Consider the following 57,671-nt stretch of genomic DNA (forward strand, 5'->3'; position numbering starts at 1 on the left):
ATGAATTTTCTTTCTGTTCCTTATACTCTTCAAACACAACTACTTTTTCTTCTTCAATAACATTTTCTATAATTCCGAACTTTTCCTTTATAAATTTGCTAAGGTTAGTCTTACGTGGTTCTTCTTCTCTTGCGTATAAGGTGTTAGATAGTATATTTATGTCTCCAACAAAGCAAAAGCCCTTCTTAGCCCTTGTAATAGCTGTATAAACGAGTTTTTTAAGGAGCATATACTCGTCTTTACCTTTAACCAATGGAACTATTACATAAGGGAACTCAGAACCTTGACTCTTATGTGTAGTGAAGCAATAAGCTAAAACAATACTTTCAATTTCGTCTTCTATGTATTTTATTTCTTTTTTAGATTCAGAACCTTCTAATTCAATTTCAGTATATGTAACAGCAATTATTCTATTAGTTGTATCAATTGAAGTAATATAACCAATATCGCCATTAGAGAGTTCCTTTTCTGGGTCGTTGGTTTTATGCATTACTTTGTCGCCTATTCTAAAAATATCTTTCTTAAACTTTAATTCTGTTTTTTTAGGATTTGCAGGATTAAGAACTGTTTGGAGTCGAGCATTAAATTGCTCTACAACAATCTCACCAACCTCTCCTTGTCTTCGTGGTAATAATACCTGATAGTCGGTCATTGGATTTATATCGCTCTGACCAGAGTTGTACAGCTCAACTGCGTCAGTAATTAATTTCAGTATTTTTCCCGATATAGAATTTCTTGTGAAATATTCGTAATAGTGCCAATCGTCTAAGAAGCCAGGCTCAGGCTTGTTCATTAAAGACTTCATATTATTTATTCTGTGAGCATTTTCAACAATGCTACTATTACCCTCTTGGCGATAAATCTGTTCTAAATGAATGTGTTTAAAGGCTTTAGAAATTATAAGGTCTTCAAGCACCTTACCTGCCTGAACTGATTCTAATTGGTCTGGATCACCCACAATAAGAAGTCTGGTCTTAGGATTAACGGCTTTAATGAAGTTATAAAACATAAACATATCTGTCATACTCGTTTCGTCCATTACAAGTAAATCAGCCTCAATAAAGTTATCCTGATTACGCAGGAACCTTTGATACCCTCTACTCATATCGACTTCAAGTATCTTATGATTTGTAGTAGCCTTTTCACCTGTTGATTGTTTCATTTTTTTAGCCGCCATACCTGTTGGAGCACATAATTTAACTTCCATACCCCTAAGTTTTGCTTGTCTTATAATTTCACGAAGAGAAGTTGTTTTACCTGTTCCTGGACCACCACTTAATATAGAAATCTTATTTTCAAAAACCATATTAACGGCTTCTTCTTGGAGATTATTCAGAATAATATTATTGCTATGTATTTTATCTTCACTAATTGGAAAATTGTTTGCTGGTTCAGTCGCAATTCTATAAAGTAGATTTGCCGTTCCTTTTTCAATCCAATGGTTTCTAACTAAATAAACGTCTGTTTCTTCAAGTTCCCATCTGGTATTTATTTTACTTACTTCATTATTAAATTTTGTTTCCATTAGAATTGATTCTAATTCGATTGAAGGAATTCCTAATAATATAGTAGCTTGAATCATTGCTTCATAAAGGGATAAACAGCTATGACCATTTTGTTCGGCTTCTCTAAGAACATACAATAGCGTTTCTTCAACTCTTATAGGGTGACTTTTTGACATTCCTACTTTATTGGCTATGAGGCTACATTTCATATAACCTATGTTTGATATGACTCCCATTAAACAGTAGGGGTTTTTCTTAACTCTACCCACAGGATCCATTAACATTTTCTCTTCTTCGTCAGAACACACTTCATATAACTTATTAATATAATTAAAGGCTTCGTTTATTGTTAAACCTAAATCTTTTAATTTAAATGCTACTTCTTTATTAAGTTTATTTGAAAGGAAGTAGGTTTTAACTGCTTCCTTTTCCTTTGAAGATAATTTGACTTCCTCAATCAATTCCACATTATCTAATAATAATCTATCAGCATTATCACCAAGGGCTACTACGATTGTTTCAGCTTTCTTTTTACCAATACCTTTAATATTATCGCTTAAAAATTTCACTGCGTCTGACACCTCTTCAAGCTGTTCATAATCAGCAAAGTGAAGTTGTTTACCATATGTCGGGTGTGTTTGTTCAAAGAGATTCGTAAAATTATAAAAACGACTTGTTTCAAAGGGAAACTCACTTCTCCCATATATGTATTCTTGTTCAGTATTAATTTTTAATTTATAAAAATTACTATAAAGATTTGTTGATTTTAATATTTCCGCTTTCATTTTAACCCACACTCCTATGTGTTATTTAGCTAATTTTTCTTTTTCTATATCTATTCTAAATTGTAAGTACCTAACTTCGTCTTCTGTTCCTGCACCTGTTATAAGTTCTTCTAATAACTCTATTAATGATTCCAAAACAGTTTTGTTTGATTCCTCTATATAAGTTTTTATATAACTTTTGAAGTCAGATTTCCCCATTTTCATATCACTCCTATTTTTTAGGATTTGTTTTTTCACTTCAAAATCAATCACAATATTTTTATTTACCTCATTAGAGATAAAGCCATAAATGTCTTCAATTTTTTCATCATAAGCTTTATGTATAGCGTCTTCTACTAAATAAGGGTTTCTTGATTTAGCAATTAATCTCGTAATTCTATCTCTTTCAAATATAGCTTGTTGTTCCGTTATTTCATTTTCTATCTTTAATAAAGTGATTATGTATTGGTCTTGTATTTTTCTTCTTCTTTTCTGGTCACTGTCTTTAGAATGAATCTTATAATTATTTATATCCTCTTTAGAGTAATCAACAGTTTCAAAAATATCATTCAAGTTTCTCAAAAATTCAGACCTACGTTGAACCTTTTCTCTACGCTTCACTTTTTCTTCTACACTGTCATATAAGTTAAGGTAGAACTGAGGAATTTTAATTTGCTTTGGAACAGGGATTTCAATTTTTATGTAGATTGTTGATATACCTGCATATGCTTTTCCTATATCAACTCTTATAAGTCCGTATTGAACTAATTCTTTTATGGCTTCACCAGCAGAGTTTCTATGCATTCCAACCTCATTGGCTACTGAATTATCCTTCTTACCATATCCCCAATCCACATAGAACTCACCGTTCGGAAAGTATCGCATTTCCAATCCATTCACTTGCGGCTTTGCTCTCTGAATTAAAAATAGATAAACCATTGAAGCTTTATTACTCAAAATCTCTGGATATCCATAAAGGTAAAATGTATCGGTATGTATATCTAAATTAAGTTTTAATTTTTGAAGTTCTTCTTTATTCACTTTGCAACACTCCTTATCTGTGTTTCTTATTTACGTATTTTATTTCCCTTGCTAAATCACCGAGTTTATTGGTGATTATTGTGATTAAAATAATATCTTCTTTAGTCTTATTTTCCCTTTGTTCAACCAGAGAAAGTTCTCTCATTAATTCAATAAAATCCAAACTAAGTTCATTATTATATTTTATCTTTTCATTTTCTCTTTCATATTTGTTATTTAATAACATTACATATCACTTCCTAATTTTATTTATGCACTTACTTTGTGCATTTGTTTTATACTTTATTATAGTACATTTTATATTTTTGTCAAAATTTCGTATTTTATATTTTTATAATATAAAAACCACCCTTTCGGATGGCTTTGTTTCGGTTTCACTAAACTCTTGCTTTCACTTTTTGTGTATGTAATACTTTTTGTGCTGATTTATTTCTCTTATCGTCATCGTCAATACTCTTATACATTTTTATAGCTTCTGAAATACCTTTGATAAATCCGATTATGATAGCGACGATAAGTATTACTGTTCCGAACCCGAAGGGAACAATTAAAGCAAACTTACTGTAACCAAGTAAAATGAGTATCATTCCAATAACTATGCTTGCTCCTGATACATAGGTGTATTTATACATTCCTTTAAAAAATTCCGTAATACCTTTACGTATAACACTTATTACTACTTCATTGACCTTTTCATTTACTTTACTCATTTTAATTACACTCCCTAAACTCAATTTTGTATTTTACTCTAAATTTTATCATTATTTCTAAAAATATCAAAATGCCTATATTTTATGCATTTTATAATTTAATCACGGGCATTTTATTTGTGCCTATATAACTAATAACTCCCTTCATTAATTCACAGGCACTTTATTTGTGCTTATATAATAAACAAACAATCAATCAAAAACCGTTTTCTTTAGCTAGGTAAAAATAATTGTTTCAATAAAATCTTTTAAAAATAATTACTTTATAAAGAATAATTATCTTTCAATCTTTATGTACTTACTGGAAAGAGTTGACATTTTTCCAATTAACATATATTATTATAATGTGAGTTAATCGCTCATACATTTTTAAAACACACTCCTATACTTTTAAGAAAGGGGGCTATCCTAATGACTATTTATAATCTTCCAGTAGAAACACTTTCTTATATAACATTAGGTTTTGGAATACTTATTTTGGTAACAACCACAGCCTACACCAAAGTTAAAAATTATAATCGTAGTCATTAAGATAGCCCCCTTTCAACTTTTCAACATTTAAACACACTCCTTTTGATTTTTTATCCCAAGCAAATACAAATTGCTTGGGTTTTTTTTGTCTTTTTCAGATATTTTGTTTTTTATAGGAATTCAATTGTTTTTCACTATTAATAATATTTTATTTTATGTTATTTCTTTGCTATTTATTATTTTTTAGTAATTAACGTACTATTTTACACTTATTTATTCTATCACTTAACTGTTTGCCATCAGTTAAGTATCCCAATACGTTGTTAAAATAAATAATTATCTTCTTTATATTAGATTCATTAAATTTAATGAATCTAATATAATATATTTTATAAATTTATTTACTTTTATACAATAATATTATTTACTTTTACATTACTTATATCTTATAATTTACTTAGATAGAAAACTACTTTTGGGAGTTGTTGAAAATGGCTGACTATTTGGAGAGTTTTTTAGAAGGTAAAAATGTGGGGGCTTATTGCCGAGCGGCAGACAAATATCAACTCGAAGAAAAAATGAATATCGTAAATAGCTTCGCCGCAAAACACAACATAGAGATTGACACAACTTATTTCTTTAGAGAAACAACAGATCAGAAGGACGATAACGAGCAGCTACGTTCAGCCGCTGAGTCAAGTGATATGTTCCAAGTGCTGTTAATACCCAGTTACCACTCAATAAGTATGCATACAAGAGAGTATGAAGTTATCAAAAGGTTATTTGAGAAAATAGGTGTCTATATTATAGTAATCGAAGGATATGATGCTTTTGAGTGAAATTCTATATAAGGGAAATATTCAATTCACTTACCGTATTTATTCATTAGTCCTTGCTTCGTTGCTCTGTTTTATTCCACTTTCAATTTACTGCTTCTTCTTTAATGGATCAGTGTGGCTTTTAGCTTCCCTGCTTCCATTAACCGCTATCTTATATGCCGATATAAGTATTTGCCAACGAAAATCCCAAGCACTCATTACAAATGAAAATGAAATGCATATTACAATATTTTACTTTTTCTCTATAATCAAAGTTATAACGAAGTTTAAAGTTGATGGTGTAGTTCAAGAAATTAGAGCAATGCCTAATTGTGATACTTTCAGTTTCAATCAACTTGATTCGGATTTAAATTGTAGGATAAAATTCAAAAAAGCAGAGTCGGTTTGATACCCGCTCTGCTTTTTTTTATTTTCTTAACTCTTCATAATAGGCATCAACATTGAAATCTAACTTATTACTTCTAAGATATTCTCTTAACTCACTTTTATCCATTTGAAGAAGCATTGCTTTATGTTTTTTCATACCTTCCTTAAATTGATTATTCATACTAGTGAGATTACCAAATTCTTCACCAGTATTTAAATCAACCAATACCGTGTTTTCTCTTTCCTCTATTTCAATTATCTTTCTCATTAAAGGTTGTAATCCGTGTGATTCAAGCCCTAATCGTTCTTCCACTTCATAACGGATTTTACTGAACTTTTTATATAATTGTTGATTAGTTTTCCCTATTTTATTCAATTTCTCAGAGAAGGATTGATAACTATGAATCATTTCTTTATTTAGTTTGATACTTGTAATAGCAAATGAATTTTCACCTTTACGTCCTTCATATTTCTCAAATACAACTCGGTATATTAATTTACTTAAAAGTTCAATTTGTCCTTGTCTGTCTAAATTATCAAAATATAATCTTACATCTTTAAATGCAGAAAATTTATCAACAAACTGTTCAATTTCGTTTTTATTAACGATCTTGTCCTGGCTACTGTGATTTATATTTCCTATTTCTTTATTTAAGATACTTATTTGTTGTGTGATTGTTTTCATTTCCATCTTATAAAAATCTTCGTCAATCAATTCATTATTATACTCTTTTCTCAATTTCCTCTGCTCTTCATACAATCGTTCCTTACGAAGTTCTATAGACGCTATCTTGTCACTATCGTTGTCAATAATATTCTCATTAACCATTAGACTATCCATAAGGAGATCAGGGAGAACTCTCCTAATATAAAATTCATAATAAGTAAAAAATACATCTAATATTCTTGGTAGTATATAAGCCTCTTTAATTAAGTTGAAATTGCAATTTCCACCACCCGAAGCGTACTGACACTTATAATACGTTTCATATGTCCTATCTTTTTTATACATTTTCGTTGCTGTCATTTTCCCTTTGCAATCTGGACAATAAAGCAACTTGGTTAATAAATGCTTTGTTGTTCGTGAAGTATCCAATGGATGCTGTCTTTTATTTTTCTCAATTTTATTTTTAGCTATAACCCATACTGTATGAGAGATTATTGCTTCGTGAGCATTTTCATATCGTACTATTTCGCTTTCTTCTTTTTCAAATGTTTCTCTAACTGGACGGAAGTTCTTACTTTTTTTGCTCATTTCATATTTTGTTTCTGTAAAATCTTCGGTATCTATTGTTTTATATTTTGTTCCCTTACGATTAAACACATAAGTTCCAATATAATGTTCATTTCTTAGAATGTCGGCTATACGCTTAGAAGTCCATTCAGAACCGTCCCTAAGCCACTTCTCACCTATTCTGTTCATATACTTCGCTATCTTATATTGCCCAACGTTATAATCGTTATCAATTCCATTACAGAAAAAATCATAAATCATTTTCACCTGTCGTGCTTCCTCATCTACAACGGTTAATTTTTTATCCCCTTTGTTATATGTGTATCCGTATGAAACGTATCTACTCCCCTGATAAGAACCTTGTGTTTTAACCTTGTGCAATTGCATTGGAAAAGTTCTTTCTGCAAGCTGATAAGCTTCATATTCAGCCATACCCGATAAGATAGTAAGAAGTAATTTAGAGGTTCCATCAGCATCATTCGCTCCATCGGAAACACTGAATATTTGACAACCAATACTTTTAAGAGATTCTACGGTATTGAGAATTAGTCTTGCCGAACGACCAAGACGAGTTATCGCAAAAAAGGTACAAGCAGTTATCTTTTCTGTTGGATCATTTTTATGTTTATTTATGAATTGTAGCATTTCTTGGAATTGATCTCGAAATTGTGTTTTACCTGAGATGCCTTCTTCACGAAATACCTTTACAATCTCGTAACCCCTAGCTTCCATATACCGCTCACACTCAATTAATTGTAAATCTAAAGACTGACCATCTTTATTTATAACTTGCTTTTGATAATCAGATACACGTAAGTAAATAACACAACGCTTTATTTTCTTATTCAAGCTTACTCCCCCTAAAAAAACAAAAATACCCCTCTATTAAAGACAATAAGGGATACAGATTCATACATCAATATAAATAATGCTTTTTTTTCCAAAGTATAGAATAAGTATGTAAATTAAAATTTATGGGAAATGAATTATAATGCTTTCTTCACCATTTGACAGCCATAAGTCGTTATATGATAATATTTGCCCACTCCGAAATTCTGCATTTCTTCAGGAATTTCGAAATCATAATGCACTTCTATTTCTTCCTTGCCGCGCCGTTTTCCTTCTTTATAGTCAGGCTGACTATTAATTTGCACATTTCTTCCTTTAATCCGGTAAGTAACCTTACCTTCTTCTTCACTAATTACCTTTGCATCACTAAAATCAAAATATTTCGAATAATCCTTAGAACCCTTGCCGGATTTTAAGTCCGGTGAGTTGTGGTTCCCCTTTGTCATGCTGTTTTCACGTCCTCTATTGTTCAACAATTATTTTTATACTTTGCTAATTTAAAATTATAACATAATGCTGGCCTAACATAGAAGTGCCCGGTCTATTAATGATGTAAAGGAGCGTTGCATATCGACAAAAAAATACCCCGCCAACGTTTGGCAGGGTCAAGTTCTATCATATTAAGGGGGGTATGCTACTATTATAAGCAGATACACTACTCTTGAAACAGTTACACAACCTCTTACCTAAAAAAATAGTCATTGTATATTCTGCTAGTTTTAGTAAAGAGTATTCGTCGCTTCAGGAGTAAATGGGATGATTTCGTCTATCGCTCCGCTTTGTACTTTGGCAGGCCAAGCTGGATCGCTAATAAGCGCTCTGCCCACTGCAACCAAATCAAACTCCTCCCGACCGAACCTTTAAGTTAACTCATCAATATTATCCTCAGGCTTCAGAGCTTTATCTTCTACGAAGAAATCGCTTTGCAGGCCAATAGAGCCCACTGTAATACACGGCTTCCCGGTAAGCTTCTTAGTCCAACCAGCTAAATTAAGATCAGAGCCAGCAAACTCAGGTTGACTGAAGCGACGGGTCGAGCAATGAAAGATATCTACACCCGCTTCGCTAAGCGGTGCTAGGAAACTCGCAAGTTCTTCTGAAGTCTTCGCCAGCTTCTCATCATACGCCCCCAACTTCCACTGGGAAAAGCGCAGCACGATTGGGAAGTCTGGTCCAACCGCTTGACGGCATGCTTTAATGATCTCGACAGCGAATGTTGTTCTTCCTACCAAATCGCCACCGTAACGATCGGTACGTTTATTCGTTCTATCCCAGAAGAACTGGTCTATCAGATACCCATGAGCGCCATGCAGCTCGATGCCATCAAAGCCAACGCTTTTGGCATTTGCCGCCGCTTGAGCGAAGGCTGTTACTAAGCTTTCAACCTCTTCTGTGGTCAGCGGCTCTGTCACCGGCTCACCTGCTAAATTCAGTCCCGAAGGGCCTACAGGAAGGGCTTCTACGTTAGGATACTCGCCGATTGTACGCGCCATCCCCACATGCCAAAGCTGCGGGATGATCTTGCCCCCAGCTGCGTGAACCTCTTCCACAACCTTCTTCCAGCCTTCTAAAGATGCTTCTTCATGTATATTAGGAATATCTTGGTGACTGACAGCCGCTGGATGATTTACCGCAGTACCCTCAGTAACAATTAATCCCACTCCACCCTCTGCACGTCTACGATAATAAGCGGCAACATTGCTTCCCGGCACACCATTCGGAGACTGCGCGCGTGTCATCGGCGCCATTACAAATCGGTTCGACAGCGAAAGATTCCCCACTTGAAAAGGTGAAAATAGTTGCTCTGTATTCATATGTTACCTCCAATTTATTAATTGATTACTTTAAGTAAGCTTATTATCTACCCAAAAGATGGGAAATGCAAATTTTAAGAAAAAGACAAAAAAAACCGGACCTCGCAGAATCTACGAATGCCCGGTTTTCACCAAATTATAATGACTCTCTAGACTTCAAGAATCCCCGCTTTAGGTGTAACTCCAAATGCTTTAGCTAAATCCCATAGCTGTTGGTCTGTGATCTTTTGTTTGATTTCTCTACCGCCAATCAAGTTGTAGATCGTTGCAGCCTTTTCAACCGTTTCTACTAGACCAAAGGTAGCATCCATGGTGGAGCCCGTGCCAAAAATCCCATGCTGCGGCCAGATGACTAAACGGTGATCCTTCATTTTTTTGGCAGTCTCACGGCCGATCTCACTGCTGCCCGGAACAATCCACGGAATAACGCTGACCCCATCAGGGAAAACAACAAGGCACTCTGTGCACATTTCCCATAGTGTTTTGGTAAACTTCAGTTCGTCCAGATCATGCGTGAAGGTCATCGCGATAACATTTGTAGCATGTGTATGCAGCACGATACGGTGTGTGGGATCTACTTTCAAGCGTTCAATATGACTCATAAAATGCGAAGCGAGCTCACTCGTAGGAACTGCACCATTCCGCAATCCCCACAATACTTCCACACTTTCGCCATTGCCGCTAACCCTTAACACACCCAGATTCGCTTCAGGGTCTTTAATCACATTTCTGAAATATTTGCCCGAACCTGTTACGATAAAATACTTGCCTGCTAATTCTTTTACCGGAAAGGTGAGTTTGATCGTGCGCAACGGCTCCAGTACATTAATATACTTAGCCACCTCATTCTCATCCAGCAAATAGCTGACATTCCCACCATTCAGTTCATCCCAGCCAAGCTCCCACATATGACGGGTGATCTCTGACATTTCCTGAATAAATGGAGCTTCACTGCTGGCAATATAACCTTTTGACTCTAACAAGGATGTACTCATAGTCTATTCTCTCCTTTGTATTTGCTGCTCTCCGTATCCACTTTTATCTTAAAGACAAAACGTCCTGTTCATAATTTTTGACTTCAGTAAGCCATTGCTCACGCACCGGTGTACCTTGTGATGCACAGTAGTAATCCCAGACCGCTCCAAACGGATACGATTTGAACTCTTCTACCACAGCAAGACGTGAAGTATAATCCCCGGACTGCTCGATTTGCTTAAGTTCTTCCACTGGTTCCAGCATCGCACGCAGCAACGCCTTAATAGTGTTGCGGGTGCCAATGACCCATGCCGCGAGATGATTGATACTGCCATCAAAGAAATCCAATCCAATATTTGTACGAGGAAGTAAATCCCCGCGAACTAATTCACGGGCGATTTCCAGCAGCTCATCATCCATCGTTACCACATGGTCACTGTCCCAGCGGACAGGTCTGCTAACATGCAGCAGCAGCTGCTCACTGAACATCAGAATCGAAGATAATTTATTCGAAATCACTTCTGTAGGATGAAAATGTCCCGCATCCAGACAGATTGCTTTTCCATTTGTTAAACCATAACCCATATAGAATTCATGAGAGCCAACCACATAACTTTCAGAGCCAATTCCAAACAGTTTACTTTCCAAGGCATCCATATTATAAAGCGGATCTATTTCCTGACTAAAAATCTCATCCAACGACTCTTTTAAACGTACTCTTGGAGCTAGCCGATCTACTGGCGTATCTTTATAACCGTCTGGAATCCAAAAATTCGTCACACAAGGCTGACCCAGCTCCCGCCCAAAATGCTCAGCGATCGTACGTGAAGCTTTACAGTGTCTGATCCAGAAATCCCGAATCTCCGCGTCCGAATGACTGAGAGTGAATCCATCGGCTGCTTTCGGATGTGAGAAACAAGTAGGGTTAAAATCAAGCCCTAAGCCCTGCTCCTTCGCCCAATCCACCCAGGATTGAAAATGTCGTGGCTCTAGTTCATCCAAATCTACAGGTTCATCTGTATCTGCGTAAATAGCATGCAGGTTAACCTTATGTTTACCAGGAATAAGAGATAACGCCTTTTCTAAATCTTGACGTAGTTCATCTGGTGTACCCGCCCGGCCCGGATAACTTCCCGTTACCGCAATGCCCCCGCTTAGTTCTTTTTCCTTAAAAAGAAAACCTTTTACATCATCACCCTGCCAGCAATGTATGGAAATTTTAATTTGCGCGAGTCGCTCCAGCACTTTATCCACATCAATACCGTGGGTGGCGTATAGTTTTTTGGCTTCGTTATAGCTAGTGATAATGCTCTGATCCATGCTGTTTATCCTCCTAAAATAGTGCAATGTCTGTTTCGCTTAGATAAGCTCATTCACTCTGGACAGATGAAGGCTTCTCCAGCGATTTAGAATGTTATCAAAATGCTTGATCGGCTGCGGAATGTATGATGTTATTTCAAAAGATTGTTCGATAATAGCTCTTGCCTCAGTTATGTCTGCAATGGAATCTGTGCTAATCATCTGCACTACTATATTTCCTAGAGCAGTCGCTTCCGTTGGTCCAGCCTTTACTTCCCTGCCAATAACGTCAGCTGTTAGTTGGCATAAAAGCCGGTTGTTCGCCCCGCCGCCGACAATTTGCAATCCCTCGATCCGACCTTCTGTCAGCTCCTCCAACTCTTCCAAATAAGTTAGATAGGATAACGCCAAGCTGTCAAAAACACAACGTGCTAACTGTCCAGGTGTCTCCGGAACGGGCTGCCCACTCTCCATACAGGCACTGCGGATTTCTTCTATCATGTTGGATGGATTTAGAAACCTTGGTGCATTACAAGGGATGAGGCTACGAAACCCCTCTTCTCCCTGCGCAAGCTCTGCAAGCTCCGCAAAACTATAACAATTGTTCAGTAATCTGCGAACCTCTTGAATAAGCCATAAGCCCATTACATTTTTGAGGACTCTATAAGTTCCGTAGGCTCCCCACTCATTGGTGTAGTTGGCCTGCATGGCTTGTAGAGAATTTAGAGGCTCCGTTCTTTCTACACCGAGTAAAGACCAAGTTCCACTGCTGATATAAGCTGAGCCTTCTTGAAGTGGAGCACCTAGCACTGCTGAGGCCGTATCATGGGAAGCCACACAGATCAGTTGGCATTCAGGCAGGTCATATTGTTGGATTAAAGCTTCGTCAAGAGGACCAACCACTACACCAGGCTCAGTTAATTTTGAAAATTGATCTTTCCTGATATTCAAGAATTCTAATAGGTCATCGTCAAAATCCCGGTTTTCCAGATTCAACAGCTGTGTTGTAGATGCAATAGTAACCTCATTGATCTTGCGGCCAGTCAGTCGGTAATATAGATAATCTGGTACAAGTAAAATTTGATCCGCTTGCGCTAACTCTTCTTCATTATGAACATATAACTGATTCAAGGTATTGATGGATAACTGCTGGATTCCTGTCTTTTCATAGACGGTTTGTGGTGAAAGCTGCTTTGCCACCAGATCCACAGCCAGATCCGTTCTGCGGTCCCGGTAGGCGTATACTTCCTGAACACGATTCCCGTCCGCATCTACCAGCACATAATCTACACCCCATGTATCAATACCGAGCGTACAGGTAGTAATTCCATCGGTTTTAGCCTTCTGAAGCCCGATCATAATCTGCTCTACTAAATAATCAATGTCCCAGAAACAGGAACCCTCTTGTTCCGTAAAGCTATTGCTAAAGCGATGAAGCTCTTCTAAGGAAAGAATACCTTCTTGCAATATTCCGCGCACCAATCGCCCACTTGAGGCACCGATGTCAACGGCGATGTGATTATTCATAAACAATCTCCTATGATAAGGGGTGATTTATAATATTTTTTTGAACAGTGTAATAACTTCTTTTTTAGTAGGAATAAAAGGGTTCCCTGGTGCACAAGCATCCTTCATCGAATTTTCAGCCAGAAGATCAAGATCTACTTCTTCTACACCAAGCTCGGATAATTTGGCTGGAATCCCTACTTCTTTAGACAACGCCTTGATCGACTCAATTACGAAATCCGCGCATTGTTTATCCGTTTGGTTCTCTACATTAAGTCCAATCGCTTTAGCAATGGATCTGAATTTCTCAGGCACATATTTGGCATTTTCTTCTTCCACAAAAGGCAGCAGCATCGCGTTACATACGCCGTGCGGCAGATCGTATACGCCGCCCAGCTGATGCGCCATCGCATGCACATAACCAAGCCCCGCATTATTGAAAGCCAATCCGCCAAGGAATATCGCGTATACCATCTGTTCACGCGCTTCGATATCATGGCCATTCTTCACAGTACGAGCCAGGTTAGCAAAAATTAGCTCCACTGCGGCTAGTGCCGTAGCATCAGTTACCGGATAAGCTCCTGGCGTCACCAACGCTTCAATCGCATGAGTCAGTGCATCCATACCCGTGGCCGCGGTAAGTGCAGCTGGTTTATCAACCATAAGCTCAGGATCGTTGACTGAAATCGTCGCAAGGCTGTTTTTATCTACCATAACCATCTTCACTTTGCGATCTTCGTCTGTGATTACATAGTTAATGGTCACTTCAGCCGAAGTACCAGCAGTGGTATTCACGGCGACAATCGGCAGTGATTTATGCTTAGACTTGTGTACACCTTCATATTCTTTGATATGACCGCCATTTGTGGCAATGATACCAATGGCTTTGGCAGTATCCTGTGGTGATCCACCGCCGATGGAAATCAGATAATCACAATTCTGCGACTTGAGATAATCAACGCCATCGTGGACATTTTTACAGGTCGGATTGGGTTTCACTTCATCATAGATGGCATATTCAATCCCCGCTTCGTCCAATACCGCCAGCAATTTACCAGCAATGCCACTTTTCATAAGGAATTTGTCCGTAACTACAAGCGCCTTTTTTAATTTAAGTTCTTGGATGTATGGACCAATCTCCTGCAAGCATCCCTTGCCCATAATATTGATCGATGGAACATAATACACATGCGTGCTCATTGCTTGACCAGCCTCCTAAAGTTAATTTATCAACACCAAAGTTTTACACACAACTCTGCAAGCTAGAGCGTAGTATTCCGGCTGCAGCGCCTCAGGCTGGCCTCTGAATCGCAACTGGGCCGGCTCTGGTATCTTTCAAATCTAATTACCACTACAGGACTTCTTTTCTCCTTCATCGTATGCCTGCGAATCTTTGTTGTCAACATTTTAAATATTATTTATGTTGTTTTTATTTGTTTTATATCCGTTTTGTGAATATTATTGGAAAACAAACATGATTCTACGTTGATTTTATTGCAAAACACAGATATTTGGAGCTATGATTAAGGAATATACAGATTTCGGAAAGGTGATCCCTATGCTTGCAGCTGAAAGACGCAAAAAAATAATAGATCTTGTTCATCAGGATAAACGAGTATTAGTCTCTGATCTAAGCCGGATGTTTGAAGTTACAGAAGAGACGATACGCAGAGATTTGGAGAAGCTGGAGAAGGATGGCATTCTGAGCCGAACCTATGGCGGGGCCATGCTGAATCGTCACACGAACGAGGATTTGCCTTTTGTTACACGCAATGCGCTGAATACAGATATCAAACGGGGAATCGCACTCAAGGCGCTCGATTTAATCAATGATGGAGATACGTTAATGGTGGATCCTAGCTCCACAGCCTTTGAGTTTCTAAAACTGCTTGGCAATAAAAACAATCTGACCATTATCACGAACTCGATTAATATTTTGCATGAGTTCTCGAATTCAGGGATGGATATCATCTCTACCGGTGGTTCTTTACGTTACCGATCCATGTCACTCGTGGGTCCTGTAGCACATGACACCATTCAAAGATACAATGTGGACACTGCGGTTATCAGTTGTAAAGGAATTGATATGGAGCGAGGCATCACAGATTCTAATGAACCGGAGTGTGAGCTCAAGAAATATATGCTACGTCAAGCTAACAAGGTCATACTCCTGGCCGATCACACCAAATTCGATAAGACCGCCTTTACGAAGCTGATCGAGCTTGGCCAAATCGACTTTTTGATCACAGACCGCCAGCCTTCTGAGGTTTGGTTGAAGCGCCTGAACAAAGAGAATATTGAGCTTCTCTATTGATCGGGCTCAAATGCCTTCGGTGCCCAATTAAAAATGCCGTTCCCCAATGAGTAATGGGTGACGGCATTTGTTGTATAAAGATGATTATCTTTTTGTATAAACCTGAGAGATTGGGACTACGTTGACTGTTGATTTGGGATTTTCGCGTTGCACTTGCGTTGTGGTTTTTTTCCTGCAAATATATACAAGCGCTGGTGGAAAATTCAGCAGCACCCACTTCGTGTGTAGGATCTCAAAATGCTGGCTCAACTCTGTTTTCATCCGCGGAAAATATTCATAGGTTATAAACCACCCTCCTTCTTTTAAAGAAGAAATGATCTGTTCCATAAACCTAGTGCGGTCTGGCTTCGAGAAATTCATCAAAGACAAACTACTCACGATACAATCCAGCTTCTCCAGACTGCTGTTATGAAGCGCAAGACGCAGCCGGAGACAATCGTTGTTGCAGAAACATCCGGGGAATTCCTCTCTTAATTGACTGCGAAAATCAGGATCTATTTCAAATAGAAGAACATTCATACCGGTCTTTTCTCCACGCGGAATAAACCTTGTGATTGCACCAGTCCCCGCACCTAACTCAGCCATAGAATGCACTTGGTTCCAAGGCACTGGATCAAGCAACTTCTGGGCCAGCCAATGTGAACTGGGAGTCACACTACCATATTGTCGGGGCGCATGCAGAAATTTATTTAGAAAATGAAGTCGCTCACGAATTCCACTTTGCATGAAATCTCCCCCTTGCTTCCTAACTTCCCCTTCTACCCCTAAAATATGTAAACTGCATTAAATTCGTACTCCATCTATACTTCCCATTATCTATTCCCCCTAAAATAAAAAGCCCAAATTTCTCCGCAACATAAATTGCGAGAAATTCGAGCTTGTAAACACTCAATTCAGAGTCGGCCAATTTTATTTAGTTTCCACAGCATGTCCGCCGAACTCGTTCCGCAGTGCAGCAACTACTTTACCAGTGAATGTGTCGGTCTCAAGGGAACGGTAACGCATCAATAACGCCATTGCGATGACCGGAGTCGCTGCTTGTAAATCAAAGGCGGTTTCAAGCGTCCATCTGCCTTCACCAGACGAATGCATAATGCCCTTGATCTCATCTAGTTTAGCGTCTTTCGAGAAGGCACGTTCCACCAGTTCCATCAGCCACGAACGGATTACAGAGCCGTGATTCCACACCCGAGCTACTTCCTCAAAGTTGTAGTCAAATTCACTCTTTTCCAGAACCTCAAAACCTTCACCGATCGCAGCCATCATGCCGTATTCGATACCGTTATGCACCATTTTTAGAAAATGGCCGCTACCTGCTTTACCAGCATATAAAAAGCCGCTTTCTACAGCTGTATCACGGAAAATAGGCTCCACAACCTCCCAAGCTTCGGGATCTCCGCCAACCATGTAACAAGCGCCATTACGCGCCCCTTCCATACCACCAGAGGTACCTGCATCCATAAAGTGAATTCCGTGCTCCTTCAATTCCTCATACCGACGAATCGATTCCTTATAATGCGAGTTTCCTGCTTCAATAACGATATCACCTTTAGACAACTGTGGAGTGAGTTCAGCGATTACAGAATCAACGACCTGATGCGGAACCATGATCCAAATGATTCTTGGCGTTTCCAATTGCTGCACCAATTCAGGAAGCGTAACTGCTCCACTAGCGCCTTTAGCTTTCATTTCTTCTACAGCAGGTGCATTCAGATCAAAAGCAACAACCTCATGTCCATGATCCAGCAAATTTTGACCCAAATTAAAACCCATTTTTCCTAACCCAACTAATCCTACTTTCATGTAAATTCCCTCCGATTTATAGATTCTTATGATGTATTTTAGCTAAATTGGCAAAAAAAACAGGCAGGGGCTTAAGCCCCTGGCCGTATAGATTCCTGCGCTGCTGCAACTTCTGCTTGAGCGTCGAGAAAATCTGACTCCTGATCTGCATCATCAAACCACCAGCGGTCTTCACCCAAAAGCTCCACAGCCGCATCTGGACCATAAGAACCTGAAGCATAGGTATGAAGTGGCATTAATCCCTCTTCCATAGCTTCCTGAATTGGTGTAACCCATTGCCATGACAACTCGACTTCTTTCCAGTGAGCGAAGAAAGTGGCGTCACCACGAAGCGCATCAAAGATCAGATTTTCGTAAGCTTCTGGTACGTCTGAAGTTCCGGCTTCATAAGTAGCGAGGACAGGTTCAAGTTTCCCTTTTTGCAACTGATCCTTCGTATTCAACTGAAGCGTAATGGCTTCATTTGGACCGATCTCGATGATGAGTAGATTTGGAACGTCATTCCCTTTATTTTTGTTATTGTTATCATTAAACGGTTCTTTAAATTCTATAACAATTCTTGTTGATTTCTCTTTCATTCTCTTGCCGGTACGGATATAGAACGGAACTTCATTCCACAATGGATCATCTATAAACAAACGCGCTGCAATAAACGTCTCATTTTGTGAGGATTGGCTAATTCCTGGTTCATCTAAGTATCCTGCAACAGATTTACCTTTAATTTCACCTTCAGCATATTGTCCGCGGACAACGTATTGATTAACCTCGTCTTTACTTAACGGAATGAGGCGCTCCATGACATATCTTTTCTTCCCGCGGATCTCTTCAGGTGTACTGCCTTTTGGAAGCTGCATCGCCATCATCATGAGCAATTGCAGCATATGGTTCTGGAACATATCACGAAGTGCCCCAGCTTTATCATAATAGCCTGCCCGTTCTTCAACGCCAACAATCTCACTCGCCGTAATTTGCACATTTGCGATATAACGATTTTTCCACAGTGCTCTAAGTACAGGATTTGAATATTTTAGAACTTCCAGATTCTGAACCATTGGTTTACCCAAGAAATGGTCAATTCGGAAAATCTCTTCTTCTGCAAATACGGCATTCAAGCTGTCATTTAACTCTCTTGCTGTTTGCAAGTCTGTACCAAAAGGCTTCTCAATAATCAGACGCTTCCAGCCCTTCGTCGATCCCAGACCACTGGAGTGAATATTGGCGGCAATTTCCTTGAAAAACTCAGGACCCACCGATAAATAGAACATCCGATTCTCCGGAATGTTAAAAAATTGCTCACGACGTTTAACGTGCTCCAGTAGCTTAAAATAATCTTCTGTATTACCTACATCTAGAACGCTATATTCAAAAGCTTCCAAGAAAACCTGCAACTGTGGAGATTCTACTGCCGGTTGTCTAGAAAATGTCTGCAAAGATTGCAGGACTTGCTTACGGAAAGCTTCGGTTGAAACTTCTCTTCTTCCTAATCCAATCACTGAGAGAGGACCTGAAATTTGACCATCTAAAAAGAGGTTATATAGTGCAGGATAGATTTTACGTTTTGCTAAATCTCCTGTAGCGCCAAAAAGCACAAATGTTGATGATTCCACTTTCATTCCTCCTGCTATTATATATTATTTATTAACTTACTTTTAATTACTAGCATACTCAGTAGAATCAATCATACGACTGATATTTTTATTCGTCAACCTCATTTCGACATTTACGAAAAGTTATTATTTTCACAAAGCTTCAAATTGGTAATTATGATTAATGTCACACCAATTATCTTATTGGATTATTCACATTAAATTACTAGGAAATAATCCGCGAGCAAGTTAACAACCCGCTCCCAGCATGGGTTTAGGTGCTCTAACTTTACACACTCTGATTTAAAATTCTTCATACAAAGCTGTTTATAACATAATCAAAATTCCCAGTCGCCTAAATGTGATCATCCTTCCACTGTGTTTCAAACTAACTTTAAGTAATTGACTGGATTGGTCTGGCGCGACTCGAAGAAGACTATGCGATTTGATTCCAAGTTTGGGAATTAAGCATAAAAAGTGACTACTTCGAGGAATATTATCAGAGAATACTTCGAAGGAATTTTCACTCAGCATTTCGGAATGACTTGGAGTCTCCCAAGAGGACAATATGTTGTAAAGAGTACCTTTGGGAACGAGTTGAGGTTTGCTAGGTGAACCCTGTGAATGTCTTGAAGTTTGCTAGGTGTGCGCTTTGGGGGATCACTTTAAAGTTCGCATAGAGCGTCTTTAGTTTCTTCTTGGAGTAACATTTATGTTTGCCCGCATCTCCGACTGCTGCGAGATCGGACCTAACAGACCTTATTCGTCGATTCTCACTCGTCTGCGTTGGCTGCATGTCCACACCATGGAGGGGACGGACTCAGGTGGCCTCAAACGTCGATTCGTTCTCATCAACCGAGGCTGTATGCCCACACTAACTATGGGTTCGGACTCAGGGACATTATAAGTCGATGCTTAATCGTCTGCGGAGGCTACATGATCCTCGCCATTGATGGTTTGGACTCAGGAGACGCTATTTCGCAGATTTAGGTCATTTCGCCATACTATCGGACTCAGATGCAGCTATTCGACCAAATGTACGCCTCTTTGGAGCAAGAACTTGGCAATAAGAGCTATGCGGTCCGAAACTTCTGAAAAATGTTCCAATAACACTAAATAGCTGCAATACAGTCCGTTACGGTGTGTATTATCGTCAATAGTGGCTAGTCGGACTTAGTTGACCTCAAACGTCGATTCGCACGCGTCTGCCGAGGCTTTATCTCCACACCATGTATGGTCCGGACTCAGGAGACGCTATTTCACAGATTTTGGTCATTTCGCCATACTATCGGACTCAGATGCAGCTATTCGACCAAATGTACTCCTCTTTGGAACAAAAACTTGGCAATAAGAGCTATGCGGTCCGATACTTCTGAAAAATGTTCCAATAACACTAAATAGCTGCAATACAGTCCGTTACGGTGTGTATTATCGTCAATCTTGGCTAGTCCGGACTCAGGTGACCTCAGACGTCGATTCGTACTCGTCAGTTGAGGATTTATGTCCACACTAACTATGGGTTCGGACTCAGATGACGCTATACGTCGATCTTAATCGTCTGCTGAGGCTACCGTCCTCGCCATCGAAAGTCCGGACTCAGGAGACGCTATTTCGCAGATTTAGGTCATTTCGCCATACTATCGGACTCAGATGCAGCTATTCGACCAAATGTACGCCTCTTTGGAGCAAGAACTTGCCAATAAGAGCTATGCGGTCCGAAACTTCTGAAAAATGTTCCAATAACACTAAATAGCTGCAATACAGTCCGTTACGGTGTGTATTATCGTCAATCTTGGCTAGTCCGGACTCAGGTGACCTCAGACGTCGATTCGTACTCGTCAGTTGAGGCTTTATGTCCACACTAACTATGGGTTCGGACTCAGATGACGCTATACGTCGATCTTAATCGTCTGCTGAGGCTACCGTCCTCGCCATCGAAAGTCCGGACTCAGGAGACGCTATTTCGCAGATTTAGCCCATTTCGCCATGCTATCGGACTCAGATGCAGCTATTCGACCAAATATACTCTTCTTTGGAGCAAAAACTTGGCAATAAGAGCTATGCGGTCCGATACTCCTGAAAAATGCTCCAAAAACACCAAATAGCTGCAATACAGTCCGAACGATGATGTAGTATCGTCTATCTTGGCTAATCCGGACTCAGATGACGCTATATGTCGATTCTTAATCGTCTGCTGAGGCTACTCGTCCTCGCCATCGACGGTCCGGACTCAGGAGACGCTATTTCGCAGATTTAGGCCATGTTGCCCTGCTATCGGACTCGGATGCAGCTATTCGACCAAATCCACTCTTCTTTGGAGCAAAAACTTGGCAATAAGAGCTTTGCGGTCCGATACTTCTGAATAATGCTCCAAAAACACCAAATAGCTGCAATACAGTCCGAACGATGATGTAGTATCGTCTATCTTGGCTAATCCGGACTCAGAAGAACACACACGTCGATACCACGTCATCCTCATAGAACAGCCGGACCCAGAAGTCCTTATATCGCAGATTCAAAACTACTCATGACGAACTAGTTACCAGCCGAGTTTACAATACCATTTGTTTAGAGCCGGTACATTAAGTGTTATAGTTAATGAACATAAGAATTTTCATTCAGTTCACGAAAGGAAGGAGAATTTTCATGAATATGGAGCAATGGGAACGAATTCGGACGGGACAGGGATTTATAGCTGCCTTGGATCAAAGTGGTGGCAGTACACCAAAAGCGCTGCTGCAATATGGTGTTGCAGAGGACAGTTACTCTAATGAAGATCAAATGTATGGGTTGGTTCACGAGATGAGAACGCGCATTATCAAGAGCCCTGCATTTGATTCTAAGCATATACTGGGTGCAATCTTATTTGAGAACACAATGGATCGTTCTATAGACGGTCAATATACTGCCGATTTTCTATGGGAGAAAAAAGGTATTGTGCCTTTCCTGAAAATCGATAAAGGGCTTGCCGACCCTGAGGACGGAGTACAACTAATGAAGCCTATTCCCGGCTTGAATGATCTTCTGAAGCGGGCCAACGAACGTAACATCTTCGGTACAAAAATGCGCTCGGTGATTAAAGAGGCTAACCCTGCCGGTATAAAAAAGGTGGTAGAACAGCAGTTTGAAATCGGCAAGCAGATTTTAGCAGCGGGACTCGTTCCTATTATCGAACCGGAAGTTGATATCCACACTGCTGATAAAACAGCTTCAGAGAAGCTGCTAAAAGAAGAACTATCGGCCCAATTGTCTACGCTGGGCAAAGACGTGAAGGTCATGCTTAAGCTCTCCATTCCAACGGAGAATAATTTCTACCGCGAATTAATGGATGATCCTCACGTTTTGCGAATTGTCGCTTTATCAGGCGGTTACACACAAGCAGAAGCAAACGATAAGCTCGCCCATAATCAAGGGCTGATTGCCAGCTTCTCACGTGCGTTATCGCAGGGACTAAGCGCTGGACAATCAGAAGAAGAGTTTAACGCGCTCCTCTCCAAATCTGTAGAAGCGATTTATACAGCATCTATTAAATAAGATCCTCATTTAACCAGCACATAAAAAGAGCTGTTTCCCGACAGGTGATCCCTGCTGGGAAGCAGCTCTTTTTTATGATAAGGTTTTACTTTTAAAGTCTAGAACTTTCAGATTAAACGCCATTTCGTCTACTCTTTCAGCCCACACAAGCATGCAATAGGTTTGCTAAAGTCCCCCTTTCATCTTATCTAAAGGCCGCACCTTTACCTAAAACATATTAATCTACCACTTCTTTGCTGTTTCTTTAGTACACCTATTCATAATTTCTGCATTTAAATCAGCGCATAACCTTTCCCAATAATTTCTTGATCTTACGCAAAAAAGGGCTCCACCACGCATGTATGCGAGTAGAAACCCTACTAAAGTCCATTACTTCTAAGTTATCTTAAATCGAAACCACGAGGATTAATGCAACTAAGGCTGGAAGACCTTGCATAAACAAAATAGACTTTTTCACCGTCAGTCCGCCATATAATGCCGCCACAATAACTGTTGCCAAGAAGAAGATTTCAATTTGATGGCCGAAATTTACATTCGGATGAACCAATCCCCAAATTAAACCTGCCGCCAAAAATCCATTGTATAACCCTTGATTCGCGGCCAGAGTTTTAGAAGCATCCGCAACTTCCTGTGTCATTCCAAAGACTCGAAGCCCTTTTGGCTTTGACCAAGCGAACATTTCTAAATAAACAATATAGATATGTATTAACGCAACAACACCGACCATAATATTAGCTACCCATACCATCAAAATAACCACCTTTATTTAATTTGTGTACAATTTAATTGTATCATACCAAAGTTAAAAAGTGTATACATAATCCCATAAACAATTCGAAACTAAAAAAGAATAGCCATAATCTTCAAAAAAAGACTATCGCTATTCCATACGTAATGTTTATGAAATTCTAAAATATTTTTGCAGCAATATAAACGGTCACGCTATTGTAAAAACCATAATGAGAGCCATTGCTCCAGACGAAATTGCTAGGATCTGAAATTGCTGTGTTTTGAGAAGGTTGATGTCCATGTTTCTCTGACCATAAACCTGAGCTATTTTGAAGCATGAAGTGGTAATCAACGTTATCCTCAGGAATATCGACTTTACCATTCCCATTTGAGTCGATCCACCCCACTCTAAGTGCAATACGATGTTCATCGGAATTAATCGCTGCAGTTCGGCCCGGAAGTATCCGCCAACCCGGCTTAAAATATAAAGGATTCGTATTGCCATCTTGAACCACAAGACCAGCAGTATAATACACATTAGTAAAATAGGCAGGATCTCTGACATTTGAGACCCCGTCTCCATCACCAGGGTTGATTGCCCCTGGAAATCTTAAGGCATAACCATAACAGTTAATTCCATAGCTATTTTCGGCTGTATACGGCCATGCATGACCATAAGCGGAAGATAGGGTTGCTTGCGGAGAATCAGGTTCAAAAGTAGGTGTTATTAGCTCCGGTGCCAACAATTCATTATTTATAAGGTTGTCATCTGCTGGGGGCACAAAGCTTGAAGACTCTTTGAGTTCTCCAACAGTAGTAACATTTCCTTGTGTGTCCACAATAATCGTATCGTCGCCTTTCCATTCTCCAACCCAAACCTTTTCCGGTCCAGAAGTTTGGACTTCTTTCAAATTACTCACGTCGACGTCGATGGGTGCGGCCATTGCAGCAGAGGACAGGGCCAGATTCAGCAAGAGTGTGCAGGTTAATACGACTTTATAAGTCTTTTTCAAAATCACAAACATCCCTTTCTATGTAAGATAAGTAAAAATTAACATTTTATCCTAAAATAGAATATGAAGAATGTTATGGTTTTTTTGAACACCTATAAAGCTTTATATTCAAAATAGTCAAAATAAGCCGGCTTCGCTTGCTGATCCAAATCCTGAGCACATACCCCGACATAGGAACCGGTAAAGCCGAGCTTACCGCCATATTCATCCGAAAGCGTGCCAAAATCTAAGGGAGTACAGACAGCTGTCCAATTCACCCCATCTGGAGAGGCATAAAACAACAGATCACGTCCATGAATTTCCGCCTTTAGATAATAACGATCCCAATTCTTCACAGATAGCTGCATAGAGGAAATCTCATCGTATTTGCCACCTCTACACAGCACAACGCCCAAACTAGTTCCACGGATCTCATCTGCGGTAACACGCAAATAATAGTAATCACTGTCATCATAATAGAGGACTAGTCCAGCCATTTGCAGGAAGCTATCCGGCTTGAATTCCAGACAGGTTGTAGCTGAGCATTCAAAATGTTGAATCGGCCGGGCAATTAAGCTCTGATCATGCAGTGAAGCTAACGACTCTCTACCGCGCAGACGAAGAAACCCTGGGCGTTCCTTCAAGCTAACCCAAGATTCATCAAAGGGCACACGCAAGCTTTGGTATGGAAATCCAAGAACCTCTCCATCAAAATCATCTCTGTTTGGCAGCTCCTCAAAAGTGAATACCGGCAGCTCAGGAGCCATTGTCTCCAATGCAGGCAGCTTCCCTCCGTGGGCCAATCGCAACCAGCCATCCTCTGTCCATTCACAGCGTTGAATAGCAGTTTCCCGGCCTAACGGATTCATCGTTGACGTTCCCGGAATCGGACGTGTGCATAAATGTGCCATGTACCAGTCCCCATTCTGAGTCTCTACGAGCGATCCATGACCTGCTTGCTGAAACAGGTAGGTCAGATCATGCGCCGTGGTCATAATCGGGAAATCCGGATCAGTCTCATAAGGACCTGTGAGGCTTCGGCTTCTAGCTAAGGTAACCATATGGTTGATGCCGGTGCCCCCTTCAGCTGTCAGTAAGTAATAGTACCCATCCTTCTGGTACAATTGCGGACCTTCGGTCACTCCGATAGGTGTCCCTTTATAAATTTCATGGATAGGTCCCGTTAATTTGCCAGTCTCCGGGTCATATTCCTGCATAATGATGCCAGAGAAGTTATTGTGATTTTTACGGAAATCCCAACGCATATTAAGCAGCCATTTGGTCCCGTCCAGATCATGGAACAAAAATGGATCAAACCCGCTGCCATTAAGTCTAACCGGCTCACTCCACGGACCCATGATATCAGTCGCTGTAATTAAATAGTTATGCAGATCTTTATATACACTTTTGCGAGATTTCACATCTGTAAATAGCAGATAGAACACGCCTTGATCATAAGAAAGCGCTGGTGCCCAAATGGAACCAGAACTTACGTTACCACGCAGATCTACTTGTGAGGCTTCTGTCAGAACACGTGAAATGGAATGCCAATGGACTAGATCCTTGGAATGATGGATTTCTACACCTGGAAACCATTCAAAAGTAGATGTTGCGATATAATAATCATCCCCTACTCTAATAAAAGACGGATCTGGATGAAAACCTGCCAACACCGGATTAACAATTTTTCGCGTCATAATGTTACCCTCCACTACCGGATTTTTCATAGTTTAACGTATTTATTGTATCGCTTTCATAATAATTAAAGTTATAATGGGATATAAGAAAATGTTTATATTTTGTCATCTTGGAGGGCCTATGAAGCAGCTGTTCGAACCTGTTGTTTTTGAAGAACACAAGACCTTGATTTGGGATTATAAAATATATACCGACGACTATTACAAAGGTTATTATCACTGGCATCAATGCTGCGAAGTCATGTTCGTGTATGGCGGACAGGGAAACGTTGTTGTGAATCAGCAGATGTACGATATTCGCAGGGGAATGTTATTCTTTTTCCAGCCCTATCAGCTGCACCGGATCTATTCTGAGGTTTCTCCCGAGTGTCCTTTTGAACGAACCATCTTCTACATTGATCCACATGTTGCTGAGCACCTGCTGGAGGGTTTTGCGAAAAGAAAGGCTTTATTCACAGCGCTTTGGCAAGGAAAAAATACACATTGTGCCTTTGATCTTAAGGACCACGTTGAGTCTGTGGAGTGGATTCTGGAGCATTATAATCACAATAAAAAAGTCAGTCTGACTGAGGATACCGAAGACATTTCACTGTTAATTCTTCAATTATTGAGCAGTATAGGAACTGAAGATCAGCATGTATTCCAATCAGGAGAACGGCGAACCTTGCGCTATTCTGAGAAAATCATGAGTTTTATCGAAGAGCATTATCATGAGGAGGTTAATCTGGATCAGTTGGCTGAGGAGATTCACTTGTCCAAATCCTATATCTCCAGAATCTTTCATCAGGAAACCGGAGGAAGGCTTGTTGATTATCTGACTGCCCGCCGGATCAAACAGGCCTGCCGCTTGTTAGGAACGACAGACCTGCCTGTGGAGCAAATCGGAATCACTGTTGGTTTTCCAAATGCCTCTTATTTCAATCAACTGTTCAAAAGAGTCCTAGGGACGACTCCATTAAAATATAGAAAAAGTAATTAGATCTAATCTACACAACCGTATTTTTTTCAGTAACGAAGAGTATATTTTTAGCAAAATGATTAATATCTATCAGCTCTGGGCGGGGGGCGTCCATCAGTTCACCATTGATCCTTAAATTGACAAAGGTCACATTTTCAACAGCTCTCTCTTCGTCATATCCATAAATTCGTGAAGGGTTCGCCCTCCCGCTATAGCTGATGTCTCGAAATGTAATGTCCCGGATGCTTGTCCCCGGCTCTGGATTGTAGTCCTTATTATAGACCACTCGCACATCAATTAGCTGCCCCTGCTCAATACGTTCCACACGTATATTTTCATATAGAACATTACACACCTTATTTCGATCCCCGGCATTAATCGCCAGTGCCCCCCAATAATTCTCTTGCGGTTCGTGATGATTCAAGATATCAATATTCGCAAAAACAATAGACTCAATTACGTCACCATTCCGTTCATGGTCACCATGAGTGCCAATCATCAATGGATGAGCAACATCCGCCCACAGAATAGAATCATGAACGCTAATATTGCGGGTATCCCCATAAAAATCCCATCTTGAGCCATAGATAGCAATACAATCATCAGAATTACGCATAAAAACATCCCGGATTCTAATCTCAGAACTAGACATGATATCAATGCCATCAGACCAACCGCGAGTGCTAAACGATTTGAAATTATCAATCACAATCTGCTCAGACTGCCCGATGAAAATGCTATAATGTGGCGGATCAATCACGGTAATACCTTCCACATTTATAGATCGTGAAAAAACAATTCGTATCCCTCGAAAGGCCGAGAATCGATGAAAATCCGCAAGATAAATTACACCGCGACCACGAATGGATACATCATGAACTCCCTCGCATACCAAGGAACCTACAAGCACAGAACCTCCGGCAAGATACACCGTGGTTTCCGAAGGGACCGGCAATACTGTTTCTTCTATATAATGTGTGCCCGGAGCGAAATAAAGCACCTTCCTCTTTTCACGAGGATCAGCAGCGGTATTATCCAGCAGACGTAAAAGATCAGGTTTCCGGTGTATACCCGGTTGGACTACTAGGACATTAGCATCCTCTGGTTGAGGGGCATCCTTCTCCTTAGGGTTAGCAAATAAATGGAGATTCCGAAAAATATCACCGTTGATCTCAATCGATAACTTTTGCGGACCCGTTAGCTTAAACAAAATGGTATTTCCATGATGTTCGTAAGTGACCTCTCGCGAAGCCGGAGCAATGTTCACACAATCAATCTCCGTATAAAGACAGGTGACTTCAACTTCTACTGTACCTTCCAGATCAAAATAAGCCATGGATGCAGGACGTACCTCATGCATATCTACCTTAACCTCGTAAATAAACAAGCTATGCCATTCTCCTTCAGGCTGCCGTACTCTGACCTTATAATCCTCACGTCCCGGGAAATCTTTAGGTGCTTTATATACTTGTAAATCATCCACTTTACCATCCTCCTGTTCATTTAGATTGTATCGCTTCCAACTCCGATAAAGTTTTAATGTGTTATGCAGAAATGTTTGTATTTTGTCAGTTATAGATTAAAAGCCTGTTACAACATGACAATAATCAAACATTTCCTTATATCAAAACACAACTTTCCTGAGCTTTAGAAAGCTATACTCATAACATCCTAAATACACTGGAGGCAGTAATAATGACAAACCCTTATTGGCAAGAGATCATGGGTAGACTCGATACAAAAGTAGAACGTATGATAGAGCAAATCGGTGATAAGTGCCCGCATTTCGCCGGAAAAGATGGCAAATTTGATGATATCGGTTCAGACTGGTGGACTACAGGGTTCTGGCCTGGACTCCTCTGGATCATGCATGATATGACCGGAAAAGACCTTTACAAGGAGGCCGCTTGGCATTGGGACGGTACCTTGGAGGAATGGTTTATTAAACCAACGGTTGAGATGCATCACGATGTGGGATTCCAATTCCTACCGACAGCTGTAATCAAACATACAATTACAGGTGACGAAGATGCCCTGCGCAGAGGAATTGAAGCGGCGAATTTCCTCGCTGCCCGCTATAATCCTGTAGGCAAATTCATCCGCGCATGGAATGAAGATAAATACGGCTGGGTAATTATCGACTGTATGTTAAATATCTCCCTGCTGTTCTGGGCCAGCAAAGTGACAGGTGATCCCCGCTATAAGCATATTGCAATTAACCACGCCGAGACGACGATGCAATATGGCATACGTGAGGATGGATCCACCAAACATATTATTTCTTTTGATGCAGAGACAGGTGCTTATATTGAGAATTTTGGCGGTCAAGGCTACTCGGCTGAGTCCTCTTGGAGCCGTGGAACGGCTTGGGGACTGTACGGCTTCATCAATACTTATCGCCACACTGGAGATGAACGTTTCCTGAACACTGCTAAACGGATCGCACATTATTTCATCTCTGCTTTACCCGAGGATCAAGTCCCTTTTTGGGATTTCCGCCTAGAGGATGACACACGGATGTTCCGAGATAGCTCCGCAGCCTCTATAGCCGCTTCAGGATTATTAGAGCTTGCAGATATCGTACCATTAGGCGAAAAAAGTCTATATGCAAATGCAGCGGAGCGAATTCTGCGCTCACTGACTGAAAATTACGCAACCTGGGAGCAGCCGGAGCATGAAGCGATTTTATTGCACGGAACTGGCAGTGGCGATTCCTTCATTGATGTATCCCTGATCTATGGAGACTACTATTATATTGAGGCTATCGCTAAATTAAATGGCTGGAAGCATCGAATCTTCTAATTGTAGATAGTTATTCAAACAACAAAAAGACACCTCTCTTGAGGTGTCTTTATATTTTATATGCTACTCGTTCGCCAGTGCCGCCGCACCCTCCAGCAGCATCAAGCCGCTGAGTTGAATGCTCAGCTGAACCGGAAGCTCCGGTTTCACTTCCCACGATGAACTGCACAGACCCAGTTGTTTATCCAGACCTTTTTCCCATAACTGCATTGCATTGGCCAATACGACCTCGCGAATACGGATATTTTCAGGAGATTCTTTACAGAGCTGAACCAAATAACGAATCAGAATACCCTTGAACAAACCCGTATCATCAATGCCTTCATCAGGCAGTATCAGATTAACCGGATCACATAACCGATCAATACAAGTATTAGCCGTTCGATTCGCATCTTCTAAGTAATGAACATTACCCGTATTCTTGTAAAGCTCTAGGCCAGCGCCTAGAAACACTCCCTGACAGTACGTAAACTCCCAATCGTAATCGATCTGGCCATCCCCGCGTCTATTCATCCCATCCCACACAAAACCAGTCGCAGAATCCACTAAATATGTCTTGTTCCATTCATAGATACGGAGTGCCCACTCCAGATCCTTTTGCTTATGAAAAAGTTCATATAACCGGGCTGCAAGGATAACGGCAGGTGCATTGGCAGGAGTGTTTTTATAATCGAGCTGATCCTTCTTCCACGCCAGACCTCCTCCCAACTGTTCATTCCAAGCCGTCTTAATATCCTCCCATAGATCAAGCACAGCACTTAAATAGGCTTCATGTCCTGTAACCCGATAAGCACGTAGCAACGCCAATGCCGTCCATTCCATATCATCATAGTAATTATGCCTGAATGTCCCCCCGTTATAAGCTTGCAGACTTTGACTTAGCTCCTTGATTCTCATAGAATACACAGGATCTCCACTACGCTCATAACCATCTACTAAAATATCAATGACATGAGCCTGCCACCAATAATAAAAGTTTTCCCCCGCAACGTTGTACTCTCTGGGATACCATTGGTTCATGATCCCAGTCTCAGCATTATAATAATTACGTAGTAGACATTGTTGGAACCACTCGGACTTTTCCTGCCAACTGACCGCTTCTATGGCTTCCTTTGCTTGTGTCATTAAGAACTCACCTCAAACCTGTTCCTTAGTTAATTCAGCCATCTTCTCCAGCAGCTTGATCGCACTAAGCTGGGAGCTGAGCTGAACTACACCAGCAGAGGACGAAGTCCAATCTGTGCCAAACAACACTGTGTCCTCTGACTTTCCTTGTTCCCAGAGACATTCTGCATTCGCACGCAGGAAATCAACAGCATCAACTGCTGCAGAATCAGCTTTAACCCATTCAGCTGTATAGCGAATCAGGATCCCTTTAAACAGTCCCGCATCACCATTCCCTTCATCTGGCAGCACACCTCCCTGAGAGTCAGCAAGTTCATGGGCTGCGGCGGCAAAGGTTAGGTGAGCATCATCTAAATATTCTTGCTCTTTAGTAATACGGTACAGTTCAACTGCTGCGCCAATGAAGACGCCTTGATTGTAGGAGTATTTCCAATCCTTATCGATCTGGCCATTGCCAGTGCGATTCATGCCATCCCATACAAAACCCGTTGCCGGATCTACCAGATGCTCTTTTTGCCATCTGTATATTTTTAACGCCCATTCAAGATTGCTAGCTTCACCAAAAGCTTGATACAAGCGTGCCGCAAGTATAGCTGCCGGTGCGTTGGCTGGTGTATTTTTATAATCCAACTGTGACTTCTGCCAAGCAATCCCACCGCCCATATGCTCGTTCCAGCCTGTCTGAATGTCATTCCATAAAAGAAGGGCTGTATCTTTATAACCTTCCACTCCTGTTGCTTGATATGCACGAAGCCACGCGAGAGCCATCCATTCCATATCATCATACAACTCGTTTGGCCATACTCCACCATTTCGCTGAAGCAGACCTTCATGAAGTGCGGAAAGCCTTTCGGCATACCAGTTCTCTCTAGTCCGCTGTAGTCCATCTACCAATACATCCACAGCATGAGCCATCCACCAATAATGAAAAATCGTGTTGCATTCTCCATTTGGACAAGGTGTTTCTATATTGTACATTTTGATCGCTTCATTCCAGAAGAATGAATCCAGCGCAGCTTGTGCTTGATTCGCCCGTGCCTCCCAAATCCCTATCTCCAATTGGTTCATATAGACTCTCTCCCTGGTTCGATTTTTGTTGCATTAACCCTTAATACCACTAAAGGCTATTCCCTGTACAAAATAACGCTGAAGCGCTAAAAACAACACCAATATCGGCAAGATCGCTACTAGCGCACCAGCCATCATTGGACCGTAGTCTGTTTGAAAATTATAAGAAAAAGCTTGAAGTCCCATTTGAATCGTTGCTTTGTTGGGATCATTCAGCACAATCATTGGCCATAAGAAACTGTTCCAGCCCGCTTGGAAGGTAAAGATACTTAAAGTAGCCAACGCTGGTTTAGTCAACGGCAAATAAATCCGCCAAAATATTTTAAACTCTCCACAGCCTTCGATCCGGGCCATTTCCATCATGTCACTAGGCAAGGTGAGAAAGAATTGCCGCATAAAGAACACAGCAAAGGTTCCTGAAGCGCCCGGAAGAATAATCCCCCAGAATGAGTTCATCAGCCCGTTACCCCCGCTACCAAAAATATCATTGCCTCCAAAAAGAGGAATATGGCGCATAACATAAACCGTGGGGATCATCGTCACAATGCCTGGTATCATCATCGCCGCAAGCAGCACGCGGAATATTGGCTTATTGAGCTTAAAATTCAACTTTGCAAACGCGTATCCACTGATGGAACCAAAGAACAGATTCGCCAGTACACCCGCTACTGCAAGTACAAGCGAATTCCAGAAATAGAGCGCAAACGGAACCGTAGTAAATGCCTTACGATAGTGTTCTAAGGTCAAATGTGAAGGAAACCACCGGATGGGCATGGCGAATATCTCTTCGTCAGGCTTCAAGGATGTAAGAACACTCCAATAAAAAGGTAGAAACATTACGATGGCAATAACAATGCACACTATATAATAGATAGATTTACTTAAGCTTCTTTTTAATAACGAACTTCCGCTAGTATCCATACCTCTATCCCCCTTCTGCATGGCAAGCCTGGCTTATACAATGGACTCCTCCGCCTTTGTGATCCGCATGTTTATAAGTGAGAATATGAGAATCGCCACAGCAAGCACAAATGCTTGTGCAGACGCATACCCCATTTGCAATTGATTAAAGCCCTGCTGATAGATCAGATAAACCGGGGTCTTTGTCATATTCGCCGGACCACCCTGCGTCAGCACAAAAGCTTGGTCGAACAACTGCAACGCACCAATGATTGACATCGTACTGACAAGAAAGGTCGTTGGTCGCAGCTGCGGCCAAGTAATAAACCGGAAACAAGCCAGCTTATTAGCACCGTCCAGCCGTGCAGATTCGTACAAATAGTCAGGCACGCCTTGCAGACCTGCCAAGTAGATAATCATATTAGAACCTACCGACTGCCAGAGGGTAAGCATAATAATGGACAACATCGCCGTTCGTGTCTCGGATAACCAAGCCGGACCTGTAATCCCAACATAAGACAACAATCCGTTAACCAAACCAAATTCAGGATGCAAAAGCCAGATCCATACCGTAGCTGCAGCAACAGCGGATGTAAGGGTAGGCAGATAATTCAGTGTGCGGAACAACTTTACCCCACGCCAGGATCGACTAAGTAGAATCCCGAGGAGAAGCGAAATCAGAATATTAAATGGAACGAAAATGATGGAATACAGAAATACATTTCGGAATGTTTTCCATAACAAACTGTCCTCTATCAAACGGCGATAGTTATCAAAACCGATCCAATCGTTTCTACTAAGTACATCGTAGTTGGTAAAGCTTAAATATAGCGCCATTACCACGGGGATGACCGTGAAAACTGTAAACAGCAATACCGTGGGTGTAATAAACAGATAAGCCGTCCGCGCCTGATGTTTCTCTAGCCTTCTGATGGAAGCCATTTCAGCTACCCCCTCCTAAGCAAAAGGGAGGCGAAACCTCCCTTCACTTCAAATGTCTTACTTATTACTTCACTACTTCATTATCCTTCAGCATTTTGTCGCCCTCTTCTTGCGATTTCTTTAAGGTCTCATCAATGCTCATCTTGTTTTGCTGGTTAAGCTGCAAATTAGGGGCCAAAGCATCAGTCTCCATTACGGAATATCCAGGGTGGTTCGGACGAACCTTGGCGAACTCCAACGTTTCCAGAAACGGCTGCCACTTTGGATCATCCTTGAAAAATGGATCTTCCATCGATGGCTTATAACCCGGCAGGTTTAGACTCGTCTTTGCCCAGAGCAACGCGTTATCCTTGTTCGCTGTCCACCATTTGATGAACTCCCATGCCTCTTCTTTATGTTTGGAGCCTTCTGGAATCACTAGACCAAATCCCCCCATGACACTGCCTTTATCACCATTTGGTCCGGCCGGAGGAGGAACGATTCCATAATCCAGATCTTTACCATATTTGTTATAGGTGCTGAGCATCCATGGACCGGAATACAGCATAGCCACTTTACCTGTGACAAAAGCATCTTGCCCTTCACCAAGTCCAAGTTCGAACCCTACTTTATATACCTTATCCTTGTTCATCAATCGATCCCAGAACTCAAGCACTTGCTTGCCCTGCTCATTATTAAAATTGGTCTTTCCATCCTCTGTAAGCATGGTGCCGCCAGCCTGTTGGAGATACATATTAAAAAGTCCCAAATCTCCCATGGAAAAACCTGCAGTCTCCAGTTTATTGCCATTCCATTTCGTTAGCTTCGTAGCCGCTGCCTCTAGCTCATCCCAAGTTGTTGGAGGCTGAAGTCCTGCCTCTGCGAGCAGCTTCTTATTATAGAAAAGAGCACGTGCATCTACTGTAAGCGGCAGCCCATATAATTTGTCATCGTATGAAAGCTCCCGTAGGGATTCACTGTAGAAATCATCTTCGGAAATGCCGTCACGCGTTAAGTATTCATCCACCGGATGCAGTACATTTTTCGGGGCATACAGCGAAGTTCTCCAACGGTCCCAAAACAGTACATCAGGAGTGCCGCCATTGGTCGCAGAAGTTAGGAATTTCGTAATCATATCCTGTTGCAGCACATATTTTACGTGAATTTTTTCCTGCGATTTATTAAAAGCATCCACCATGGTCTCGAATTGCTTCTGCCCCTCACCGCCCCAATCTCCCCAGAAGGTAAGCTCTGTCTTTTTCCCGGTACTGCTCCCAGCTTTGCTTGTGTTTCCGGTCTCTTTGTCCGCAGATCCGTTATTACCACCGCAGCCCGCAGCAAGAGCAGTAGTCATTACCAAAACAATTGAGGTAACCAGCCATTTTTTCATGTTCTCTATCCCCTTTAGAGTCGATTATAAAAACCTTGTTGGTCTCAACCGCGCTTAATTTGCCTACCACAGCGCATGAGTACAAGCTCACAGAACATCATGTTTGCCCAAGAGAACCATGGACGTGTAAATTCATCAGGATTATCCACATGAAACCCTTCATGCATAAATCCAGTTCCAGCATCCGTCTTCTCCAGCAGCTGAAGTAAGGCTTCCTGTTCCTCAAAGCGGGTAGATGTCATTCCCTGCATCGCTAAAGCTATGGGCCAGATGTACCGATTTGACGTATGCGGACTTCCAATGCCAGCAGCCGCTTTTCCAGCGAAAAAATAGGGATTAGTGCTACTTAAAATAAGTTCACGGGTATTTTTATAGATAGGATCATCAGCAGTCACATAACCCAAATAAGGGATGGAGAGAAGACTCGGTACATTTGCATCATCCATAATATTCACCTGTCCCAGACCATCTACTTCATAGGCATAGACCGTCCCAAACTCTGGATGTTCTACATTTCCATACTCACTTATTCCCTTATTGAGCTGGTCAGATAGTTTCCTAGCTTTCTTTTCCAGCTCCTGATCACCTAAAATCTCACGGGCAATTTCACACACATATCGTAAAACAACCACCGCGAACATATTGGCTGGAACCAAATACCCATATTCACAGGCATCGTCACTAGGACGAAATCCAGACCAAGTCATTCCGGTATAAGCCGTCAACGTCCCTTTGCCTTCTCGAGCTAACGTATCCGTGGGCGGACAGTTCATCCGTTGAAAAAGATATTTTGAATCGCGCTCATGGTTCTGTTCGGTAGTCCATAATGTTATGATTCTTTCTATGCCCGTTACAAATGACTCATTAAACTGACTTGTGCGACCCGAATTCTTCCAGAGCAGATAACTCAGTTGGATTGGATAACATAACGAATCAATTTCATATTTTCTTTCCCAGACTCCCGGGCTCATCTCTGTCAGATCCTCTTGGTGACCATGCCCACTTTCTTCTTCATTGAATGCGTTAGCATAAGGATCAAGCAGGATGTAAGTAAATTGTCTACGTACAAGTCCCTCAATCATGTCTGCAATTTCTTCATCTTCGGAGGCAAGGATTAGGAAAGGTCTGACCTGTGCGGCGGAATCCCGTAGCCACATCGCTGGAATATCCCCGGTAATAACAAAAGTGCTTCCGTTTGGCATTCGTTTTAAGGTTGTGTTCCAGGTGTTAGCCATACATTTCTCGAACATGTCGGCTAATTTCGGACGATCACTCAGCTGTGCTTTTACGCTAGATGCCAGTTTTTGCATCGACTCGGGTATTTCTCTAGTTGCTTTCAGTTATAATACCCCCTTTTTCTTTTGAGCTTTGAAGCGCTTTCATTGATTAGTATATTGTCATGTAATTGGTATGTCAATATGTTTATTTATTATAATAATATATCAATACATCTATAAAGATAAATATATTTCTAAAATAAATAAAAAAACCCATCCATAAAGATAGGTTTTCATAACAACTAATATATGTTTAATTTGGATAATAACCCAAATTTCTATTTAGAGATGGATTGTTTAGCAGAGCTTGTTGATTCACCAGAAATCAACTCAGCTTCCAGCATTATCTTATTGGACACACTTTGCCCGTTCATAATTCGCAATACATTTTCTACTGCGAGTCGCCCCATCTCTTCTTCATTTTGCCGTAAATGGGTAAATGCATAACCCGAACCGAGTGGAGTTGGCGGACTATCAAAGCAAATGATCGAAATATCTTCTGGAATCCGTAGCCCAAGTCGTTGGACCGCAGTTCTAGCCAGCAGCGCAATATTATATTCCACAGCAAAAAGCGCTGTTATTGTTGGATTCTTTTGCAAATGAGAAATAAGCCGTGAAATGTCATGTTCAATATTCTCATCGTTGAAGGAATCCGGTAGTGTTGAGGTCAAATCGCTGACCCACAATCCCTTGTCTACAGCTATCCCCCGCTCCGCATGCGCTTGAATAAATCCTTCTACCCGCTCTTCAAGAGCTGTGGTATCCGCTGGAGGTGGAGAGAGAAAGGAGATGTGAGTATGCCCGAGATCAAATAAATACTCCGTACCTTTGAGTGCAGCCTGCATATTATCAGTACTGATCGATGCTGCTGCCACTCCTTTTAAATGGCGATCTACCAGAACTAGCGGGAAGCGCCCTATCACCAATTTTAGAATCTCAGCATTAAAAAATTCGCCTTGAGCCGGAAAAATGATCAGACCATCTACACCTAAGCTGAGCAACTTCTGAATAGACTTCTCTTCGTTCTCCGGGACCCCAAAGGTTCTTCTTAAAACCAGAAAACAATCATTATCACGTGAAGCCTGCTCCATGCCATAAATCAAGCCTGTGCCATAGCTGTTGCCAAAGTCGGTAATAACCAGACCGATCGTCTTTTCCTCATGGTTAAAGGAATTGAAAACAGTTCCGTCGGAGACCGTCCCCGGAGATATCGCTGATTCCATGTAATCGACTGCTGGATCAGCCACAAATGAACCTCTTCCAGGTTTTCTCACAATTAATTGTTCCGCGGCGAGCATTTCCAGAGCTTTTTTACTCGTAATCCGACTAACATTATAGGCTTCAGCCAGTTCTTTCTCAGAGGGAACCCGTTCGCCTTGTCCATAAGATTTATTAAGGATAAGTTGCTTCACTTCATCAAATATTTTTTCATACATCGGTTTGGATGATGTTGTCTCACTCATGACTTTCGTTATCTCCTGACTCTAATTTTTTCATCTTATACATAATAATATATCATGATATATTAAGTTTGTCGACATTTGTGCTGGTGCTGTAAAAAAAGAGGGAGGAAGGATGTATGGTGTAAAGTGGAAAAATACAAATATTCATATATAAACAGAGATAACCCGTATTCAGCGAATGCGGGTTAAATAAAGGCTTAGTAATAGATAAGCTGTTGAAAGGCAACTGCTCCATGTTCAAATTCGTTCCCAATGATCCCTTTGGTCGGGAATCCTAATCCATCTCTGTAAAAAATCAAAGCCCTCTCCAGATCGTCCACACCTAGTGTTATTACTGTAATCCGGGGTTTCATCTATATCGAGCCTCCTATTTTCGCTTCATTACATTGTACGGATGCGCTCATAAATTGCATTTCTACTATATTCTTAGATAATATCAAACCGTATTTCATCTAACAAGTTTTTACACTTTTGTCCATTTGTTCTTTTTTTATTCAAAAACAGCTAACACAGGTCTATCGTAAATTGCTGTTCAGAATATATAATAGAGACTATCTGGTATAGAAAGGAAGTTGAATAGTTAATGAAATTTAATGATTATCGCTATGAGCGCCCGGATGTAGAGAAGTTCAAACAGGATTTTAACAACCTGCTTAAAGATCTCAATGACACCGAGCCATTAGAAGTGCAAAAGGCTTCCGTTACCGCTATTAACAAGCTTCGCAATGAGTTTGACACGCTGCAGACATTGGTTAGCGTTCGCCATTCGATCAATACAACAGATGAATTCTACAAGGCTGAACAGGAATTCATGGACGAAATTGGGCCTATCGTTCAAGAATACATAACGGACTATTACAAAGCACTCGTCAATTCCAAATACAGAGCCGAATTCGAACAAGAATGGGGCACACAGCTGCTTCAGCTTGCAGAAGTAGCTCTGCGTACTTTTAGTCCAGAAATCATCGAAGATTTACAATTGGAGAACAAACTCTCTACAGAATACGCTCAGCTTATCGCGTCCGCTAAGATTCCATTCGAAGGCGAAGAACGCACACTGACTCAGCTTACTCCTTTTGAATTGTCCACGGACCGTGATATGCGTAAACGTGCTTCACAAGCCAGATATGATTTTATGTCTGAACATGAAAGTGAATTTGATCGAATCTATGACGAGCTAGTTAAAGTCCGTGACCGCATTGCTAAAAAGCTTGGTTACAGCAACTTTGTGGAGCTAGGTTATGACCGGATGATGCGGACCGATTATAACGCCGACATGGTAGCCAACTTCCGCAAACAAGTTCTGGAGCATATCGTACCCGTCTCCCAACAGCTTAAGAAACGGCAGACTGAACGTCTAGGCCTGGATGCCTTGAAATTTTATGACGAGAACTTCAGCTTCAAGACTGGCAACGCCACTCCTAAAGGAGATCCTGACTGGATTGTAGCTAACGGATCAAAGATGTACAAAGAGCTCTCTCCGGAAACTGATGAATTCTTTACTTTTATGTTGGATAACAATCTAGTGGATTTAGTAAGTAAAAAAGGAAAGCAAGGCGGCGGCTATTGTACTTACTTCAGCCAATACCAGGCACCTTTTATTTTCTCGAATTTCAATGGAACCTCAGGGGATATTGATGTCTTGACCCATGAAGTGGGGCATGCCTTCCAGGTGTATGAAAGCCGAAATATTAATGTACCCGAATATGCTTTTCCTACTTATGAAGCCTGTGAGATCCATTCCATGAGCATGGAGTTTTTTGCTTGGCCATGGATGGAATTGTTCTTTGAAGAGGATGCAGACAAATACCGTTTCAATCATTTGGCAGATAGCCTTCAGTTTATTCCTTACGGAGTTACTGTAGATGAATTCCAGCATTTTGTTTACAGCAATCCTGAAGCAACCCCTGCTGAACGTAAGCAAGCATGGCGAGAAATCGAGAAAAAATATTTGCCGCACCGCAATTATGAAGGTAATGCTTATCTGGAACAGGGTGGATTTTGGCATAAGCAAGGCCATATCTTCGCTTCCCCGTTCTATTACATTGACTATACACTAGCACAGCTATGTGCCTTCCAGTTCTGGAAACGCTCAAATGAAGATTTCAAATCCGCTTGGAGTGATTATTTGGAGTTATGTCAAGCCGGAGGAAGCAAATCCTTTATCAAGCTGGTTGAACTTGCGGGCCTGACTTCACCTTTTGAAGATGGCTGCATTAGCTCGGTCATTGGGGAGATTGAAAGCTGGTTAAACAGCATTAATGATAAAGAACTTTAATAATACCTTGCAGTACCGATAAAAAAGCAATCCCTGCTTCTTAGCTGGGATTGCTTTTTTTTGCACATCGAGGTTATTTAGCGATAACGAATCAACAAGTCCAGTGGATAACGACCTGCATTACGACCATACAAAGCTAACCCGCCGTCCTCTGCTTGCAGCTCCAAACGAAAAACACGATTGCGATCCAGCTTCGCTGCTAACTGCCCCGGTACACTTGCCTTGCATAGGTAGCCGTAAGATCCAGCCTCATCCAGCTTATTCGCTATTGGCTGATAATGCCAAGACAAAATCCCTCTGCTATCAGCCGGATCATCCGGTAAATAGAAAGAACCAATCCGCTGCCCATCCACCAGAACGTTCACTCGGGAAGGATGACGCTCTTCATCCGTCATATAATACGTATTCGGATTATATTCCACCCTCGCATCTGCCCCATGCATAAGATCAAGGCCCATATCATTAAGCTTCGTACCTTCAACATGCCGCGCCAGCAATCGTTTAGCACTTGCTTCGAACATGATCTCAATCTCACCAATCATCGATTTATCTGCTGCATCTGGCAGTGTAACCTCATATACATAATGACCTTGCCCAGCACCATTAATCTTAGATCCTTGGATAGCATCCCATTGATGCTTAAAGTTATGTTCGGTATAAGCTCCCACTGGAATTTTTATAAATTCTCCTTCACCTTTAAACAATGCAGTGTTATTACCGCCTCTTACATCGAAAGTAATGAAATTCCGCGTGATCGCTTCACCCTTCTCATTAATCAGAGAAACAGCAAGTATTGCAGCCGCCTCCTGACCAGGCATTGTAATGTTCAAAGAAGGAAGTATAGTGTTTCCAAAGTTATCCCATTTCACAGACATATGTCCACTTTGCGCAGTGACCCGAGTCCCCAAATTGTCGTACCACAGTTCCCATTTCAGCTTCAAATTATGACCGTGATAGCTGTCCGCGAAGCTGGAACCTAGCAAAGGTACTTTAACACTCTGCCCTGCTTCTACTGTCTGGCATGGAGGAGCATCTATCACGATAAAATCTGGGGAATGCAGATCCGCAATCGTCATCCCGGGAACAAAATCCCCATATCCAAAATCCTTATCGCTCCCGTCTAGCCGGTAATAACCATTGAACTCATTCGTAACATCACGGAATTCTGTAAATACGAATCCACATAGCTTATCATGCCGCCGGAATTCATTCATCATATAGCGGTAATGCCATGCCAAATCACTGTCCCCTGCACCACCTTCGATCCCCCACACGTTGCCGCATTCGCTGTTCATTAGAGGTGCATCAGACTGTACGTTGCCGCCAATACAGTTAAACTCCGACCCTGGGAATGTTTTATCTACAACCTCATTCATGTGGGCTTGCAGCTGCTCGTAACCATTAATGTAAAAGTGCCATGTATTAATATCCGATTCCACATGATCATAATTACAAGGCGAGTTATCCTCAACAATTCTAGTCGGATCAAGCTGCTTCGCCCAGCGATATTTCTCCCGCACCCATTCCTGTGTCTCTTTAAGATAACTACTCTGCTGCTGTACATCACTTGTGAGGCCAGCCTCCTGAGCATCTGTCTTCAAACCCCAGGTCTCATTGAACATAACCCACGAAAAAATAGATGGATGATTATAATCTCGTTCAATCACCTCAAGGGCTTCACTCTCATAGGAGGCTCTGGCTTTGTCATCTGGATTACCCCAGAAACAAGGCATATCTTCCATAACAAGAATGCCAAGCTTATCCGCCCAATACAGCTTACGGGGTTCTTCGGGCTTGATATGAATTCGCACCATGTTTAGTCCCAAACGTTTCATTAGATAAATTTCATCCCGCATGTCTTCATCCGTTGGATAGGTGAAATAACCTGTCTTGTGATAGGACTGATCAAGAGTGCCGTTCAAATATATCGGCTTGCCATTTAAGGTGATCCACCGATAATCACGATCGTCAAAGCGGGCAGTCTGAATTTCGCGAATTCCAAAATAAGTGCTGACTGTATCTGTACCAAACGATCCACTAAGCTGCAGTTCACCTACGTATAAATAAGGAGTTTCTGGACTCCACAAATGCGGATTGGGAATATCGATAGACAGCTTACATTCGTTCTCCCCTGCTATAAGCTGCAGCTTCTCTGTATGAACAACGGAATGATCAGCGAATTGCAGCGTAAAATCTGCCGAACCCGTTTCATGCGAAATTATTCTTGTAGTTACCTTCACCTGTCCATCTATACTGGTCACAAACTTTGCATCTTTCATATAAGTTTCGGGGCGTGCTTCAAGCCATACAGGCTGCCAAATTCCACGGATTTCTCCATATCCTTGTTTGCCCCGCGCTTGATAAGCATGATCGAAATCCTCAGCTCTTACGACAATATTATTCTCACTGTTAGCTGCCCAGTAAGGTGTAACATCAAATTCAAATGAACCATATCCACCTTGATGTGAACCTACATGTTCTCCATTTATCCACACATCACATGAATAATCTACTGCCCCAAAACGTAAAAACAATCGTGTTTGTTGGTCGATAGCCTGCCCATTCACGGTGCGTCGATACCAGCCGATTCCTTGTTGATCGCAGCCAATTCCGGATAAGGGACTTACCCAAGAAAAAGGTACAGTGATCATTGAATCGTAAGCGATTTCAGGATTGGAGTACCATAACGCCTTCATACCTTCGTTGTTCGGATCAAAGTTAAATGACCATTGCCCATTCAAATTCATCCATTCCTGACGTTGCCAATGTGGATGAGGGTGTTCAGATCGAGGAATCTCAAGTGTCTCAGAAGCTAATATAGAAGTTGTCATTTGGCGAGCACAGCCTTTCAAAATAAGAAGTTGAGCCCATTTTAGCACCAGTATATGATTTTCGCAATGTTTATTATGATTTTACAATATCCATTCTTCATTGTACAATAACCTCAACCCATCCTAAACGAAAAGGAACAAATATGATGAATGATATTTCACAAGAAACGATACGTTATCCCGCGTCACGCATTTTAGATGTAGCTAAAGCACTGTCTGGTGACGTCCGCGTCCGCATTCTTGAAGCCCTTGGCGAAAAGCCTATGAGTGTCAGTCAATTAGCTGAGACGTTAGGTGTAGCTCAGCCAACCATATCTATCAATGTGCAGACGTTAGAACAGGTTAATCTTATCTCGTCTACGCAAGGAGCAAATCGCGAAAAAATCTGTGCGGTTACCTGTCGCTCTATTCATCTCGATCTCCCTTCGAAACTAGGGGATGGCCTGCATCAAACCGAGGAAATACATATGCCCATCGGCATGTTCTCCCGCTGCTCCATACAACCGTCCTGTGGGATGGCCGGAAAAGATGGTGGCGTCATCGGCTCCCAGGATGATCCAAGAGCATTCTACATGCCTGAACGAGTCGATGCCTCACTCTTATGGTTCGCGGAAGCGGGTTATGTCGAATACTATTTTGCCAACCCCCTGCCTCCAGGCGTCGAGTTGGATGAAATCCGCATTTCGGCAGAAGTATGCTCAGAAGCCCCTTCGTTCCGAGAGGATTGGGCCAGTGATATCAGCTTATCCATCAATGACCAGTTAGTCGGGACTTGGACTTGCCCCTCCGATTTCGGTAACCGCAAAGGGAAGCTGACCCCTGAACGTTGGAGAAGTGGAACTGAATATGGAGCTCTTACTACATGGAGTGTCTCTAAATCGGGCAGCAGCTGTAATGGTTCTCTCTCATCTTCCACTACAATCAGCTCTTTAAAGCTGGCGTTTAATGAACCTATTCGTGTACGTTTTGAAATTCGGGAGGATGCACTCAATAAAAGAGGATTAAATCTGTTCGGAAGTGGGTTCGGGGACTATGCCCAGGATATTATACTGGCATTCGTACGACGTCCGCAATGAGGATAGAAAGGCAAGAAGTGCCTCGTAAGAGGATCCAAATGTTCACTAGCTTCAAGAAGAAGATCAACAATGGATACACACTTCCAGCCCTAGCCAGACGTACAACTCTATTTCATACCAGTAGACGCCTTATTTTGCTTCAACTTTTTTTAGATTCTCAGCGACTCGGAAGGTTACAATCTTGCTAATTAATTCATAAGGCATAGGCTTATCAATGGGAAATTGAACGGAACCTTTAGCACCTTTATAGCCTGATAATTCATCTTTAAAAGCATTAATTCCACTTGGTGTGGGGTAGAATCCAATATGCTTGGGATAAGCAGCGAAATGCACCAAATTTCCGTGTAATGCAAAAGTAGGCATCTGATAGCTTATTTTTTCCTCTGCTTCCGGTGCCGCCTCTTTTATCACCTTTCTTAACGTATTAAGGATTTCCTGAACCTCAAGCGAAAACCCGGAAATATAGGCATCGATCGATTCATATGTGATTTTACTTTCATCCATGATATAACTCCTCTCTGGATCATCTCCACGATTTGCATAAATGAAGGGCTGCTAAAGCCTCAGCTTCAGTACTTTTGAACAACATCTTATCGCCTTGATTGCATTCGTAAATAAAATCATTCAGACTTTTGCTGTTATAGCTTGTAAATTCTCCTACGATAGCAACTCTCATCTGATAGTTTGTATATTTTTGAGCAATCTCACCAGCAATTCCAGACTTTAGCTCGAAAAAATCATCCGTAATCTGTTCCTTCCTCAGAAGCATTTTATCGCATCCTTGGTATTTCACATTCATCATTAAGTCTAAGGCATCCCTTACATTATTGATAATGATCTCTTCTCCAGAGATTATAGCTACCGTTGAATCATTCTTATCATCCACTGTGATTTTCATTCAAGACTACTCCTTTTCCGCGGAGAAATTCTGCAACATCATGATTACTCTGCTTAATCGCAACCGACCATGCAGATTCACCACTTTTAATTTTAGCAGAAATGTCGGCGCCATGTTCGATTAACAACTCTATTAGTTCTACATTATCCGTATGAAAAGCAGCAGAATGTAGGGAAGTATATCCATCACTATCAAATATATTGGTCTTGGCCTGATGTTGCAAAAGAACCCGGATCACCTCCATATTTCGCTCACCAGCAATTGCCGCATGTAATGCTGTGTTGGATGGAATATAGCTGATTTGGGAATGTGACACTGCATCAATGTCAGCACCATAGTCTAACAAAACCTGAACAGCTTCCACTTTACCAAAATGCGCGGCATAACCAAGCGGTGTAAGACCCTCGTTATTCTCCATATTCGCAAGGTACGGATGAGCTTCCAGGATTTCTTTCAGCCGTTCTACATTGCCTGATTCTGCTGCCTGAAATACATCATTAATGAGTGGATTTATTTCCATAGATTTCGCCTCTTTTCTAATTATCGTATAAACGATCTAAGTTATTTTTTCTGGATAACTAGCCATTCTCCTGCTTGGCTAACCATAAAAAGAAAAGAGGACTCGTTCAATGTTCTTTGAACGAATCCTCTTTCTTCATCACAATTCTGGAGCTTAGTAGATTAAATTAAATCCGACTTTTCAAGTAGCCGCTTCACGATCTCTGCAACCTCAGCTCTTGTCATATCATCTTTTGGAGCAAGCCCTTTACTGCTTCTTCCCATGATAATGCCTGCCTGCAAAGTGTCAGTAACTCCACTGATCGCCCAGTTAGAAACCTCACTACTATCTGTAAATGGAGCTAACAAAACGTCAGCCGATTGAACAGAAAGCTTAGTCTGTAGCGCTGTAATTTTCATCGCTTTGGCGATAATTAACATCGCTTGTTCGCGGGTTATATGTTCATCAGGGCGGAACATACCATCTTCAAAACCATTGATTAATTGATAAGCAAATGCTGTGTTGATCGCACTGTTATACCAATCCGTGGTCTTTACATCTGAGAATGGTGTTGCAGCTTGTTCCATCTCAAGTCCCAGACCGCGTACAACAATCGCCGCAAACTCTGCACGGGTAATGGCCTGATCCGGAGTAAATTGACCATTACCTGTTCCCTCAATGACTAATCGAGAGCCCATATCGTTCACTGCCTCTTTTGCCCAGTGATTAGCCACATCACTAAATTCAAGCGGATGCCAGATTACGGAGTAAGTACCTCCGCTTAAGCTGTTGATAGTAGCAAAATATTTGCCATCAATTACAACCACTTTAGTAGGTACATGGTGTACCGAACCTTCGGAATCAACATACACTCCAGTTGTAATCTTGTTCGGGTCCATCCCCTCAGGAATGGCTATGGTACGTTTAACATACGTATTGAATTGGGAAAGTTCAATACTCTTATCTCCGTAGATACCTCTGGCCGTAAAATTAACTGGCGCGGAAACTAATGAAAAGGATCCTTTTTGCGCAGCTGCTTCTAAAGCTTTAACTTTATCGGCTGTAGGGGCGCTAATTTCAATCTGTATCTTAATATCTTGCAAAGCTACCGACTTGCCGATTTGCTCGTTCAAAGCGTCAATATTAATTTGCTGAGCAGGCAGTGTAAATGTCGCATTTCCTGTTTTGATCTCAAGAATTGCCTGATTACCCTGCATATTTTTAACCATTTGTCCGTTTAGTTCGCCAACTATAACATCAGATTTACTATTTGCAGCGATAGAAACTACCGTACCTTTACCTTCAGTGGCGAGCTTGTCCTCTAGCTTCTTCTGATCTAACACAATGGTGGTTAACGTTTGCTCATTCCGTTTACCATTCGTTGCGGTTCCCACTGTTTCCGCTTTACCATTGATTAGGATGGAAGCATCATTTACCACAGGTGCCGGAGTTGCTGATGGGGTTGGTTGCCACGGAACAACAACATCACCACCAGATGAAGTGCTAGGAACAACTGCATTGGACTCAGCAGAGGATTCGCTGATGCCAGCTTTATTGATTGCCTGTATCGTGAAGGTATAGCTTGTTCCATTCGTCAAACCACTGATTGTCAGCGGACTTCCAGTTCCCGTAACCGTCAAACCTCCCGGATTAGCAGTTACAATATATCCTATGATTTCGCTGCCTCCATCGTTCACCGGCGGTATAAAGGTGATGATTGCTTGACCATTCTCTGCAGTTGCAGTTACAGATGTTGGAATTCCTGGTGCTGTAACTGGCTTAACAGGAGCCTTCACAGTGACGGTTGTAGAAGCCGTATAACTTCCATCTTTGGTCGTTACCGTAATAACTGCGGTACCCTCTCCAACCGGAGTTACTACTCCGTTCACAACGGTCGCGACTGTCTCATCGCTGGAGCTCCAGATCACGTCTTTATCCGTTGCATTGGCAGGCTCTATTGTTGCTTTTAGAATTCCATTAGCTTCACCAGCTGTTAAATTCAGTGTCTCCTGATCTAGCTTCACTCCAGTTACGTCCACAACGGGTGGGATTGGGGCACTCACATTTACTGTGGTTGAAGCCTTAAAACTTCCATCTTTGGTCGTTACCGTAATAACTGCGGTACCCTCTCCAACCGGAGTTACTACTCCGTTCACTACGGTCGCGACTGTCTCATCGCTAGAGCTCCAGATCACGTCTTTATCCGTTGCATTGGCAGGCTCTATTGTTGCTTTTAGGATTCCATCAGCTTCTCCAGCTGTTAATTCCAGTGTCTCCTGATCTAGCTTCACTCCAGTTACGTCCACAATGGGAGGGATTGGGGCACTCACACTAACTGTGGTTGAAGCCTTAAAACTTCCATCTTTGGTCGTTACCGTAATAACTGCGTTACCCTCACCAACCGGAGTTACTACTCCGTTCACAACGGTCGCGACTGTCTCATCGCTGGAGCTCCAGATCACGTCTTTATCCGTTGCATTGGCAGGCTCTATTGTTGCTTTTAGGAGTCCATCAGCTTCTCCAGCTGTTAATTCCAGTGTCTCCTGATCTAGCTTCACTCCAGTTACGTCCACAACCGACGGGATTGGAGCACTTACACTAACTGTGGTTGAAGCCTTAAAACTTCCATCTTTCGTCGTTACCGTAATAACAGCTGTACCCTCACCAACCGGAGTTACCACTCCGTTTATAACGGTCGCAACTGTCTCATCGCTAGAGCTCCAGATCACGTCTTTATCCGTTGCATTGGCAGGCTCTATTGTTGCTTTTAGGATTCCATCAGCTTCTCCAGCTGTTAATTCCAGTGTCTCCTGATCTAGCTTCACTCCAGTTACGTCCACAACCGGCGGGATTGGAGCACTTACATTTACTACAGACGAAGCAGTAAAACTTCCATCAGTAGTCGTTACCGTGATGATCGCTGTTCCAACGCCAACTGGAGTTACCACTCCGTTTACAACGGTTGCAACAGTTTCATCACTAGAGCTCCAATTTACTGTTTTGTTCGTGGCATCAGCAGGTGTTATTACGGCACTAAGTGTGTCCCCTGCTTCTCCTTGTGTTAAACTCAGTGATGGTTTATCCAAAGACACTCCGGTTACGATTACATCCCCCGTATTGTTTACCGTCACATTAAAAGTGTAGGTGTTGTTTAATGTTCCATCACTTACTTTGACTGAAATCACACTGGTGCCAAAAGCATTCGCTGCGGGTGTTATTTCTAAAGTTCGTTGCTCACCACTTCCACTTATTTTCAGTCCATTATTCGGAATTAAGAGCGTATTCGAGGAAGTAGCTGATACTTGTAGGTCATCTCCATCCACATCGAGGACTTTAAAGGATCGTGAGACCGACTTGTTTTTATCGGTTGTAGTATTTCCCATAAAACCTGTGTCCTGCTTCCAGGTTGCCCCAGTAATTGTACCGTTCTTAAGGGGAAGACCAGAAGTATTAACAGCGACATTCCCATCATTGCTATTCGCTAATTTATAGTTTAAAGCCAGATTAGGCTCCGAGCCTGTCAAGTCGACATTCATTTCTCGAACAATATCACTTTGAGTCTTGGCTTTACTCCAGAACCTCACGTCTCTCATTCCACCGTTATAATCTCCGTCCTGTCTCCACGTGCTTTTTCCAAGCCAGTTATTCGGACGTGCAACGTTGCCTACAGTACTTAAATCCATAGCCCCTTCTGCCTTAAGTACACCATCCCAATAAATCCGTCCCTTTTTCTGACTGTGATCATAAACAATCGCGACATGAACCCATTTAGAAATCGGGAAATCCTCAGTGACATTAATATCTCCCTTATTAGTGTAGGCAGTGAAATTCATCCGTTTGCCGTTAAAACCCACAAAAATATTGTGGTTCTGCTCTGCGATCGATGATTCAAAAAATCTCATCCAGGTCTGAAAAGCATCTACCTTCAAAAATCCTTCAACTGTAAAAGAATTCCCATAAATCCGTTGATCCGGGAAGGTCACATAATCCTCGTTACCGTCAAAACTAAGATAGTCCCCACCATTTAGTTCTGTCAGATAAGGTGCATCGTTCACTGGATTTACAGTAATTACGGCTATACCCGGATCTGAGCTGAACGCGGCAGATACTGTGGTATTCGCATTTTTTTGATAATTTTGATAACCTGATGCTGTCGTATCCCATAGCTTAAAGCTAATGGAAGCAGTTCCGTTCCAGTCTTTAGCCGGGACAAAACGGATTTTCTCCGATTTCAGCAGCAGAAAAGCATTACTGTTCGACACCGGCTCGATATTATACCAAATTCTTCCCACCGTGTTGTAATACTGCCAGGCCCCTTTGGTATTATCTAAAGCTACTACAGCAATCCCTGTTGACGCTGGATCCGATACTTTTCCTGTCAAAAAGCTGGCTACCTCAACCCCTGCGTTGGAATAGTCATCTTCATTGATGGACGTTATTATAGCTGGGCTATTCTCGATCCAACCGAAACTAGCTTTTGCACTTATGATTGGAGTTTGCATAGGACCCACCCCCTGCACCACAAGTCCAGTACATAAAGAAATACTAATGCCTATTTTCATAAATGATGGCTTCAAACTCTATTTCCCCCTCTAGCATAAATCATGTCATTAATTCGACAATAATCGAGAGTATTATACAAAATTAAGATAAACAAAAAATAAACAAAAAAAGAACCCTCGATAACCATCCATTCGAAGGTTCCTTCCATTACAATAACTTCTGTTTCATTAACGCTTTGAGTTTAGGATCAGGTGTTGTTCCGAGCTCTTGCTGCAACATCTCTTCCAATTGGCCAAATTTCCGCTGTGCTTCATTCATTCGCCCTAATTCAATTAATAAGTTGATGATTTCATGATAGATGTCCTCTCGCAAGGAATCTAATTTTAATATTTCTCCAAAATAATGTAGTGCTTGATGCTGCTGATTCTGCTCTAAATTAAATCTTGCAGCCAGCTCCAGCAATCCTATATATTCATGCTCGAGTCTCCGGGTCCTGCTACTAGCCCATTCATAGGCTTTTCCTTTGAGTAATGCTCCTGAGTATAAAACTTCTGCTTGAATCATCCATTCAACATGTCTTTCAGAGGTTTGCCTGATTTGCTTTAACAATCGCTCAAATTCATACAGATCACAATAAATGCTGCTCTCTACTACATGAATTTCGTTCCTGCTTGCTTTTATATAATTGGCGCCGATTGCTTTTCGAATATAATACAGCGTCGAGTTCAGATTCTTCCATGCTTTTTCAGGCTCCAATCCGCTCCACAACGTGTCGATAATTTCCTCCCGGCTAACCGTTCCTTTACTAACCAGAAAAGCAAATAATTCTTCTGTTTTTGGACTTCTCAGCTTGATTAGCTCTCTGTTCTGCGTTCTGCGATACACTTTTAAACCATTAAACAAAAAAACTTCTAACGTAGGCTCAGCCGTTGTATTTCGATTCATTTTTTTGAGTTTCTCTAACGTCTTAGACAACCGCTCCGCAGTTACAGGCTTCAAAAGATAATCCACTGCACTTAGGTCAAAAGCCTGCAGCGCATACTCATCAAATCCGGTTACAAAAACCACATCTATCGATTCATCCAATTCATGCAAAAGGCTAGAAAGCTTCATCCCATTCGTCTCAGGCATAGAAATATCCAAAAAAGCTACATCTATCGGATTGGCCTTCGCAAAAGCATAGGCTTCCGCTGGATCCAAAAACGTCTCATAGACTTCAATCTCTCCGCTCTGCGATAAGATCCGCTTCAGGCGTTTTACCGATAACTCCTCATCATCTACAATAATCGCTCGCAGCATGCCTTAACCTCCCATCCGCTTAAGCTGCTGTATTGGAATTTCAAAAGATACCGTTGTGCCTAATCCTTCAGCACTTTGAATATGAATATTTTTTCCATATAATAGCTTGATGCGCTGACTGATATTCCACAGCCCCACCCCTCTTTTATCTACATCTGACTTCATTACTTCTTTCAATTTATGCTCACTCATTCCAGATCCATTATCCTCCACAATAAAGCTAATCACCGAATTCTCTAATTCTTTTACAGATATATTTACCGTGCCACCCCGCAAATTGGACATTAGGCCATGCCTTATTGCATTTTCGACCAAAGGCTGTAGAATCAGCGGAGGAATCCGGTAATCCGTATTAACTCTCACATCATATTCCACATTTAATCTGGCACCGAAGCGTGCTTTTTCAATATTGATATAAGCCTCTACCAGCTCAATCTCATTCTCCAGACTCGTTAGTGAATCCAGTTGTTTGAAATCAAAGCTGCTTCGCAAATACTGTGACAGCTGCAGTGTCAACTCTTCGGCCTTCTCAGGTTCTTCCACACATAGTTCAGCAATTGAATTCAGAGCATTGTATAAGAAATGAGGTTTGATCTGGGATCGTAAAAAAGCTATTTCGGCGTCTTTGGCAGTCTTCACGGAAGCTCTCAATCGGGTCAGACTTTTAACACGTGCCATTAGCTCTTCAGCTTCAAAAGGTTTTCCCACATAGTCATTCGCGCCGTTATCCATGGACATCTTCATATCGCTCACCCTGTTCTTGGCCGTCAGCATTAACACAGGCAGCTCAAAAGGAGTAAATCTCTCTCTAATCTTTTGCAGAACCTCGTAACCCGAAATGTCCGGCATGGTAATATCCAGTACCACCAGAAAAAAATCTGTGTTTTTCGCTAGCTCCTCAAGTGCCATCTGCCCGCGATTAACAACCACAATAGAATATTTCTCTAGCTTAAACAGATTGATCATAGATTGCAGATTGGCAAAATCATCGTCCACTACTAAAATGGGCTCATCGATCTCGCCTTTGATATAAAGGGGATAACCACCATGGGAGAAACTTAATTCTTTATAAGAATGTGCCGCCTTAAGGGTAGGTCTCGTGATTGGCTTAACCGCTTTATCCCACCGTGGAAGTGTAAAAATAAACACCGAACCTTTTCCCACTGTAGATTCCACAGCTATGTTCCCGCCATGCAGTTCTACTAGCTTCTTAGTAATACTTAATCCGAGCCCTGTTCCACCATGACTATGAATCTCCGCCTCATCCACCTGCTCAAAAGCTTTGAAAATACGCTCCTGCATTTCCGGTGAGATTCCCAAACCTGTGTCTGCCACACGTACTTCCACCCACTCCTGAATAACTCTGGCACTAATCTCTATTTCACCCTGTTCCGTAAATTTAATCGCATTATCAACCAAGTTGTGGAAAATTTGAATCAGGCGATTGCCATCTGCATTCACCATAGGGAAATTCGAAGCGACTCTGTTAACGAGCAGGATCGACTTTTCTCCGAGCAGAAAAGAATGAATGCCAATGACGGAATCAACAACGGCTTTCAAATCCAGTTTGCTTTTGTATAATGTGATGTCTCCGTACTTCATTTTGGAATAATCGAGTAGTTCATTTACCATATGTGTTAATCTTCTGCCGCTCCCGATTACGATCGCTAGATTCTGCGCTTGTTTTTCATTAACTGGACCCTCAACCCCATCCAGCAGCGTAGCTGTAATGTTCACTATGGCATTTAGAGGTGTTTTTAGTTCATGTGAGGTGTTGGAAAGGAATTCATCTTTAATTTTATCCAGCCCGATCAACTGGTTTTTCATCTCGTCTATGGTATGGTAGGCTTCAAAAAAACGTAGAACAATCAGCACGATCATGATGATATTAAAAGCCACAATGTAAAACTGCCCGAGCCAAAGGTTCTCTTTTATAGAAAGAGCAAACAGAATAATATCTATGGAATATAGATTAATAGCTAGAATCGCCATAAACATCAGCAGCAATTTGATTCTATTTACTTCTGCGCTTCTGATATACAGGGTGGCCACTCTACATAACATCCAAATTAACATCAGCTCATATAAAATAATCACATACGGATAAATGACCGTGTAAGAACGAATCGGCAGGATGGCGACCAGAATTATAAAGCTGCCTAAAACAATCGTAATGGCTTGAGTAAATTTTAAAGATATTATGCTTTTGTGCATTTGGTAAAAAAATATTGCGAGCACAATAAAGCAGGAGATGGAGCTTATATCCTTTACTTTGTAGAGCATTATGAACGAAAGTTTAGGGAAAAAGAGTAAGAGTGAACGCTCACCGATCAACCCATGATATATCGCAAACAGCAAACAAATAGTCGCAAACACAAGTAAAGAGTAATCCTGCTTACGGTATAAGGACGCTGCCCCAAAGCAGATAAAAAAGATAAGGGCAAGTGTGCCTAAAATAGCAACGGTGCTAAATTCACGGGCCGTACTCTTCTGCTGAACCTCCATCATTGCTGCTTCCTCACCAAAGGATAAAGAAACCGGAATGCCCCCATTTACATAATCGAAGTTGGAGACTTGAATTATGATTTCTACATCTCCCTTATCAGACGAAAAAAGCCCAATCTGCGGGATATTCCCTGACCGATAATCAGCTTCATTAGCAGCAGGATTACCATCCTCAATAACTGACTGTCCATTAACAAAAATCCTGCTTGAAAAGCGGATATTTGTTTTTTTCAAGGCGAATACCCCACTTACGGGCAGGTTTTTTAGAACCATCCGATAGGTGGCGGAACCGAAGGCGGGTAAAGGGCTTCCATTAACGATGTTGCCGTTCCACCGGGAGGGCACCTCCATCCAAGCTGAAGAAGCAGGTATATCTGCGCTACCCGCCCTAAAATGCTCAGGAGTTAATAAGTGATTCCAATAAAACTCCCATTCACCGTCTAACTTGATAATCTTATCCTGTTCGTAATCCCAAGCTGCGAGATCCATGACTCCATGCTGCACTTGCAGGTGACTCCCTTGTTTATCGTGACCCATAAGAATGGATAGAGGAATCGCAGATAATAAAATTAAACCAATCAGATAGATAAGTAATGTCCTTTTGAGCATCGTATCGGCCCCTTTTATGGAAGAGTAAAGCTGCAGCAATCACCAGGGCCATCCTGCAACACGTGTTGAAGAGTAAAAAGTTTAGATGAACATAGATAATTCTATAAAATTTTCTAATTTCCTTCACAATTCGACAAAGTAATGGGCCTTTATTAGGATTTTTTTCTGAAAAAGCGGGACTTGTATGAAAAGATGGTCTGATATGACCATGATGAGTAGGATGACGGTGTGAGCACGATGAGTAGGATGACGAAATGAGCACGATGAGTAGGACGACGGTATGAGCATGATGAGTTTAATGACGAAATGAAAGGACCAGTTGGGCGACTTGTGCTACTTTGGCAACTCGAATGTATCTGCCGCGCGCATGCGGACTCAGGAGACCTTATTTGCTGAAAAATGAGGGTTTTGCCACGCTATCGGACTCAGTTGCAACTATTCGCACATAACTACCCCATTTTGAGTCGATTTGCAGCTAATAAGAGCTATGCAGTCCGTAACTTTTGGAATACGAGCGAAAATGTACGAATAGCTGCAATACGGTCCGTTCATGCTGGAGTTACACGACTTTGGGACATGGAAGACATGGACACAATGATAATCTGACGACTTGGACTAGATAGACAATTCTGACGTCGTTGGGAACTCTGAATACTTACACCGCGCGCATGCGGACTCAGGAGACCTTATTTGCTGAAAAATGAGGGTTTTGCCACGCTATCGGACTCAGTTGCAACTATTCGCTCATAACTACCCCATTTTGAGTCGATTTGCAGCTAATAAGAGCTATGCAGTCCGTAACTTTTGGAATACGAGCGAAAATGTACGAATAGCTGCAATACGGTCCGCAACGTTCGAAAATGAATAATGATATTGCGCAGAGCACGTAATCCATTTTTGCGGATCAGTAACCACATGATGATCGTCCTAGAAAAGCCATGCGGCCGCGCGGGGGAAGAATCCGCTTTTAGAGTAACTATTAACTTCAGCAAATTCAGCTCGTTCACCCTGCTAGCTTCCTTCATCTAAAACCTATTTGGATTCGTCATCCTTATACACAGTAACTCATTGAAGAAATCCTCAGCACTCGTTATAATAGCAACTATAGGTCGTGAAGAACACGCCGCTTTTATACAATCTCTATCCTGGGTAAGCTCAGGAGGAATTGTATGGGAGCGGCTTTTTCTTTTTTCAAAAAAAATTACTTAAGGAGGATACACAAAATGTCCAGATTCGAACAGCAACTAGAGGAATGGTTACAGATCAACTTGGATAAGGAGAACAATCCCCGCAGACAGGAGCTTCTTGCAAAAGGGTTGGGCTATGGAACAGTCGAATTTCTACGTGCGGTATGGTTTCCTGCTGTAGGAAACTTCAACTACTTGTTCCCGGAATGGGAAGTGCGCGATTTCAACAATGGTTATCGTTATCTTGATCTGGCCTATATGCCAGGTGGAGCAAAGGGCGGAATTGAGATTCAAGGCTACGGTCCGCATGCTAGAGATCTTGATGTACGACGATTCAAAGATTTATGTAGACGCCATTCCTTATTATCGCTAGACGGTTGGACCTTCCTATCCATCGCCTATCCCTCAATCACGGACGAGCCTCAGCTATGTCAACAACTAGTACTCGCATTCATCGGCAAATTCATGGCTTCAGACGTGCCCTCTTCATTAACATGGTTAGAAGCTGAAACACTTCGTTTCGCAAGACGTCTTCTGCGTCCTTTCACACCTGTTGAACTCACCCATCATCTTAGAGTCACTAATCGTCATGCCCGACGTGTTTTACATGAGTTAGTTGAACAGCAGCTACTAGAGATCGTCGGTGGAAAAGAACGGAATCGAAGCTATCAGCTTAGAATGTGATGATTTGATTTGATTAGTTTGGTTTGATTAGTTTGGTTTGATTAACAAAGTTACGTTCGGACCGTATAGCTCTTATTTCCCAATTATCTTCGTTTTCGCCACGCTATCGGACTCAGTTGCAACTATATGCTCATAACCACCCCATTTTGAGTCGATTTGCAGCTAATAAGAGCTATGCAGTCCCTAACTTTTGGAATACGAGCGGAAATGTACGAATAGCTGCATTACGGTCCGTAATGGCAACTCTAAGGTCATACCAGCAAGGCTCATACAAAAAAATGATCATGAATCTAATCCGTTGCACCCCCGCATTGTCCTTCCAAAATCTAAGTCTTTTTCAATACCACCCATTACTATTACTAATCATTATTTAGAAAAAAAGTGCTCTGCTTATCCCGTATTTTAATCGACGCTTGACCTTAGGTCTGACCTAAGGTTTATAGTTATTTTATCAAATAACTTACAGTTAGGAGCACCGCCCTTGAATCCGTACCTTACAATTGGAGAACTATCAAAACTTATGAATGTATCTATCCACCAGATTCGATATTTTGAAGAAAAAGAAATCCTGTTTCCATCCTATATAGACAATAATCAGTACCGGATGTACGGCATCGATGAGATCTATCAATTGGCACATATCCTGTTGCTCCGCAAATTAAACATCCCTGTCAGTACCATTAACCAAAGTATGAATAAATCCGCAACGAATGACTACCAACAGCTGTTAGAGAAATCGCTAAACAAAATCAACTCAGAAATAAACCAATTAATAATGCTGCAACAATTTATACAAAAGGTACTAAAAGAACATGCAGATTATGGCAACATGGAGGGGGATTATCAAATTAAACATGTGGACAATCGTTATCTGAAAAAGTGGTTGGTGCTAGAGGATAACGAAACACTAACTGCGCGAAGTTTATATGAAAAAAGACCGCAGAACCATCATTTATTTGAAACAGATTTGCATTATGTATACGATTCTGAACAAGTAACCTTATGCTTTGAAACCATTGAAACCACTCCCGCCCCTGACATTTTTTTAGAAAAAGGGTGCTATCTCTATAAAGCATTTTTTGTAACAGACGATCAGGATGTAGATCATGAAATTGCCAAGCTGGAACACTTTTTAAATGGGCATCACTACATGGTATTGGGACCAATCATCATTCTGGAAAAATCGTACCTATCCATGTTTAACAACGACAAGCTTCATTATGAGCTTCAAATTCAAATCGAGCATGCCCTAGATGATACTACTAAATGAGTACAAACGAGGTTATCATCGCCCATTACCAGGAACAAGATCGTGAGGCTGTAAGCAGGCTATTGGTAGATGCATTTCACGGGAAATTTCACTCTCTCCT

Annotated in this window: 44 protein-coding genes and 1 pseudogene (2 of these 45 cut by a window edge); 11 read left to right on the forward strand and 34 right to left on the reverse strand. The window is 41.5% G+C overall.

Annotated elements, in window-relative coordinates; genetic code table 11:
• The 4 genes from recD2 to NSS82_RS19205 form a co-directional block, all read right to left on the reverse strand.
• Nucleotides 1–2,290: the 5' portion of an SF1B family DNA helicase RecD2 gene (recD2, locus tag NSS82_RS19190; RefSeq protein ID WP_341109884.1), read on the reverse strand. It extends 44 nt beyond the left edge of the window; the window shows 2,290 of its 2,334 coding nt (coding positions 1–2,290); the start codon lies at nt 2,288–2,290; its stop codon lies beyond the left edge, outside the window.
• Between the two features lie 21 nt (nt 2,291–2,311).
• Nucleotides 2,312–3,310 carry a hypothetical protein gene (locus NSS82_RS19195; protein ID WP_341109885.1) on the reverse strand — a complete coding sequence of 333 codons (999 nt, stop codon included), beginning with the start codon at nt 3,308–3,310 and terminating at the stop codon, nt 2,312–2,314.
• Nucleotides 3,311–3,323: 13 nt separating this feature from the next.
• On the reverse strand, nt 3,324–3,536 hold the full coding sequence (locus NSS82_RS19200; RefSeq protein ID WP_341109886.1) for a hypothetical protein: 213 nt from the start codon (nt 3,534–3,536) through the stop codon (nt 3,324–3,326).
• 151 nt (nt 3,537–3,687) lie between these two features.
• The gene (locus NSS82_RS19205) at nt 3,688–4,020 is read right to left on the reverse strand and encodes a hypothetical protein (RefSeq protein WP_341109887.1); all 333 of its coding nucleotides are present in this window, start codon (nt 4,018–4,020) and stop codon (nt 3,688–3,690) included.
• Between the two features lie 962 nt (nt 4,021–4,982).
• Between NSS82_RS19205 and NSS82_RS19210 the strand changes: the two genes are divergently transcribed.
• Both NSS82_RS19210 and NSS82_RS19215 read left to right on the forward strand, forming a co-directional pair.
• Nucleotides 4,983–5,330, forward strand: a complete 348-nt coding sequence (locus NSS82_RS19210) for a hypothetical protein (RefSeq protein ID WP_341109888.1) — start codon at nt 4,983–4,985, stop codon at nt 5,328–5,330.
• Nucleotides 5,323–5,718 (forward strand): hypothetical protein, encoded by a 396-nt coding sequence (locus tag NSS82_RS19215; RefSeq protein ID WP_341109889.1) that lies wholly within the window; start codon nt 5,323–5,325, stop codon nt 5,716–5,718. The genes NSS82_RS19210 and NSS82_RS19215 overlap by 8 nt, the downstream gene beginning before the upstream one ends.
• 18 nt (nt 5,719–5,736) lie before the next feature.
• Here NSS82_RS19215 and NSS82_RS19220 read toward each other — a convergent pair whose 3' ends face one another.
• The 7 genes from NSS82_RS19220 to NSS82_RS19250 all read right to left on the reverse strand — a co-directional run bounded on the left by NSS82_RS19220 (nt 5,737) and on the right by NSS82_RS19250 (nt 14,573).
• Nucleotides 5,737–7,779, reverse strand: a complete 2,043-nt coding sequence (locus tag NSS82_RS19220) for a recombinase family protein (protein WP_341109890.1) — start codon at nt 7,777–7,779, stop codon at nt 5,737–5,739.
• A gap of 137 nt (nt 7,780–7,916) precedes the next feature.
• On the reverse strand, nt 7,917–8,225 hold the full coding sequence (locus NSS82_RS19225; protein ID WP_341109891.1) for a hypothetical protein: 309 nt from the start codon (nt 8,223–8,225) through the stop codon (nt 7,917–7,919).
• 414 nt (nt 8,226–8,639) lie between these two features.
• Nucleotides 8,640–9,593 (reverse strand): NADH:flavin oxidoreductase, encoded by a 954-nt coding sequence (locus NSS82_RS19230; RefSeq protein ID WP_370511321.1) that lies wholly within the window; start codon nt 9,591–9,593, stop codon nt 8,640–8,642.
• Between the two features lie 149 nt (nt 9,594–9,742).
• Complete coding sequence (rhaD, locus tag NSS82_RS19235; protein WP_036688060.1) at nt 9,743–10,588, reverse strand: rhamnulose-1-phosphate aldolase; 846 nt, start codon at nt 10,586–10,588, stop codon at nt 9,743–9,745.
• A 43-nt stretch (nt 10,589–10,631) separates the two neighbouring features.
• Nucleotides 10,632–11,888, reverse strand: a complete 1,257-nt coding sequence (rhaA, locus tag NSS82_RS19240; protein ID WP_076225280.1) for an L-rhamnose isomerase — start codon at nt 11,886–11,888, stop codon at nt 10,632–10,634.
• Nucleotides 11,889–11,927: 39 nt separating this feature from the next.
• On the reverse strand, nt 11,928–13,394 hold the full coding sequence (gene rhaB, locus NSS82_RS19245; RefSeq protein WP_076273623.1) for a rhamnulokinase: 1,467 nt from the start codon (nt 13,392–13,394) through the stop codon (nt 11,928–11,930).
• Nucleotides 13,395–13,421: 27 nt separating this feature from the next.
• Nucleotides 13,422–14,573: an iron-containing alcohol dehydrogenase gene (locus tag NSS82_RS19250; protein WP_076273622.1), complete on the reverse strand. Its 1,152-nt coding sequence runs from the start codon at nt 14,571–14,573 to the stop codon at nt 13,422–13,424.
• Nucleotides 14,574–14,931: 358 nt separating this feature from the next.
• Here NSS82_RS19250 and NSS82_RS19255 point away from each other — a divergent pair, with 358 nt between their 5' ends.
• Complete coding sequence (locus NSS82_RS19255) at nt 14,932–15,687, forward strand: DeoR/GlpR family DNA-binding transcription regulator (protein ID WP_076100077.1); 756 nt, start codon at nt 14,932–14,934, stop codon at nt 15,685–15,687.
• 84 nt (nt 15,688–15,771) lie between these two features.
• On the opposite strand, the gene NSS82_RS19260 is transcribed toward NSS82_RS19255, so the two are convergent.
• The 3 genes from NSS82_RS19260 to zwf form a co-directional block, all read right to left on the reverse strand.
• The gene (locus NSS82_RS19260; protein WP_076273621.1) at nt 15,772–16,413 is read right to left on the reverse strand and encodes a class I SAM-dependent methyltransferase; all 642 of its coding nucleotides are present in this window, start codon (nt 16,411–16,413) and stop codon (nt 15,772–15,774) included.
• A 183-nt stretch (nt 16,414–16,596) separates the two neighbouring features.
• On the reverse strand, nt 16,597–17,490 hold the full coding sequence (gene gnd / locus NSS82_RS19265; protein WP_036688068.1) for a phosphogluconate dehydrogenase (NAD(+)-dependent, decarboxylating): 894 nt from the start codon (nt 17,488–17,490) through the stop codon (nt 16,597–16,599).
• A 71-nt stretch (nt 17,491–17,561) separates the two neighbouring features.
• Nucleotides 17,562–19,097 (reverse strand): glucose-6-phosphate dehydrogenase, encoded by a 1,536-nt coding sequence (gene zwf, locus NSS82_RS19270; RefSeq protein WP_076273620.1) that lies wholly within the window; start codon nt 19,095–19,097, stop codon nt 17,562–17,564.
• Between the two features lie 2,625 nt (nt 19,098–21,722).
• Between zwf and NSS82_RS19275 the strand changes: the two genes are divergently transcribed.
• Nucleotides 21,723–22,610, forward strand: coding sequence for a fructose bisphosphate aldolase (locus NSS82_RS19275; RefSeq protein ID WP_036688071.1), 888 nt, complete (start codon nt 21,723–21,725; stop codon nt 22,608–22,610).
• A 385-nt stretch (nt 22,611–22,995) separates the two neighbouring features.
• Here NSS82_RS19275 and NSS82_RS19280 read toward each other — a convergent pair whose 3' ends face one another.
• From NSS82_RS19280 to NSS82_RS19290, 3 genes are all read right to left on the reverse strand, one after another.
• On the reverse strand, nt 22,996–23,358 hold the full coding sequence (locus tag NSS82_RS19280; protein ID WP_036688073.1) for a DUF1304 domain-containing protein: 363 nt from the start codon (nt 23,356–23,358) through the stop codon (nt 22,996–22,998).
• 160 nt (nt 23,359–23,518) lie between these two features.
• The gene (locus NSS82_RS19285; protein ID WP_076273599.1) at nt 23,519–24,352 is read right to left on the reverse strand and encodes a hypothetical protein; all 834 of its coding nucleotides are present in this window, start codon (nt 24,350–24,352) and stop codon (nt 23,519–23,521) included.
• 92 nt (nt 24,353–24,444) lie between these two features.
• On the reverse strand, nt 24,445–26,028 hold the full coding sequence (locus NSS82_RS19290; protein WP_076273598.1) for a glycoside hydrolase family 43 protein: 1,584 nt from the start codon (nt 26,026–26,028) through the stop codon (nt 24,445–24,447).
• 121 nt (nt 26,029–26,149) lie between these two features.
• Here NSS82_RS19290 and NSS82_RS19295 point away from each other — a divergent pair, with 121 nt between their 5' ends.
• Nucleotides 26,150–27,007: an AraC family transcriptional regulator gene (locus NSS82_RS19295; RefSeq protein ID WP_051491556.1), complete on the forward strand. Its 858-nt coding sequence runs from the start codon at nt 26,150–26,152 to the stop codon at nt 27,005–27,007.
• Nucleotides 27,008–27,014: 7 nt separating this feature from the next.
• Here the strand turns inward: NSS82_RS19295 and NSS82_RS19300 are convergent, their stop codons facing one another.
• Nucleotides 27,015–28,469, reverse strand: a complete 1,455-nt coding sequence (locus NSS82_RS19300; protein WP_076273597.1) for a glycosyl hydrolase family 28 protein — start codon at nt 28,467–28,469, stop codon at nt 27,015–27,017.
• Between the two features lie 212 nt (nt 28,470–28,681).
• Here NSS82_RS19300 and NSS82_RS19305 point away from each other — a divergent pair, with 212 nt between their 5' ends.
• On the forward strand, nt 28,682–29,788 hold the full coding sequence (locus NSS82_RS19305) for a glycoside hydrolase family 88 protein (protein WP_051491557.1): 1,107 nt from the start codon (nt 28,682–28,684) through the stop codon (nt 29,786–29,788).
• A gap of 63 nt (nt 29,789–29,851) precedes the next feature.
• Here the strand turns inward: NSS82_RS19305 and NSS82_RS19310 are convergent, their stop codons facing one another.
• From NSS82_RS19310 to NSS82_RS19345, 8 genes and pseudogenes are all read right to left on the reverse strand, one after another.
• A complete protein-coding gene (locus NSS82_RS19310; RefSeq protein ID WP_076273596.1) occupies nt 29,852–30,913 on the reverse strand; it encodes a glycoside hydrolase family 76 protein in 1,062 nt (353 codons plus the stop codon).
• A gap of 12 nt (nt 30,914–30,925) precedes the next feature.
• Complete coding sequence (locus NSS82_RS19315; protein WP_076273595.1) at nt 30,926–31,981, reverse strand: glycoside hydrolase family 76 protein; 1,056 nt, start codon at nt 31,979–31,981, stop codon at nt 30,926–30,928.
• A gap of 33 nt (nt 31,982–32,014) precedes the next feature.
• The gene (locus NSS82_RS19320) at nt 32,015–32,902 is read right to left on the reverse strand and encodes a carbohydrate ABC transporter permease (protein ID WP_036688085.1); all 888 of its coding nucleotides are present in this window, start codon (nt 32,900–32,902) and stop codon (nt 32,015–32,017) included.
• A 33-nt stretch (nt 32,903–32,935) separates the two neighbouring features.
• Nucleotides 32,936–33,823, reverse strand: coding sequence for a carbohydrate ABC transporter permease (locus NSS82_RS19325; RefSeq protein ID WP_076273594.1), 888 nt, complete (start codon nt 33,821–33,823; stop codon nt 32,936–32,938).
• Nucleotides 33,824–33,887: 64 nt separating this feature from the next.
• A complete protein-coding gene (locus tag NSS82_RS19330; RefSeq protein ID WP_076100072.1) occupies nt 33,888–35,192 on the reverse strand; it encodes an ABC transporter substrate-binding protein in 1,305 nt (434 codons plus the stop codon).
• Nucleotides 35,193–35,236: 44 nt separating this feature from the next.
• Entirely contained in the window at nt 35,237–36,502 is a 1,266-nt protein-coding gene (locus NSS82_RS19335) for a glycoside hydrolase family 125 protein (RefSeq protein ID WP_076100074.1), read from the reverse strand.
• 245 nt (nt 36,503–36,747) lie between these two features.
• On the reverse strand, nt 36,748–37,932 hold the full coding sequence (locus tag NSS82_RS19340; RefSeq protein ID WP_036688093.1) for a GntR family transcriptional regulator: 1,185 nt from the start codon (nt 37,930–37,932) through the stop codon (nt 36,748–36,750).
• 209 nt (nt 37,933–38,141) lie between these two features.
• Nucleotides 38,142–38,285: pseudogene (locus tag NSS82_RS19345) on the reverse strand (VOC family protein); the annotation flags it as partial.
• 230 nt (nt 38,286–38,515) lie between these two features.
• Here NSS82_RS19345 and NSS82_RS19350 point away from each other — a divergent pair.
• Nucleotides 38,516–40,210, forward strand: a complete 1,695-nt coding sequence (locus tag NSS82_RS19350) for a M3 family oligoendopeptidase (RefSeq protein ID WP_036688094.1) — start codon at nt 38,516–38,518, stop codon at nt 40,208–40,210.
• Between the two features lie 77 nt (nt 40,211–40,287).
• On the opposite strand, the gene NSS82_RS19355 is transcribed toward NSS82_RS19350, so the two are convergent.
• Nucleotides 40,288–43,041 (reverse strand): glycoside hydrolase family 2 protein, encoded by a 2,754-nt coding sequence (locus NSS82_RS19355; RefSeq protein WP_076273593.1) that lies wholly within the window; start codon nt 43,039–43,041, stop codon nt 40,288–40,290.
• Nucleotides 43,042–43,184: 143 nt separating this feature from the next.
• Between NSS82_RS19355 and NSS82_RS19360 the strand changes: the two genes are divergently transcribed.
• On the forward strand, nt 43,185–44,117 hold the full coding sequence (locus tag NSS82_RS19360; RefSeq protein ID WP_235219558.1) for an ArsR/SmtB family transcription factor: 933 nt from the start codon (nt 43,185–43,187) through the stop codon (nt 44,115–44,117).
• A gap of 129 nt (nt 44,118–44,246) precedes the next feature.
• Here the strand turns inward: NSS82_RS19360 and NSS82_RS19365 are convergent, their stop codons facing one another.
• The 7 genes from NSS82_RS19365 to NSS82_RS19395 form a co-directional block, all read right to left on the reverse strand.
• A complete protein-coding gene (locus NSS82_RS19365) occupies nt 44,247–44,621 on the reverse strand; it encodes an iron chaperone (protein ID WP_076304056.1) in 375 nt (124 codons plus the stop codon).
• Nucleotides 44,622–44,640: 19 nt separating this feature from the next.
• Nucleotides 44,641–45,015 (reverse strand): DUF4180 domain-containing protein, encoded by a 375-nt coding sequence (locus NSS82_RS19370; protein ID WP_036688100.1) that lies wholly within the window; start codon nt 45,013–45,015, stop codon nt 44,641–44,643.
• Nucleotides 44,996–45,535 (reverse strand): ankyrin repeat domain-containing protein, encoded by a 540-nt coding sequence (locus NSS82_RS19375; protein ID WP_076273592.1) that lies wholly within the window; start codon nt 45,533–45,535, stop codon nt 44,996–44,998. The genes NSS82_RS19370 and NSS82_RS19375 overlap by 20 nt, the downstream gene beginning before the upstream one ends.
• Nucleotides 45,536–45,696: 161 nt before the next feature.
• Entirely contained in the window at nt 45,697–50,091 is a 4,395-nt protein-coding gene (locus NSS82_RS19380; protein WP_341109892.1) for an Ig-like domain-containing protein, read from the reverse strand.
• 133 nt (nt 50,092–50,224) lie between these two features.
• Entirely contained in the window at nt 50,225–51,316 is a 1,092-nt protein-coding gene (locus NSS82_RS19385) for a response regulator (RefSeq protein ID WP_076273905.1), read from the reverse strand.
• 3 nt (nt 51,317–51,319) lie between these two features.
• Entirely contained in the window at nt 51,320–54,430 is a 3,111-nt protein-coding gene (locus NSS82_RS19390; protein WP_143761398.1) for an ATP-binding protein, read from the reverse strand.
• 776 nt (nt 54,431–55,206) lie between these two features.
• A complete protein-coding gene (locus tag NSS82_RS19395; protein ID WP_038571697.1) occupies nt 55,207–55,437 on the reverse strand; it encodes a hypothetical protein in 231 nt (76 codons plus the stop codon).
• 216 nt (nt 55,438–55,653) lie between these two features.
• On the opposite strand from NSS82_RS19395, the gene NSS82_RS19400 reads away from it, so the two are divergent.
• From NSS82_RS19400 to NSS82_RS19410, 3 genes are all read left to right on the forward strand, one after another.
• The gene (locus NSS82_RS19400; RefSeq protein WP_036688165.1) at nt 55,654–56,301 is read left to right on the forward strand and encodes a hypothetical protein; all 648 of its coding nucleotides are present in this window, start codon (nt 55,654–55,656) and stop codon (nt 56,299–56,301) included.
• A 481-nt stretch (nt 56,302–56,782) separates the two neighbouring features.
• On the forward strand, nt 56,783–57,571 hold the full coding sequence (locus NSS82_RS19405; protein ID WP_076273916.1) for a MerR family transcriptional regulator: 789 nt from the start codon (nt 56,783–56,785) through the stop codon (nt 57,569–57,571).
• A protein-coding gene (locus NSS82_RS19410) for a GNAT family N-acetyltransferase (protein WP_076273917.1) crosses the window boundary here: on the forward strand, nt 57,568–57,671 show its 5' portion. 574 nt of this gene lie beyond the right edge of the window; the window shows 104 of its 678 coding nt (coding positions 1–104); it begins with the start codon at nt 57,568–57,570; its stop codon lies off the right edge, out of view. Before NSS82_RS19405 ends, NSS82_RS19410 begins: the two co-directional genes overlap by 4 nt.

This window comes from Paenibacillus sp. FSL H7-0735, assembly GCF_038008505.1.
GTDB classification, from domain to species: Bacteria; Bacillota; Bacilli; order Paenibacillales; family Paenibacillaceae; genus Paenibacillus_AQ; species Paenibacillus_AQ odorifer.

Coding starts and splice junctions, on each gene's coding strand:
- NSS82_RS19210 (WP_341109888.1), top strand. CDS start 4,983: ATGGCTGACTATTTGGAGAGTTTTTTAGAAGGTAAAAATGTGGGGGCT.
- NSS82_RS19310 (WP_076273596.1), bottom strand. CDS start 30,913: ATGACACAAGCAAAGGAAGCCATAGAAGCGGTCAGTTGGCAGGAAAAG.
- NSS82_RS19250 (WP_076273622.1), bottom strand. CDS start 14,573: ATGAGCACGCATGTGTATTATGTTCCATCGATCAATATTATGGGCAAG.
- NSS82_RS19385 (WP_076273905.1), bottom strand. CDS start 51,316: ATGCTGCGAGCGATTATTGTAGATGATGAGGAGTTATCGGTAAAACGC.
- NSS82_RS19350 (WP_036688094.1), top strand. CDS start 38,516: ATGAAATTTAATGATTATCGCTATGAGCGCCCGGATGTAGAGAAGTTC.
- NSS82_RS19335 (WP_076100074.1), bottom strand. CDS start 36,502: ATGCAAAAACTGGCATCTAGCGTAAAAGCACAGCTGAGTGATCGTCCG.
- rhaB (WP_076273623.1), bottom strand. CDS start 13,394: ATGAATAATCACATCGCCGTTGACATCGGTGCCTCAAGTGGGCGATTG.
- NSS82_RS19260 (WP_076273621.1), bottom strand. CDS start 16,413: ATGCAAAGTGGAATTCGTGAGCGACTTCATTTTCTAAATAAATTTCTG.
- NSS82_RS19255 (WP_076100077.1), top strand. CDS start 14,932: ATGCTTGCAGCTGAAAGACGCAAAAAAATAATAGATCTTGTTCATCAG.
- rhaA (WP_076225280.1), bottom strand. CDS start 11,888: ATGGATCAGAGCATTATCACTAGCTATAACGAAGCCAAAAAACTATAC.
- gnd (WP_036688068.1), bottom strand. CDS start 17,490: ATGAAAGTAGGATTAGTTGGGTTAGGAAAAATGGGTTTTAATTTGGGT.
- NSS82_RS19365 (WP_076304056.1), bottom strand. CDS start 44,621: ATGGATGAAAGTAAAATCACATATGAATCGATCGATGCCTATATTTCC.
- NSS82_RS19360 (WP_235219558.1), top strand. CDS start 43,185: ATGATGAATGATATTTCACAAGAAACGATACGTTATCCCGCGTCACGC.
- NSS82_RS19230 (WP_370511321.1), bottom strand. CDS start 9,593: ATGAATACAGAGCAACTATTTTCACCTTTTCAAGTGGGGAATCTTTCG.
- NSS82_RS19400 (WP_036688165.1), top strand. CDS start 55,654: ATGTCCAGATTCGAACAGCAACTAGAGGAATGGTTACAGATCAACTTG.
- NSS82_RS19205 (WP_341109887.1), bottom strand. CDS start 4,020: ATGAGTAAAGTAAATGAAAAGGTCAATGAAGTAGTAATAAGTGTTATA.
- NSS82_RS19355 (WP_076273593.1), bottom strand. CDS start 43,041: ATGACAACTTCTATATTAGCTTCTGAGACACTTGAGATTCCTCGATCT.
- NSS82_RS19315 (WP_076273595.1), bottom strand. CDS start 31,981: ATGAACCAATTGGAGATAGGGATTTGGGAGGCACGGGCGAATCAAGCA.
- NSS82_RS19340 (WP_036688093.1), bottom strand. CDS start 37,932: ATGAGTGAGACAACATCATCCAAACCGATGTATGAAAAAATATTTGAT.
- rhaD (WP_036688060.1), bottom strand. CDS start 10,588: ATGAGTACATCCTTGTTAGAGTCAAAAGGTTATATTGCCAGCAGTGAA.
- NSS82_RS19370 (WP_036688100.1), bottom strand. CDS start 45,015: ATGAAAATCACAGTGGATGATAAGAATGATTCAACGGTAGCTATAATC.
- NSS82_RS19390 (WP_143761398.1), bottom strand. CDS start 54,430: ATGCTCAAAAGGACATTACTTATCTATCTGATTGGTTTAATTTTATTA.
- NSS82_RS19280 (WP_036688073.1), bottom strand. CDS start 23,358: ATGGTATGGGTAGCTAATATTATGGTCGGTGTTGTTGCGTTAATACAT.
- NSS82_RS19225 (WP_341109891.1), bottom strand. CDS start 8,225: ATGACAAAGGGGAACCACAACTCACCGGACTTAAAATCCGGCAAGGGT.
- NSS82_RS19200 (WP_341109886.1), bottom strand. CDS start 3,536: ATGTTATTAAATAACAAATATGAAAGAGAAAATGAAAAGATAAAATAT.
- NSS82_RS19375 (WP_076273592.1), bottom strand. CDS start 45,535: ATGGAAATAAATCCACTCATTAATGATGTATTTCAGGCAGCAGAATCA.
- NSS82_RS19325 (WP_076273594.1), bottom strand. CDS start 33,823: ATGGCTTCCATCAGAAGGCTAGAGAAACATCAGGCGCGGACGGCTTAT.
- NSS82_RS19320 (WP_036688085.1), bottom strand. CDS start 32,902: ATGGATACTAGCGGAAGTTCGTTATTAAAAAGAAGCTTAAGTAAATCT.
- NSS82_RS19330 (WP_076100072.1), bottom strand. CDS start 35,192: ATGAAAAAATGGCTGGTTACCTCAATTGTTTTGGTAATGACTACTGCT.
- NSS82_RS19305 (WP_051491557.1), top strand. CDS start 28,682: ATGACAAACCCTTATTGGCAAGAGATCATGGGTAGACTCGATACAAAA.
- NSS82_RS19275 (WP_036688071.1), top strand. CDS start 21,723: ATGAATATGGAGCAATGGGAACGAATTCGGACGGGACAGGGATTTATA.
- NSS82_RS19290 (WP_076273598.1), bottom strand. CDS start 26,028: ATGACGCGAAAAATTGTTAATCCGGTGTTGGCAGGTTTTCATCCAGAT.
- NSS82_RS19295 (WP_051491556.1), top strand. CDS start 26,150: ATGAAGCAGCTGTTCGAACCTGTTGTTTTTGAAGAACACAAGACCTTG.